Source organism: Clostridium sp. AF22-10, assembly GCF_003478725.1.
Taxonomy (GTDB): Bacteria; Bacillota; Clostridia; order Lachnospirales; family Lachnospiraceae; genus Otoolea; species Otoolea fessa.
Genome location: NZ_QUFZ01000017.1, coordinates 1 through 57,671 on the forward strand (window position 1 = coordinate 1; position 57,671 = coordinate 57,671).

Annotated in this window: 46 protein-coding genes and 8 pseudogenes (2 of these 54 only partly in view); 49 read left to right on the forward strand and 5 right to left on the reverse strand. The window is 47.6% G+C overall.

The genetic code is table 11. The annotated features are described in order from the left end of the window. The first annotated feature begins 247 nt into the window (after positions 1–247). The 6 genes and pseudogenes from DWX91_RS11890 to DWX91_RS11915 all read left to right on the forward strand — a co-directional run bounded on the left by DWX91_RS11890 (position 248) and on the right by DWX91_RS11915 (position 2,983). Complete coding sequence (locus tag DWX91_RS11890) at positions 248–406, forward strand: transposon-encoded TnpW family protein (RefSeq protein ID WP_081731980.1); 159 nt, start codon at positions 248–250, stop codon at positions 404–406. 41 nt (positions 407–447) lie between these two features. After that, positions 448–1,272 (forward strand): annotated as a pseudogene (locus DWX91_RS11895) (TraG/TraD/VirD4 family protein); the annotation flags it as partial. A gap of 244 nt (positions 1,273–1,516) precedes the next feature. Continuing rightward, positions 1,517–1,675 (forward strand): Maff2 family mobile element protein, encoded by a 159-nt coding sequence (locus tag DWX91_RS11900; protein ID WP_118538971.1) that lies wholly within the window; start codon positions 1,517–1,519, stop codon positions 1,673–1,675. A gap of 155 nt (positions 1,676–1,830) precedes the next feature. Beyond that, positions 1,831–2,103, forward strand: a complete 273-nt coding sequence (locus DWX91_RS11905; protein ID WP_002584334.1) for a helix-turn-helix domain-containing protein — start codon at positions 1,831–1,833, stop codon at positions 2,101–2,103. Beyond that, the gene (locus DWX91_RS11910; protein ID WP_118538973.1) at positions 2,063–2,440 is read left to right on the forward strand and encodes a TnpV protein; all 378 of its coding nucleotides are present in this window, start codon (positions 2,063–2,065) and stop codon (positions 2,438–2,440) included. Before DWX91_RS11905 ends, DWX91_RS11910 begins: the two co-directional genes overlap by 41 nt. Before the next feature lie 51 nt (positions 2,441–2,491). Beyond that, complete coding sequence (locus DWX91_RS11915; protein WP_009266803.1) at positions 2,492–2,983, forward strand: nucleotidyltransferase domain-containing protein; 492 nt, start codon at positions 2,492–2,494, stop codon at positions 2,981–2,983. A gap of 118 nt (positions 2,984–3,101) precedes the next feature. On the opposite strand, the gene DWX91_RS11920 is transcribed toward DWX91_RS11915, so the two are convergent. Next, entirely contained in the window at positions 3,102–3,908 is an 807-nt protein-coding gene (locus tag DWX91_RS11920; RefSeq protein ID WP_002584331.1) for a helix-turn-helix domain-containing protein, read from the reverse strand. A 483-nt stretch (positions 3,909–4,391) separates the two neighbouring features. Between DWX91_RS11920 and DWX91_RS11930 the strand changes: the two are divergent. The 18 genes and pseudogenes from DWX91_RS11930 to DWX91_RS12020 all read left to right on the forward strand — a co-directional run bounded on the left by DWX91_RS11930 (position 4,392) and on the right by DWX91_RS12020 (position 21,304). Continuing rightward, positions 4,392–4,579: pseudogene (locus tag DWX91_RS11930) on the forward strand (hypothetical protein). Then, entirely contained in the window at positions 4,576–4,917 is a 342-nt protein-coding gene (locus DWX91_RS11935; RefSeq protein ID WP_118538975.1) for a DeoR family transcriptional regulator, read from the forward strand. Before DWX91_RS11930 ends, DWX91_RS11935 begins: the two are co-directional and overlap by 4 nt. After that, entirely contained in the window at positions 4,910–5,206 is a 297-nt protein-coding gene (locus DWX91_RS11940) for a DUF3847 domain-containing protein (RefSeq protein WP_118538977.1), read from the forward strand. Before DWX91_RS11935 ends, DWX91_RS11940 begins: the two co-directional genes overlap by 8 nt. Before the next feature lie 525 nt (positions 5,207–5,731). Beyond that, on the forward strand, positions 5,732–6,070 hold the full coding sequence (locus DWX91_RS11945) for a helix-turn-helix domain-containing protein (protein WP_003509323.1): 339 nt from the start codon (positions 5,732–5,734) through the stop codon (positions 6,068–6,070). A 186-nt stretch (positions 6,071–6,256) separates the two neighbouring features. After that, entirely contained in the window at positions 6,257–7,831 is a 1,575-nt protein-coding gene (gene mobQ, locus DWX91_RS11950; protein ID WP_008394607.1) for a MobQ family relaxase, read from the forward strand. A gap of 66 nt (positions 7,832–7,897) precedes the next feature. Beyond that, the gene (locus tag DWX91_RS11955; protein WP_025544160.1) at positions 7,898–8,542 is read left to right on the forward strand and encodes a CHC2 zinc finger domain-containing protein; all 645 of its coding nucleotides are present in this window, start codon (positions 7,898–7,900) and stop codon (positions 8,540–8,542) included. Continuing rightward, positions 8,511–9,847: pseudogene (locus DWX91_RS11960) on the forward strand (virulence-associated E family protein). The gene DWX91_RS11955 and the pseudogene DWX91_RS11960 overlap by 32 nt, the downstream one beginning before the upstream one ends. Positions 9,848–10,089: 242 nt before the next feature. Continuing rightward, entirely contained in the window at positions 10,090–10,287 is a 198-nt protein-coding gene (locus tag DWX91_RS11970) for a hypothetical protein (protein WP_002595176.1), read from the forward strand. Further along, the gene (locus DWX91_RS11975) at positions 10,288–11,958 is read left to right on the forward strand and encodes a recombinase family protein (RefSeq protein ID WP_008394601.1); all 1,671 of its coding nucleotides are present in this window, start codon (positions 10,288–10,290) and stop codon (positions 11,956–11,958) included. A 90-nt stretch (positions 11,959–12,048) separates the two neighbouring features. Further along, positions 12,049–12,132: pseudogene (locus DWX91_RS11980) on the forward strand (Maff2 family protein); the annotation flags it as partial. 64 nt (positions 12,133–12,196) lie between these two features. Continuing rightward, positions 12,197–13,033 carry a VirB6/TrbL-like conjugal transfer protein, CD1112 family gene (locus DWX91_RS11985; RefSeq protein WP_336308449.1) on the forward strand — a complete coding sequence of 279 codons (837 nt, stop codon included), beginning with the start codon at positions 12,197–12,199 and terminating at the stop codon, positions 13,031–13,033. A gap of 79 nt (positions 13,034–13,112) precedes the next feature. Continuing rightward, positions 13,113–13,490 carry a PrgI family protein gene (locus tag DWX91_RS11990; protein WP_097776609.1) on the forward strand — a complete coding sequence of 126 codons (378 nt, stop codon included), beginning with the start codon at positions 13,113–13,115 and terminating at the stop codon, positions 13,488–13,490. Between the two features lie 30 nt (positions 13,491–13,520). After that, the gene (locus DWX91_RS11995; protein WP_118538979.1) at positions 13,521–15,884 is read left to right on the forward strand and encodes a VirB4-like conjugal transfer ATPase, CD1110 family; all 2,364 of its coding nucleotides are present in this window, start codon (positions 13,521–13,523) and stop codon (positions 15,882–15,884) included. Continuing rightward, the gene (locus DWX91_RS12000) at positions 15,881–16,201 is read left to right on the forward strand and encodes a hypothetical protein (RefSeq protein WP_118538981.1); all 321 of its coding nucleotides are present in this window, start codon (positions 15,881–15,883) and stop codon (positions 16,199–16,201) included. Before DWX91_RS11995 ends, DWX91_RS12000 begins: the two co-directional genes overlap by 4 nt. 28 nt (positions 16,202–16,229) lie before the next feature. Continuing rightward, complete coding sequence (locus DWX91_RS12005) at positions 16,230–18,251, forward strand: C40 family peptidase (protein WP_118538983.1); 2,022 nt, start codon at positions 16,230–16,232, stop codon at positions 18,249–18,251. Between the two features lie 19 nt (positions 18,252–18,270). Next, complete coding sequence (locus DWX91_RS12010) at positions 18,271–18,552, forward strand: DUF4315 family protein (protein WP_118538985.1); 282 nt, start codon at positions 18,271–18,273, stop codon at positions 18,550–18,552. Next, positions 18,545–19,180, forward strand: coding sequence for a CD1107 family mobile element protein (locus DWX91_RS12015; protein ID WP_118538987.1), 636 nt, complete (start codon positions 18,545–18,547; stop codon positions 19,178–19,180). Before DWX91_RS12010 ends, DWX91_RS12015 begins: the two co-directional genes overlap by 8 nt. Positions 19,181–19,261: 81 nt before the next feature. Continuing rightward, positions 19,262–21,304: a type IA DNA topoisomerase gene (locus DWX91_RS12020; protein WP_118538989.1), complete on the forward strand. Its 2,043-nt coding sequence runs from the start codon at positions 19,262–19,264 to the stop codon at positions 21,302–21,304. A gap of 335 nt (positions 21,305–21,639) precedes the next feature. Here the strand turns inward: DWX91_RS12020 and DWX91_RS17520 are convergent, their stop codons facing one another. Continuing rightward, positions 21,640–22,080 carry a hypothetical protein gene (locus tag DWX91_RS17520; RefSeq protein ID WP_243099042.1) on the reverse strand — a complete coding sequence of 147 codons (441 nt, stop codon included), beginning with the start codon at positions 22,078–22,080 and terminating at the stop codon, positions 21,640–21,642. 163 nt (positions 22,081–22,243) lie between these two features. Between DWX91_RS17520 and DWX91_RS17525 the strand changes: the two genes are divergently transcribed. From DWX91_RS17525 to DWX91_RS12050, 7 genes are all read left to right on the forward strand, one after another. Next, a complete protein-coding gene (locus DWX91_RS17525; RefSeq protein WP_243099044.1) occupies positions 22,244–22,519 on the forward strand; it encodes a TnpV protein in 276 nt (91 codons plus the stop codon). 1,814 nt (positions 22,520–24,333) lie between these two features. Next, entirely contained in the window at positions 24,334–30,393 is a 6,060-nt protein-coding gene (locus DWX91_RS17530; protein WP_412693902.1) for a DEAD/DEAH box helicase family protein, read from the forward strand. Positions 30,394–30,459: 66 nt separating this feature from the next. After that, positions 30,460–30,927 (forward strand): XF1762 family protein, encoded by a 468-nt coding sequence (locus DWX91_RS12030; RefSeq protein ID WP_118538991.1) that lies wholly within the window; start codon positions 30,460–30,462, stop codon positions 30,925–30,927. Then, positions 30,917–34,531 carry a DUF3849 domain-containing protein gene (locus tag DWX91_RS12035; RefSeq protein WP_118538993.1) on the forward strand — a complete coding sequence of 1,205 codons (3,615 nt, stop codon included), beginning with the start codon at positions 30,917–30,919 and terminating at the stop codon, positions 34,529–34,531. Before DWX91_RS12030 ends, DWX91_RS12035 begins: the two co-directional genes overlap by 11 nt. Continuing rightward, the gene (locus tag DWX91_RS12040) at positions 34,474–35,178 is read left to right on the forward strand and encodes an LPD16 domain-containing protein (RefSeq protein WP_243099046.1); all 705 of its coding nucleotides are present in this window, start codon (positions 34,474–34,476) and stop codon (positions 35,176–35,178) included. Before DWX91_RS12035 ends, DWX91_RS12040 begins: the two co-directional genes overlap by 58 nt. A gap of 5 nt (positions 35,179–35,183) precedes the next feature. Beyond that, entirely contained in the window at positions 35,184–35,405 is a 222-nt protein-coding gene (locus DWX91_RS12045; RefSeq protein ID WP_243099047.1) for a transposon-transfer assisting family protein, read from the forward strand. Then, the gene (locus DWX91_RS12050; protein WP_118538999.1) at positions 35,402–36,244 is read left to right on the forward strand and encodes a DUF4316 domain-containing protein; all 843 of its coding nucleotides are present in this window, start codon (positions 35,402–35,404) and stop codon (positions 36,242–36,244) included. The genes DWX91_RS12045 and DWX91_RS12050 overlap by 4 nt, the downstream gene beginning before the upstream one ends. Before the next feature lie 183 nt (positions 36,245–36,427). Here the strand turns inward: DWX91_RS12050 and DWX91_RS12055 are convergent, their stop codons facing one another. Continuing rightward, the gene (locus DWX91_RS12055) at positions 36,428–38,035 is read right to left on the reverse strand and encodes a relaxase/mobilization nuclease domain-containing protein (protein ID WP_118539001.1); all 1,608 of its coding nucleotides are present in this window, start codon (positions 38,033–38,035) and stop codon (positions 36,428–36,430) included. Continuing rightward, on the reverse strand, positions 37,998–38,399 hold the full coding sequence (mobC, locus tag DWX91_RS12060; protein ID WP_118539003.1) for a plasmid mobilization protein: 402 nt from the start codon (positions 38,397–38,399) through the stop codon (positions 37,998–38,000). The genes DWX91_RS12055 and mobC overlap by 38 nt, the downstream gene beginning before the upstream one ends. A gap of 400 nt (positions 38,400–38,799) precedes the next feature. Between mobC and DWX91_RS12065 the strand changes: the two genes are divergently transcribed. From DWX91_RS12065 to DWX91_RS12085, 5 genes are all read left to right on the forward strand, one after another. After that, on the forward strand, positions 38,800–39,078 hold the full coding sequence (locus DWX91_RS12065; protein ID WP_242699444.1) for a DUF6870 family protein: 279 nt from the start codon (positions 38,800–38,802) through the stop codon (positions 39,076–39,078). A gap of 168 nt (positions 39,079–39,246) precedes the next feature. Next, positions 39,247–40,896, forward strand: a complete 1,650-nt coding sequence (locus tag DWX91_RS12070) for a recombinase family protein (RefSeq protein WP_118539005.1) — start codon at positions 39,247–39,249, stop codon at positions 40,894–40,896. Further along, entirely contained in the window at positions 40,893–42,422 is a 1,530-nt protein-coding gene (locus tag DWX91_RS12075; protein WP_118539007.1) for a recombinase family protein, read from the forward strand. The genes DWX91_RS12070 and DWX91_RS12075 overlap by 4 nt, the downstream gene beginning before the upstream one ends. Beyond that, positions 42,406–44,097 carry a recombinase family protein gene (locus DWX91_RS12080; RefSeq protein WP_118539009.1) on the forward strand — a complete coding sequence of 564 codons (1,692 nt, stop codon included), beginning with the start codon at positions 42,406–42,408 and terminating at the stop codon, positions 44,095–44,097. Before DWX91_RS12075 ends, DWX91_RS12080 begins: the two co-directional genes overlap by 17 nt. Next, positions 44,090–45,685 carry a recombinase family protein gene (locus DWX91_RS12085; protein ID WP_118539011.1) on the forward strand — a complete coding sequence of 532 codons (1,596 nt, stop codon included), beginning with the start codon at positions 44,090–44,092 and terminating at the stop codon, positions 45,683–45,685. The genes DWX91_RS12080 and DWX91_RS12085 overlap by 8 nt, the downstream gene beginning before the upstream one ends. Before the next feature lie 197 nt (positions 45,686–45,882). Here DWX91_RS12085 and DWX91_RS12090 read toward each other — a convergent pair whose 3' ends face one another. Then, the gene (locus tag DWX91_RS12090) at positions 45,883–46,224 is read right to left on the reverse strand and encodes a helix-turn-helix domain-containing protein (protein WP_113998562.1); all 342 of its coding nucleotides are present in this window, start codon (positions 46,222–46,224) and stop codon (positions 45,883–45,885) included. 250 nt (positions 46,225–46,474) lie between these two features. On the opposite strand from DWX91_RS12090, the gene DWX91_RS12095 reads away from it, so the two are divergent. Continuing rightward, on the forward strand, positions 46,475–47,452 hold the full coding sequence (locus DWX91_RS12095) for an AAA family ATPase (protein WP_118539013.1): 978 nt from the start codon (positions 46,475–46,477) through the stop codon (positions 47,450–47,452). Positions 47,453–47,462: 10 nt separating this feature from the next. Continuing rightward, positions 47,463–49,301, forward strand: coding sequence for a recombinase family protein (locus DWX91_RS12100; protein WP_182435079.1), 1,839 nt, complete (start codon positions 47,463–47,465; stop codon positions 49,299–49,301). Beyond that, positions 49,298–49,999 (forward strand): hypothetical protein, encoded by a 702-nt coding sequence (locus DWX91_RS12105; RefSeq protein WP_113998565.1) that lies wholly within the window; start codon positions 49,298–49,300, stop codon positions 49,997–49,999. The genes DWX91_RS12100 and DWX91_RS12105 overlap by 4 nt, the downstream gene beginning before the upstream one ends. A gap of 51 nt (positions 50,000–50,050) precedes the next feature. Next, positions 50,051–50,446, forward strand: a complete 396-nt coding sequence (locus DWX91_RS12110; RefSeq protein WP_118539017.1) for a hypothetical protein — start codon at positions 50,051–50,053, stop codon at positions 50,444–50,446. A gap of 195 nt (positions 50,447–50,641) precedes the next feature. Further along, positions 50,642–51,673 (forward strand): hypothetical protein, encoded by a 1,032-nt coding sequence (locus DWX91_RS12115; protein WP_113998567.1) that lies wholly within the window; start codon positions 50,642–50,644, stop codon positions 51,671–51,673. 116 nt (positions 51,674–51,789) lie between these two features. Continuing rightward, positions 51,790–52,047, forward strand: a pseudogene (locus DWX91_RS12120) (UDP-glucose 6-dehydrogenase); the annotation flags it as partial. 601 nt (positions 52,048–52,648) lie between these two features. Next, positions 52,649–53,697 (forward strand): annotated as a pseudogene (locus DWX91_RS12125) (NAD-dependent epimerase/dehydratase family protein). A 20-nt stretch (positions 53,698–53,717) separates the two neighbouring features. Beyond that, the gene (locus DWX91_RS12130) at positions 53,718–54,968 is read left to right on the forward strand and encodes a nucleotide sugar dehydrogenase (protein WP_270497555.1); all 1,251 of its coding nucleotides are present in this window, start codon (positions 53,718–53,720) and stop codon (positions 54,966–54,968) included. 19 nt (positions 54,969–54,987) lie between these two features. Next, positions 54,988–55,359, forward strand: a pseudogene (locus tag DWX91_RS12135) (sugar phosphate nucleotidyltransferase); the annotation flags it as partial. Then, positions 55,341–55,574, forward strand: a pseudogene (locus DWX91_RS12140) (sugar nucleotide-binding protein); the annotation flags it as partial. The pseudogenes DWX91_RS12135 and DWX91_RS12140, both read left to right, overlap by 19 nt. A gap of 33 nt (positions 55,575–55,607) precedes the next feature. Continuing rightward, the gene (locus DWX91_RS12145; protein ID WP_243099043.1) at positions 55,608–56,495 is read left to right on the forward strand and encodes a WecB/TagA/CpsF family glycosyltransferase; all 888 of its coding nucleotides are present in this window, start codon (positions 55,608–55,610) and stop codon (positions 56,493–56,495) included. A gap of 4 nt (positions 56,496–56,499) precedes the next feature. Continuing rightward, positions 56,500–57,671 carry the 5' portion of a glycosyltransferase gene (locus DWX91_RS12150; RefSeq protein ID WP_118472788.1) on the forward strand. Its footprint extends 22 nt past the window's final position, so 1,172 of the gene's 1,194 nt are visible here — the first part of the coding sequence; it begins with the start codon at positions 56,500–56,502; its stop codon lies beyond the right edge, outside the window. Further along, positions 57,656–57,671, forward strand: the start of a protein-coding gene (locus DWX91_RS12155) for an acyltransferase (RefSeq protein WP_270497559.1). It continues 536 nt past the right edge of the window; the window shows 16 of its 552 coding nt (coding positions 1–16); it begins with the start codon at positions 57,656–57,658; its stop codon lies beyond the right edge, outside the window. Before DWX91_RS12150 ends, DWX91_RS12155 begins: the two co-directional genes overlap by 38 nt.

Sequence of the window (57,671 nt, forward strand, 5' to 3'; positions counted from 1 at the left end):
CGTGGGATTTCCTCACGCACCATGAGAACGGCAAAGAGCCGTATCGGGGACAGACTTGTGACCGAGAAAGACGGCACAGCATGGGTCTGCTATCTCCGAGACTGACAACAGGAACACGGCAAGCATGGCAAAGACGGCAAGGTTTTTATAGATACCTTAATGTTGCCACCTTGCCTTGTTCCCTCATACCGACACCGCCCGATGATGAACAGTCACCGGGCATTTTTTATTTACAGGAGGATTTTGAATGAACAATACCGCAACCAACAGTACCCCTTGCCCGACTGTCAGAAAGCAGATCGGCAAGACCACCTATATCGTCCGTGTGCATTTCAGCCAGACCGCAAAAGAAACGATGGAGGACAAAATCAAGCGTCTGCTCCGTGAGGAAGTCCGCAAAATGTGACTTCTTTTTGAATTTGATGAAAAAGTCCTTGACTTTTCGTCTCTGGTAAAACGGCAAAATCTATTCTTATTTCCTGTGGTGCCAGGTTAGCCCCATTTGACATTGCGGAGCTGCGTGACCTGATGGCCTACGATGAAATGGAACTGGATTTGCTGGGGGACCGCCGCACAGCCTTGTTCGTTATCATTTCCGATACGGACGATACGTTCAATTTCGTGGTGTCCATTATGTACACCCAGCTTTTCAATCTGCTTTGTGACCGTGCAGACGATCAATGCGGAGGTCAGCTAAAGTATCATGTGCGGCTGCTGCTCGATGAGTTTGCGAACATCGGTCTGATCCCAAAGTTTGATAAGCTGATCGCCACCATCCGCAGCCGCGAGATTTCGGCATCCATTATCCTGCAGTCGCAGAGCCAGTTGAAAACCATCTACAAGGATGCCGCAGAAACCATCATCGGCAACTGCGATACCATGCTGTTCCTCGGCGGCAAGGAAAGTTCGACGCTCAAAGAAATTTCCGAAACGCTGGGAAAAGAAACAATCGACCTATATAACACATCCGACACACGCGGTCAAAGCCCATCCTTTGGTACAACCTACCAAAAGACCGGAAAGGAGCTTATGAGCCGGGATGAGCTTGCAGTCATGGACGGCAGCAAGTGCATCCTGCAACTGCGAGGTGTCAGACCATTCCTGAGCGATAAGTTTGATATTACCAAACATAAGCGGTACAAGGAACTTTCGGATTTCGATAAGAAAAACGAGTTTGACGTAGAACGCTATCTGAAACACGAACTGCGACTGCTCACCACGGAAGAATTTGACCTTTATGAAGTGGATGTGACCGAACAGGCACAAGGATAAGGAGGTACATATCAGTAGCAAGAGATACACCCGGCCACCCGTTCGGGCAGACCCCGGACAGATGATCCGTATGACCGACACGAAATAACCACCATCTATCGTGTGATTCCAAAAGGCTGACTTTATTGAAAATGAAAGGAGAAGCCAGAATCGCAGGAAGCGGGCAGCACCGAAGATGTGCCAGCCCGCTTTCCTTTTGGAATCGCAAACATTCATCAAATCTGCGGTCTGGCGAAAATAACATATGGAATTCTTTAATCAGTCTATTACCGTTCTGCAGACTCTCGTTGTGGCTATTGGCGCAGGTCTTGGCGTTTGGGGCGTTGTCAATCTGATGGAAGGATATGGCAATGACAATCCGGGCGCAAAGTCCCAGGGCATGAAGCAGTTCATGGCTAATTAAAGGGAACAAAAAGAAAGGAAAAGCACAATCCAGACGGTATCAGCGGCAGGCTACAAGAATAAATTGTGATTTCACAAGATTGGTGCTATAATAAGAGAAAAGTTCCTGCCGGGGCAGCCGCTCCGGTGGTATGGATAGAAAGGCAGGAAAACAATATGCACATCAGCTATAAACCACTCTGGCACACACTGTTAGAGCGTGATATGAGAAAAGAGGATTTAAGGCTTGCTGCTGGTATGACAACAAATATGATTGCCAACATGAGCAAAGAGGGAAAGCACATCAGCATGGATACATTAGCCCGTATCTGCGAAACGCTGAATTGTGAGATTACCGATGTGATTGAGTTAGTACCAGACGAGCCTGCTTCCACAGGAGGTAAGGAACATGAGCGAATTGAAACCAAGAATAAAAGAAAACGGAATTGATTATATCCTTGTTGGAGATTACTACATCCCGGACTTGAAGTTGCCGGAGAAACACCGCCCCATCGGAAAGTACGGACGGATGCACCGGGAATATTTAAGGGAAGTCTGCCCAGCCAGATTACACACATTGACCCTGACCGGGGAATTGTGGACATATCTTGCAGACCTGAACGAACAGGCACAGAAACGGTTAGACACCATCATGGAGCAGATGAAAGCTGCCGAGGGCGTGACCGAGGAATTGAAGCGTACCCGTCAAATGGAATGGGTGCAGCGTTGCAATAACATTCACAACCGGGCAGAAGAAATTGTTTTACATGAGATGATTTATTCATAACGGTATGGTAGAATGATTATTACAAATTAGAAGTTGTAAAGGAGACTTTGTATGGGTAGAAAAGAAATAACAACAAAAGAAGATTTAATGAAAGTAATAGAATTATTCGAAAATACTGGAATTACATACTGGTTGGATGGCGGATGGGGTGTAGATATTTTAGCTGGTAAACAAACAAGAATTCATAGAGATATAGATATAAATTTTGATGCTCAACATACGGAAAAATTGTTAAATGTGCTTTTGAATCTGGGCTATAAAATTGATACAGACTGGAAACCGGTTAGAATAGAGTTATATAGTGATGAACTTGGTTACTTAGACATTCACCCGTTCGTTTTAAATGAGGACGGAACTTCAAAACAAGCTGATTTAGAGGGTGGCTGGTATGAGTTTGAAAAAGATTACTTTGGTAGTGCTTTTTTTGAAGGAAAAACAATTCCTTGTATATCCTTAAAAGGCCAAAGAGTTTTCCACTCAGGTTATGAATTAAGAGATAAAGATAAGCATGATATTTCAATTCTTGAAAGTTTATCAAAATAACATTGCTGTAATTTCTAAGATAAATTCCACTTTATCGCTTTGAAATTTTAACTGAATAAGTATAGCACCAACCGCTGCTACATGGAAGCAAACACAACCATGCAACAGCGGTTTTTCTTTACCGTTTTTTCCTTTGACTGATAGGAGTTCCTGTTTTCTTTGATTTTTGTAGAATCCGAATGAGCCAGCGAAATTCTTCGTCTGACAGATTTTTATAGTTGATGCCGAGCTGCTTGCAGTAAAGGACAACCAGCTTTTCATCCCGACTGCCCTTGAAATTTTCAACCGCTTCCAAATTTTCTTTCAATTCATCGGCAACGGTGGTCTGGGGCGCACTCTCGCTGTCCTTTTTGTGGGCTTCCCGAATATCCCGGATAATGAGATTGAGGTCATCAAGAACCATGTGGCTGAAATATTCATCATCGCTGATATGGGCGGCTTGCAGCACTTTCAAATGCGGGTCGTCTTCGCCGGGGCGATACCGTTCAATGATTTCATGCCGGACAGTATCGACAAGGGCGTTGAGGTTTTGAATCTGCATGGTGGCAATCCCATCTACATAAATCTCAATGTCCGCAAGAAACTTGATAAAGTCCTTATGAGTGGCAAGCTCACAGAGCAGACGGTTGTTAATCCGACCGCCTTTCAGAAGTGCCACCATCTCATCATTCAAATGCAGCTCTGTTAGTGGCGTGTTGATCTGCTCCCGGTTCTCTGTCCGGCACAGCAGATAATCAACGGAAACCCCATAGAAGTCTGCCAGCGTGATAAGGTTGCCATGATTGATTTCCTTATAATCCTCTTTTTCATAACTGCCAAGAGCTGATTTGGAAATGCCCGTCAGCTCTGATAATTCTTCCAGATTTAAGCCTTTGTCCTTGCGGAGTTCCCAAAGGCGTTCCTGTATGCTTGTCGCTCCTTTCATGGGCGCACGCTCCTTTCCGGCGGTTTCATTACTGCCGCTTAACTGGATTATATCATACTTTCCGCAATCGTGGAAATTTCTGATTTTTACCCTTAATTCCTACTTTGTGGACATACGGCACAGGGCACAAAAATGTTCTATGATACAGGTAGTTCATCGATGGATTATTCCAATCGAATGACCAGCCTGTGTGGGATATGCTTCCCCGGCGATGTAGCGCCATGACTTTTGGCAGGGATATGGAGGAACCCTGACCGAAACGAGCGTACCAAAGGGAGCGATACGCCGCTGTGAGATTCAGGGGAGGAACGACACCGGGGAGAACTGGCGAACTGATACCGAAATGATACCGAAACACGACAATCTGATAGGGGGATAGTCTACCCTATCGCTGATACTTCGGAAGATTTTAGGCGGCTCTATGGCTGTAATTTTGCCGAAAATCGCCCCGAAACCATACACGAAAACGGGAGGAAGCGCAATATGCCGAGAATGAGCAAAAAGAGGAAGCATGAGCTTTCCTTTTACCTTAATGACCGGGGGCGTGTCACTTACAACGAATTATGCCGGAAATGCCAGCATGGGTGCAAGCAGAGCTTCCGGGCGGTTGTGATTGACTGCCCCGTTATTTATCCAAACGAGCAAAGAAAAAGGAGGGACACACCGAATGAATTTTGAATTTATGACGATAGACACACCATTGCCGCCCTGTATGCCCTTTCCCAGAGCGTTGACAGGATTTCCAGTCAGCAGCACCGCAAAGGTCATGTACTGCCGGATGCTGGACGCTATGCTGTCCAAAGGGCAGGAGGACGAAAATGGAATCCTGTTTGTCTGCTTCCCTGTCACAGCCATTGCTACAGTCCTGTCCCGCAGTCCCATGACGGTCAAGCGTTCTTTGAATGAACTGGAAATCGCCGGACTTATCATGCGGGTGCGTCAGGGCGTGGGAGAACCAAACAGGATTTATGTGCTGATACCGGGAAAGGAGGACGCTGCCCTTGCCTGATACCTCAAAGCTGGAAAAACTCAACCGGGAGTTGGAGAAAAGCGAAAAGAAAATGCGGAAAGCCATCAATGATGAAAAGGCATTGCAGTACCAGCTAAAGCAGCTTACCCGGAAGGAGCGGACGCACCGGCTCTGTACCCGTGGCGGTATGCTGGAAAGTTTTCTGCAAGAGCCGGAACGCCTGACAGATGATGATGTCATGCTGTTGTTGAAACTCATTTTTCACAGACAGGACACGCAGGAACTATTGAAAAAACTGCTGGAACGGAAGAAGCCGGAAACCCCTTAGTTTACTAAGGGCGCAATTATACACCACCCAAAGGTTGGTGCATTGCGTTCTCCGAAGGCTCCTCGCCGGAGGGCTGTGATTTTCCGCAGTCATGGTCTGCTCCAAATCATACAGGGGACGCTACGCTTCCCCTGCGCTGGCTGTCGCCAGCTACCCTTTTGTGGACTTGCCGCCCGGAAACACCTTGCGCTGCAAGCTGTTCCCGTCCAGCAAGTTTTATCAGTCGAGCTATCCTTATCTACGGTAATTTAGTATAATAAGGTCAAAAAACAGAACGCTATCATTGTGCAACCGATATGCAACTGATAATTGCTTGATAGTTGGTGGTAGCAACACGGTAATTCAGATAGAATAAAGCCAACAAAGAAAGGAGGTCATCCAAATGTTAGTAAACATCATTATGATTGTAGTCGGAATAGTTTTCTCATGTATCTTTGTCGGCTTGCTTATCCTTGTTATTCGTGCATTGCTTAAATATATCCGTACAGAGAAATGAAGCCAACAGCAACATTAGGAGGTGGTCAAATGAAAGTAACCGTATTTATGATAATCGTTGGAATAATTTTCTTATGTATCTTTGTTGGTTTGCTTACCCTTATTGTTCGTGCATTACTCAAATATATCCATTCAAAAGATGTACGGCAGGAAAAATCCGTAGTGAGGAAATCGTTGGGTGAAGCACTCAAAGTACACAGAACACAGTGCAAAATGACGCAGGAATTTGTTGCTGAAACGATTGGTGTTAGCAGGCAGGCTGTTTCAAAATGGGAAAATGGAACATCCGACCCTTCCACATCAAATCTTTTTGCACTTGCAAAACTTTACGGTATTTCTGTTGAAGAATTACTAAAAGAAGTTGAATAATCTTCATGCAGATATTTTATTTCATCATCGGGCCACCCTGACCCGAACTTTCAAAACTGAATACCAGCCGCCCACCGGCGGCACCACCGAGCAGGAAATCTGAAAAGGTCTCCTGCTTTTTTTCTGCCCAAAATGAGGTGGTAAAACGCCACCCCATCCACCAATTACCGAAAGGAGGGACACGAAATGCCCTGTCCACACAACGAAATCTCGATTGTGCAGCGAAGCCAACAGCAGTCTGCGGTTGCCGCCGCTGCCTACCAGAGCGGCGAAAAGCTGTTCTGTGGATACGATCAGGAAGTGAAGCACTACCCGGAAAAGCGTGGTATCGTCCACAATGAAATCTTGCTTCCGGCAAATGCCCCACGGTCGTATGCAGACCGCAATACTTTATGGAACGCCGCCGAAGCGGTGGAGAAGCAATGGAATTCCCAGCTTGCAAGGCGGTGGGTGCTTACCATCCCCAGAGAGATACCGCCCGACCAGTACGCCGCCCTTGTCCGGGATTTCTGCAATCAGCAGTTTGTTTCCAAAGGAATGTGCGTGGATTTTGCCATCCATGACAAAGGGGACGGAAACCCTCACGCTCATGTCATGCTGACTATGCGGGCAATGGATGAACATGGGAAATGGCTTCCCAAGAGCCGCAAGGTTTATGACCTTGACGAGAACGGGGAACGGATAAAACTTCCGTCCGGCAGATGGAAAAGTCACAAGGAAGATACGGTTGACTGGAACGACCGCAAGTATTGTGAAATCTGGCGGCATGAATGGGAGATCATCCAGAACCGCTATCTGGAAGCCAACAACCGCCCGGAGCGGGTGGATCTCCGTTCTTATGAAAGACAGGGGCTTGATATTATCCCTACCGTCCATGAGGGTGCTGCTGTCCGGCAGATGGAAAAGCGAGGGATTCAGACCAACATCGGAAATCTGAACCGGGAAATCAAAGCCGCCAACAGCCTGATGAAGTCTATCCGGCAGCTTATTAAAAATCTCAAAGGCTGGATTATCGAGCTTAGTGAAAAACGAAAAGAACTGCTTGCGGAAAAAGCTGCGGAGGAAGCGGTATTTCTTCCCAATCTGTTGATGAAGTACATGGAGGTACGAAAGGCAGAACGGAGCGACTGGACACGGGCGGGACAAAACCGTGGAACTTCCAAAGACTTAAAGGCAGTCAGCGAAGCCCTGTCCTATCTTCAGAGAAAGGGACTTTCCACCGTGGAGGATTTGGAAAACTTTATAGAAACGTCCGGGAAATCTGCCGCCGACTACCGAAAGCAGATGAAGCCAAAGGAAACCCGCAGCAACGTGATTGACGCTATCCTTGCCGCCCGGACGGACTGTAAGGAATGTAAGCCCGTTTATGAGAAATACCAGAAGATATTTTTCAAGAAAACTAAGGAAAAATTCAAGCTGGAACACCCGGAGGTTGCCCGGTTTGAGAAAGCCAGTGCCTACCTTGCCAAGCACCCGGATGATAAGGACAGCACGAAAAAGGAGCTTTTGCAGGAACAGGCGAAGCTTGTGGGCGAAATCGCAGACTTGAAAGTACCGTTGACCGAGGTGCAGGAAGATTTGAAGAAGCTGCGGGACATCCGCTACTGGGTACGGAAAGCCACACCCGGCACAGAGGAAAGCAAAGAGCCGCCCAAGAAGCAGCCCCTCAAAGAAGTCTTGCAGGATAAGGCTGACGAGAAGAAAGCACAGAAAAACGCCCCGGCGCAGACGAAACACAAACAACAGGATATGGAACTTTAACAGGCACTTGCCATTTTCAGATTGAGAATGATAAGTGCCTTTTCTTTTTTACAAGGAGGAATTGATTTGAATGTATTTGAAGCTGTGAAGCAGTCCGTTACGACAAGACAGGCTGCGGAGCATTACGGAATCCGGGTAAACAGAAACGGGATGGCTTGCTGCCCGTTCCACAACGATAAGACCCCCAGCATGAAGCTGGACAAGCGTTTCCACTGCTTCGGATGTGGTGCAGATGGGGATGTGATTGATTTTGTAGCTGCCCTGTACGGGCTGGGGAAAAAGGAAGCCGCCGCACAGTTGGCGAGTGACTTCGGGCTTGCCTATGAGGACTGGAAGCCACCGGGCAGGGCAAGGAAGCCCAAGCCCCGGCAGAAATCCCCGGAAGAACAGTTCCGGGAAGCAAAGGCACATTGCTTCCGTGTCCTTGCCGATTATCTACACCTCTTACGGGTATGGAAAACCGACTATGCCCCGCACTCCCCGGAGGAAGCGTTTCATCCCCGGTTCGTGGAAGCCTTGCAGAAGCAAGCCCATGTGGAATATCTGCTGGATGTGCTGCTGTTCGGGGAGACAGAGGAAAAAGCGGTTTTGATTATGGACTACGGAAAGGATGTGATACAGCTTGAACAGCGAATGGCAGAGCTTGCAGCCGCAGACGCAGCAAGAACTAAAAAACACCATGAACGCCATGCAGCCGCCCCAGAGCGTTGAGGAAGTAAAGGCAACTCTGGAAACCACCGAGAAAGGCGGCGTCCGCCAGAGCATACGGAACTGCCTGACCGTATTCCAGCGTGACCCTGTGCTTGCCGGGGCAATCGCCTACAACATCCTGACCGACCGCAAGGACATCATAAAGCCCATCGGTTTTCACAGAGAAAGCACAGCCCTGACCGATACGGACATGAAGTATCTGCTTCTCTATCTGGAGGAAACCTACGGGCTTACCAGTGAGAAAAAGATTGAAACCGCCATCGGGATTGTGGCGAATGAGAATAAGTACCACCCCATCCGGGATTTTCTGAACAGCCTTGCATGGGACGGGACTGAGCGCATCCGCTTCTGTCTGCGGCACTTTCTGGGAGCTGATGTGGACGATTACACCTATGAACCTTGAAGCTGTTCATGCTGGGGGCGATTACAAGGGCATTTAAGCCCGGAAGCAAGTTTGAAATCATGCTGTGTCTGGTAGGCGGTCAGGGGGCTGGCAAATCCACCTTCTTCCGGCTGCTGGCAGTCCGGGACGAGTGGTTTTCCGATGATTTGCGGAAGCTGGACGATGATAACGTGTACCGCAAGCTGCAAGGTCACTGGATAATTGAAATGTCGGAAATGATGGCAACCGCCAATGCCAAGAGCATTGAGGAAATCAAGTCCTTTCTAAGCCGCCAGAAAGAGGTTTACAAAATTCCCTATGAAACTCACCCGGCAGACCGCCCCCGTCAATGCGTGTTCGGCGGCACTTCCAACGCCCTTGACTTTCTCCCCCTTGACCGTTCCGGCAACCGCCGATTTATCCCGGTCATGGTGTACCCGGAGCAAGCCGAGGTTCACATTTTGGAGGACGAAGCCGCTTCCAGAGCCTATATCAGCCAGATGTGGGCGGAAGCAATGGAGATTTACCGAAGCGGCATGTTCAAGCTGTCATTCAGCCCAGCCATGCAGCGGTATCTCAAAGAACACCAGCGGGATTTTATGCCGGAGGACACCAAAGCCGGGATGATACAGGCTTACCTTGATAAGTACACCGGGGAAACGGTCTGCTCCAAGCAGCTCTACAAGGAAGCCTTAAACCACACCTTTGATGAGCCGAAGCAATGGGAAATCCGGGAAATCAACGAGATAATGAACCAGTGCATTACCGGGTGGAACTACTTTTCCAATCCGAGGATGTTTGCGGAATACGGCAGACAAAAGGGCTGGGAGCGTGAAATCCCGGCAACGGACACCGACAACCCGCCCGAAAAATCTATGGACGGTTTTGTGGAGGTCACAGAGCAGATGGAGCTTCCATTCTGAAAATGACAGCCCGTTGCCGACTTCGTTGCTATCCCGTTGCCGAGCCGGTTGCCGGGGAAAATCCCTTATTTCCGGGCTTTTTCCCTCTCTGACAACCAAAACAACAGAAAAATAAAAGAAAAGTATAAATAGTAATCAACGCCAGATTGAGATTGTTTGCAAGGTCTTTTGAAGCCCGTTGCCGGACTTCGTTGCCGACCGTTCTCTGTCTGGCTATTTTCATGTATGGAGGATAACTGCCTATGGCGAAAAATAAGACCAAGATTGAAGTGACAACCGTATTTGACGGGGAACTGGACGCCACCGATGTGTTCGTCAGCCTGATTTCCCAGAAATACGGCAAAACAAATACAAAAGAATATCTTGCTAAAAAGAAAGATTTGAAGTATAATGAAGATGAGGTTCAACAGAGCCAGATACCGTCTGGATTGTGTGGGTAAATGGCTATGATGAACGAAATGGAATACAGAACAATCGGTTCAGCACTTGCCGGGGGCTATCGTGCGGCGGTCTATTGCAGGCTGTCAAAGGACGATGACCTGCAAGGCGAAAGTGCCAGTATCGCAAACCAGCGTGATATGCTGGAAAAATACTGCGAAAAGCAGGGATGGGAGGTTGTGGCAGTCTATCAGGACGATGGCTTCACAGGTCTTAATATGGAGCGTCCTGATTTACAGAGAATGTTGAGAGCCATTGAGCGCAGGCAAATCAACCTTGTCATCACGAAAGACCTCAGCCGACTGGGGCGTAACTATTTGCAAACAGGGCATTTGATTGAGGACTTTTTCCCAAGAAACGGTGTCCGCTATATCGCCATGAATGACGGTATCGACACCCTGCGGGATAACAACGACATCGCCCCGTTCAAGAATATCCTGAACGAGATGTACAGCAAGGATATTTCCAAGAAAGTCCATTCCTCTTATCTTCTGAAAGCGCAGAAAGGACAGTTTACCGGGTGTCTTGCCCCGTTTGGGTATCGGAAAGACCCGGAGGACAAAAACCATCTGCTCATTGACGAGGAAACCGCCCCGATTGTGCGGCTGATTTTCGGATATGCCCTAAACGGTCATGGTCCGAACTATATCCGCAGACGGCTGGAGGAAGAAAAAATCCCCTGCCCCACATGGTGGAACCGGGAACGGGGGCTTCGCAATACCCGCACCAAATGGGAAAAGAAAGACCCGGAAAACGGGCGGTATATGTGGGACTTTTCCGTTATCAAAGACCTTTTGATGAATCCCGTTTACACTGGGGCGATTGCTTCCCAGAAAAAGGACTACCGTTTCAAAATCGGCACGATTGGGGAAAAGAAGCCGGAGGACTGGATTGTGGTGGAGGGGCAGCATGAACCGCTGATTGACCGCATGAGCTTTGACATTGTGCAGAACAAGCTGAAATCCCGCCAGCGTCCGGGGCAGACCAATGAAATCAGCCTGTTTGCCGGACTGATAAAATGCGGCGAGTGTGGGAAGTCTCTGACGGTACGCTACACAAACGCAAAACATCCCCAGCAGATTTACTCCTGCAAGACCTACAATGCCTTTGGAAAGAACCACTGCACCCAGCACCGGATTGATTATGACACCCTTTACAGTCATGTGCTGCGGAAAATCCGGGAATGTGCCAGAGCTGCCCTGATGGACGGGAAAGCGGTTGCTGACCGCCTGACCAATACCTGTGAAGCCGAGCAGCGGGAACAGCGGGAAGCAATGGAACGCTCCCTTACAAGGGACGAGGAACGGATTGAGGTTCTGGACAAAATGGTAATGCGGCTTTATGAAGATATGATTGCAGGGCGTATCAGTGAGCAGAACTTCAACACCATGCTGGAAAAGACACAGACCGAGCAGACGGAACTTAAAACAAAAGTGTCCGAGGGCAGAAAGCGGCTGTCCGATGAAGTCCAGCTTGCCAATGACGCAAAACAATGGGTGGAAGCCATTCAGGAATATGCCAACATCACAGAGTTGGACGCAGCCACCCTCAACCGCTTAATCAAAGAAATCGTCGTGCATGAGCGCATTGACGAAGATAAAACAAGACACATTTCTATCGAAATTCATTTTAATCTCAAACCCATCCCGGAGGTGGAACAGGTCACTGCCTGACCTGTCCCGCCGGGACGGTTCTCTTAAAAACACCATATAGATTTTTTGTACGCCGCCGCCCGCCATCGAGCAGAGTTTTACACCTAATTGGGGATAAAACAGCTCATGAGCGGTGGCGGCGTCATTCTCATCGGTACGCAGCTGATCCCTCTGCTCTCTGGTCTGTTTGGCTAAGCACCCGCGATAGGAGGTACTCCCGCCATTGTTCGATAATATCTTTGCAGCCATCGAAAAATGGATGCGGGAACTTCTGACAGGAATGGTGGAGTCCAACATGAGTACGATGTTCACGGATGTCAATGAAAAGACAAGTGAGATCGCGGCTCAGGTTGGACGCACTCCACAAAACTGGAACAGCAGCGTTTTCAGTATGATTCAGAACTTATCAGAGTCGGTGGTGGTTCCGATTGCCGGAATCATCATCACTCTGGTACTCTGCTATGAGCTGATCTCGATGCTGACCGAGCGAAACAACCTGCATGATGTAGATACATGGATGTTCTTCAAGTATTTTGTCAAGGCATGGGTCGCAATCTATCTGGTCAGCAATACGTTCACAATTACAATGGCAGTCTTTGACGTTGGACAATCGGTAGTCAATTCGGCTTCCGGTATCATCAACGGCGAGACTGCCATTGATGTTAGTTCGCTGTCCATGCAGATGCAGGCGGCGATGGCAACCATGGAGATCGGTGAACTGGTGGTGCTGGCTCTTGAAACCTTCCTTGTCAGCTTCTGCATGAAAATTATGTCGGTGGTGATAACTGTCATTGTTTATGGGCGTATGATAGAGATTTATCTCTATACATCGCTTGCCCCGATCCCGTTCGCAACGATGAGCAACCGCGAATGGGGTCATGTAGGAACCAATTATTTCAGAGGACTGTTCGCCCTTGCATTTCAGGCATTCCTGATGATGGTCTGTGTGGCGATTTACGCAGCACTGATTTCTTCGGTGCGGATTTCCAGTAATATGCACTCCGCGTTGATCGGCGTTGCAGCGTATACCGTGATTCTGTGCTTCAGCCTGATGAAAACGGGAAGTCTATCCAAACAGATCTTCGGCAGTCACTAAAACCGGGAAAATCCGAGGAAAGGAAAGACAGCAGACAAAAGCCGTATCCCGGCGGCGTGTCTGGCTGTCATGGTGAAGAATGGCTTATGTAACGATCCCGAAAGACCTGTCCAAAGTCAAAAACAAGGTCTTTCTCAACCTGACAAAGCGGCAGCTCATCTGTATGGGCTTTGCGGCATCCATCGGTGTTCCGTTCTACTTTCTCACACGGGGAACACTTGGCACAAGCAACGCGGCGGCGGGCATGGTGCTGCTGATGCTGCCGGAGTTTTTCTTTGCACTGTTCGAGAAAAACGGGATGCACCTTGAAACCATCCTGACGAACTTCATCAACGTCCGATTCAAGCGTCCGGCAGTTCGCCGCTACGAGATCGAAAACCTGTACGAATATGAGCCGGAGAAACCTGTAACACCAAAAGTGAAGAAGGGAGGCATTATTGGGAAAAGAAAAGGATAAGAAGCCGCTGTTCGGCGGCATCTTCCAGAAATTCTTCAAGCCGTCTGCAAAGGCAGAAGCGAAAAAGAAGAAAGAGCATCACCTGACGGTGCAGCGGTCGATTCCGTATCTGGAAATGGGGCGGGACGCATCTGCCGGGTGGAGGAACATCTGTATTCCAAAACCGTCCGCTTCTATGACATCAATTATCAGCTCGCACAAAACGAAGATAAGAACACCATTTTTGAAAGCTGGTGTGATTTCCTCAACTACTTCGATTCCAGCATCCGTTTTCAGCTTTCGTTCATCAACCACAAAAGCGATATGAGCGAATACAACAAGGTCATTCAGATCGAGCCACAGCATGACCAGTTCGATGATGTGCGCATGGAATATGCGCAGATGCTGAAACAACAGCTTGCCAAAGGCAACAACGGTCTGGTTCGGACAAAGTACATCACGTTCAGCATTGAAGCCAAAAGCGTGAAAGAAGCAAAGCCCCGGCTGGAACGCATCGAAACCGATATTCTCAACAATTTCAAGGTGCTGGGAGTGAAAGCATATCCGCTGAATGGTGTGGAACGCTTACAGATCATGTATGAGATGTTCCATCAGGAGGAAGAACGGAAGTTTGAGTTCAGCTATGACCGCATCCTGCAAAGCGGCATGACCACAAAGGATTTCATTGCTCCGACCAGTTTCCTGTTCAAGAGCGGCAAGGACTTCCAGATGGGAGATACCATTGGCGCAGTATCCTATCTGAACATCCTTGCCCCGGAACTGACGGATAAGGTGCTGGCAGAGTTTCTGGACATGGACAAGAATCTGGTAGTCAGCATCCATGTGCAGTCGGTAGACCAGCTCAAGGCAATCAAACTCATCAAGGGCAAGATCACTGACCTCGACCGCATGAAGATCGAGGAACAGAAAAAGGCGGTGCGTTCTGGTTATGATATGGAAATTATTCCGAGTGACCTTGCAACTTATGGCGGCGAAGCCAAGAAGATTCTGGATGATCTGCAGAGCCGCAATGAGCGTATGTTCCTTATTACGGTGTTGTTCCTCAATGCTGCGAAAACCAAACAGGATTTGGACAGTGCGGTATTTCAGACGGCTGGTATCGCTCAGAAGTTCAACTGTACCCTGAATCGACTGGACTATATGCAGGAGCAGGGACTTATGAGCAGCCTGCCGCTGGCCAATAACCTTGTCCCCATCAAGCGGGCATTGACTACAACTTCCACCGCCATTTTTGTGCCGTTCACCACACAGGAACTTTTCATGGAGGGCGATTCCCTCTACTACGGTCTGAATGCAGTGTCCAACAACATGATTATGGCAGACCGCAAACAGCTCAAAAATCCGAACGGGCTGATTCTGGGTACTCCCGGTTCTGGTAAATCGTTCAGTGCAAAGCGTGAAATGACGAACGTGTTCTTCACAACAACAGACGATATTATCATCGCAGACCCGGAAGGCGAGTATTATCCGCTGGTCGAAGCACTGGGCGGGCAGGTCATTCATATCTCATCCACCAGCCGGGATTACATCAATCCGATGGACATTAACCTGAACTATGCGGACGATGATAACCCGCTAGGTATGAAATCGGATTTCATCCTTTCCCTGTGCGAACTTATCATGGGCGCACGGGATGGCATGGAGCCGGAAGAAAAATCCGTCATTGACCGATGCCTGCCGCTGGTCTATCAGAAATATCTGAATGACCCGAAGCCGGAGAATATGCCGATTCTCGGTGATCTGTATGACTGCCTGCGGGAGCAGAAAGAACGGCAGGCACAGCGCATTGCCACGGCACTGGAAATCTACGTCAATGGTTCGCTGCGGGTGTTCAACCACCAGACGAATGTGGAACTGGATAACCGCCTTATCTGCTTTGACATTAAAGAGTTGGGCAAGCAGCTCAAAAAGCTGGGTATGCTCATCGTGCAGGATCAGGTGTGGAATCGTGTTACCATCAACCGCAATGCAAAGAAAAATACACGATACTACATTGATGAGTTCCACTTGCTCCTAAAGGAAGAGCAGACTGCCGCATACAGTGTTGAAATCTGGAAGCGTTTCCGAAAATGGGGCGGCATCCCCACGGGTATTACGCAGAACATTAAAGACCTGCTGGCAAGCCGGGAGATCGAGAACATCTTTGAAAATAGCGATTTCATCTATATGCTGAATCAGGCATCCGGCGATAGGCAGATTCTTGCAAAGCAGCTCAACATTTCGCCGTTCCAGCTTTCCTATGTGACGAACAGCAACGAGGGCGAGGGACTGCTGTTCTACGGCAACACCATTATCCCGTTCAAGGACAAGTTTGATACTTCGTTGAAACTCTATGGTCTTATGACCACGAAACCGAATGAAATTGCAAAATACAGGGAGAAGAAAGACGCATGATGAAAGAGAAAAAACTGAGCCAGATGATCCTGAAGCTGCATGACCGTGCTGAGGCGGCAAAATACGATGGCGATTCCAGCCCGCCTTATCAGGAAGTGAAAATGCTGAACTTCCACGATGAGGAATCGGTGGTGCATACAGTGCTGGAGGACTTTTACGCAGTCGGCGCACTGGCAGATGAACTGACCCACGGATTCCACATGGAAGAGCGGGGCTACATCGACCGCACGGAGGTCAATTCCCGGCTGATCGCTTTTGCCAGGGAGTTGGAGCGGATTCTCGATAAATGGGAGACTCATGCAGTCCTGATTGCATGAGTTTCCTGCCGGACGGGAGGTGAATCCGATGGCAGACAAGCGATTCCGGGGCAGAGATAAAATCGTCCAGAAAATGACCAAAGACGGTCTGGTGGAAGAGAATCTCCGCACCGGGGAAACCAAGTCCGCAGTTGAAGAAGAACCACCGAAGCAGGAAGATTCGGAAAAAGACGCTGCGGAAAGTGCAGAAGAAACCCCTGTTGTGGAAGAAGATGTGTGCATGGATGCCGAGGATGGAGAGGAGGAAAAGCCCCGGCGCAGCACCGCCAAGCAGAGTACAGAATATTATAAAGCCCATCAGGAGGATGGCAAAGCGAAAGAAAAAGATGCTTCGCCAGTGGACGAAGATGCAGAGCCTGCGCCGAAGAAAAAGGGCCGCTTATCGTTTGATGATGAGCAGCAGGGCGGCATCGTCCGGGGCGCAGGGCTGGGCATTAAGAAGGTGGCGAAGAAAGGAGTGGATACCGCCACTGGTTTTGCCCATAACAAGGTGCATCAGGTCGAAAAAGAAAACTCCGGCGTGGAGTCGGCGCACAAGAGCGAAGAAACGTTGGAGGGGCTGTACCGATTCTTCAAAGGCAGGAAAAAGACCAGAGAGAAATCCGCAAGAGCTGAGAAAAAGGTCACTGCGGAAAAGAAATCCAGCCGTCTGAAATTTTCGGAGAGTGAGGGCGGCATGGCCGAAGAAGTGGCAGAAACGTCACTGAAAAAGAAACCGCACCTGCCACCACCGACTGCCGCAGGAGATGAAGCAACAAAGACAGTCGGTTCAAAATTCTATCAGAAAAAGCAGTATAAGGATGCCTATGCAGCAGCCAAGCGAGGTCGGAAAGCTGGAAACGCTGCCAGCAAGCAGGCGGCAACGGCGGCGAACACGCTTGCCGAAAAAGCAAAAGCGGCGGTGCAGGAAATCGTTGTGCAGAACAAGACCCTGTGGGCGGGACTTGGCATTGCAGCACTGATGCTCATGCTGATTATGGGCGCATTCTCAAGCTGTTCAGCAGCGATTCAGGGAACGGGCAGCACCTTTATCGGAACGACGTATCCCAGTAAGGACGCCGACATGAAAGGTGCAGAAGAAGATTATCTGGAACTGGAAAAGAAGCTGGATGAGCAGATACGGCAGATGGAGTCCACACATCCCGGCTATGACGAATACCGTTACCAGTTGGATGAAATTGGGCATGACCCCTATCAGCTGATCTCTCATCTGACTGCCGTATATGAGCAGTTCACCAGAGGACAGGTGAAAAACGTCATCAAGTCGCTGTTTGAGCAGCAGTATCTCCTGAAAGTCTGGGAAACGATAGAGATTCGCACACGCATGGAAACCAGAGTAGGGATTCGGCCAACGATTGACGCTTTTGGAAACGTCAGCATGGAAACCTATACCTATCAGGAAGAAGTGGAGTATGAGTACAAAATCCTCAACGTCCTGCTGAAGAACAAGGGCTTTGACACCATTGCCAGAAAGAACATGGATCGGAAGCAGACTGGGCGGTATGATGCCTACAATCTGACCTATGGCAATCGCCCGGAACTGTTTGGCGCAGGCTCACCTACATACAGCGGCGGCAAAACAGGAAGCATTGGCTCTGGCGGTTCGGGTGGAACAGGCGGCAGTTCCGGCGGTGGTTTCCGATATGATATTCCAGAAGAAGCCCTGTCGGATGAAAAGTTTGCAAGGGTGATTGCAGAAGCCGAAAAGTATCTGGGTATGCCGTATGTGTGGGGCGGCAGTTCTCCAAGCACCAGTTTTGACTGCTCCGGCTTTGTCTGCTGGGTCATCAATAACTGTGGCAATGGCTGGAATGTCGGACGCACGACGGCAAACGGACTGCGTGGCAAGTGCAGCTACGTTTCTCCTGCAAATGCACAGCCGGGTGATTTGATCTTCTTTGAAAAAACCTATAATACTGTCGGCGCGTCGCACGTTGGCATCTATGTCGGCAACGGAATGATGATCCACTGCGGTGATCCGATTTCTTATACCAGCATCAATTCGACCTACTGGCAGAACCACTTCCTTGGTTTTGGCAGAATCAAGTAAAGGAAAGGAGAGAAGCTAGATGAGCAAAAAGCTGAAGAAGTTTTTGAATGATGCAGAGAAAACCGAAAGCAAGATCGCGGAACTGGAAGAGTATCTGAGAAATGTCCGGGCGGCACAGAAAAAAGAAGAGGACAATGAGATCGTTCGGGCTATCCGCAGCACAAAGCTGGGTGGGCGTGACCTGCTGGCACTGCTGGAAAATATCCAGGCGGGGAATGTGACGTTCCAGACAACCGTAAACCACGAGAACAAGACTTCGGAAGAAGCAGAAATGGAGGATGTGATTGCGAAAGATGCTTAAAAAGCTGGGTGTTGTGATTCCCAGTGTAGTGCTGACCCTGCTGATGGCAGTCGGCTTTTCCACTCCGGCATTTGCCTATGTGGAGCCGGAAGTCAAGGAAGAGCCTGTGCAGGTCATTGAGGAAGAGGAACCCACCGAGGAAGAGAAGATTCCGTTCACCATTGCGGGCAACGGCGAGGTGGAAGATAACATCACGGACGATTCCAGTAAAGAGTTCTTCACGGTCAAGACCAAGGGCGGCAACACCTTTTTTCTGGTGATCGACCGGGCAAGGAACAGCGAGAATGTGTATATGCTCTCCATGATCGACGAGTACGATTTGCAGGAGTTTCTGACCGATGAGGAACGCAACGGCAAGGAAGAAGAGGAGCCGGCAGTCGTGTTGCCGGAAACCAAACCTGAGCCGGAACCGGATGTCGAGATCGAAGAACCGGAACAGGACGATGGAAAGCTGACCAAGATTCTGGCAATCGTATTTGTTCTGGGTGTGGGCGGTGCAGGCGCATTCTTCTATTTCTACATCTATAAGCCGAAGCAGAGTGAGCCGGAAGTATCGAAAGAAAATCTGGAATATGAAGCTCTGCCGACAAAGAACGAGGATGAGCAGGACGCAGAAACCGAAGAATAATAGAAAACCCGTATAATCTAGTGGTGCAGGGATGGTCTGATTCGGACTGTCCCTGCTTTTTTCAAACAAGCAGGAGGATACATGAAATATCTTGTGATAGCAGAAAAGCCGAGTGTAGCACGTTCCATCTCGAAAGTGATCGGTGCATACAAACATGAGGACGGGTATCTGGAGGGTGGGGATTGTGTGGTGAGCTGGTGTCTGGGGCATCTGGCAGAGTATGCAGCCCCGGAGTATTATGATGAACGCTATAAAAGCTGGCGGTTCGATGATCTTCCGATTCTCCCGGAAGAATGGAAGCTGCTGGTTTCGGAAGATAAGAAAGCACATTTCAATATTCTGCGGAAGCTCCTCCGAATCAAAGATTTCGATTATGTGGTAAATGCCTGCGACGCGGGACGCGAGGGAGAAGCAATCTTTCGCCGTGTGTACGGTCTGGCGGGCAGTAAACTCCCGGTCAAACGGCTGTGGATCAGCAGCATGGAAGATGCCGCTATCCAGCAAGGCTTTGATTCCTTAAAGGATGGCGCAGAGTACGACAACCTGTTTGCCGCTTCGGAGTGCAGGGCAAAGGCGGACTGGCTGATTGGCATGAATGGCACACGGGCATTCACAAAGAAATACGGCAGACGGCAGACCATTGGACGGGTTCAGACTCCGACACTGGCAATGCTGACCGAACGGCAAAGCAAAATCCAGAACTTTGTAAAAGAGCCGTACTACAAGGTGGAAATCACGGGAAATGGCATCGTGGCAGAATCGGAACGGATGGCACAGGAGCAGGATGCGGATACCATGCAGGCAGCTTGTGATGGACAATGTGCCGTGGTCGGCAGCATTGAGCACAAGCGGAAAGAGCAGTCCGCCCCGAAGCTGTACGACTTAACGACCTTGCAGCGAGAAGCCAACCGCTATTATGGCTTTACCGCCAGCCAGACTTTGAAGATCGTACAGGAGTTGTATGAAGAAAAGCTGGTGACATACCCGCGAACGGACAGCCAGTACATCACGGAAGATATGCAGCAGACTATGACAGCTTTGCTCAAACATTACAGCGGCGAGGTTGGCAAGGTGGAACAGGTAGTCAATAACAAGAAAGTCACTGACCACCATGCGATTCTGCCGACACTGGAAAGCTGCAAGCGAGAGTCAAACAGCCTGTCCGGGGATAAAGAAAAGGTCTTTGCTCTTATCGTCTGGAAGATGCAGCAGGCAGTGCAGCCACCGTATATCTATGAAGATGTTCTGGTGACAGTTTGCTGTCAGGATAAGAAATTCACTGCAAAATACAAAAATGTTTTGCAGGCAGGGCATACCGCAATGCCTGTTCCGCTTGCAGAACAGGAAAAAAGCAAGGATGTGGCATTCCCTAAGAAACTGGAACAGGGCGCGGTGATTCCTGTAGTGAGTGCGGAGAAAAAGCAGGGCTTTACCTCCCCGCCGAAAGCATTTACTGAAGATACCCTGCTTTCTGCAATGGAAACCGCAGGCAACAAAGAATTTGAAAAGGACACAGAAAAGAAAGGACTGGGAACGCCTGCGACCCGTGCAGCGATTCTTGAAAAGCTGGTATCTTTCGGCTATGTGGAACGCAAAGGAAAGCAGATTCTTCCCAGTGCAGAGGGGGTTACGGCAATCGCAAATATCCCGGATTACCTGAAATCGGCAAGCATGACCGCCGAGTGGGAAAATGAACTGCTGCGGATGGAACGGGGCGAAACAAAGCCCGCTGACTTCATGCAGGGCATCGGTGGATTGCTAGAACGGATGCTGGCAGACCTCCGGCAGATTCCTACGGTGCAAGAATCGACTACTTATAATAAGGTATCTATCGGGAACTGCCCGGTATGCGGCAAACCCGTCTGCGAGGGCGGGCAGAACTTTTACTGCTCTGACCGGGAGTGCAAATTCGCCCTCTGGAAAGAAAGTAAATACCTTTCCAGCATGAAAAAGACGCTCACGAAGAAGATGGCAACTGACCTTTTGAAGAAAGGACGCACCCATGTAAAAGACTTCTACTCTGCCAAAAAGAACAAGACCTTTGACGCAGACCTTGTGATGCGGGTAGAAAATGGCAGGGCGCAGTACAGTCTTGAATTTCCGAAAACACCAGCTAAGAAGTAAGGAGGGAACGGTTGGCAAAATTTAATGATATTCGGGAACTTGCCCAGCAGAATGCACGGTGGGTAAGCAATTCTCCGAAAGACTGGATGAACTATCTGGATGTGGCGGCACGGCTGTACCGCTATTCGTTCAAAGACACTCTGCTGATTCATGCCCAGCGTCCTGATGCGACTGCCTGTGCAGAGCTGGAAGTCTGGAACAAGAAAATGAACCGCTGGGTAAACCGTGGCGCAAAGGGCATTGCACTTCTGGACGATGCCAGCCCACGGGCAAAGCTGCGTTATGTGTTCGACATTGCGGACACGCATCTGGTGCAGGGCGGCAAAACGCCGATCCTATGGCGCATTGATTATTCGGAACACCAGCAGATGATCCTCGACCATCTGGCAGATACCTATGCACTGACGCAGACGGACAGCATGAATGCTGCGCTGATGGAACTGGCACAGCAGTTGACCGCTGAGAATCTGGAAGAAGCGATGGATGGTTTGGAATATGAGGTGGCAGACACATTTCTGGAGGGACTGGACGAAGATAACCTTCGTGTCCGTTTCCGGGAGTTGATGACCAACAGTATTTTCTACACCCTTTCCCGACGCTGCGGACAGGAACCGCTGGAAGTTCTGGACGATGAGGATTTTATCCGTATCGTGGATTTCAACCAGCTTCCGGTCTTGACCTTCCTGGGCAATGCTGTTTCGGAACAGTGTGAAGCGGTTCTCCGTGACATTGGACGGGAAATGCAGAAAATTTACCGAAAAGAAGTTACAGAACATCTTGCAAAAACTGCCGACAGCTTGTATAATACCAGTACGGACTTTAGCACATTAAAGCACGAAACCAAAACAAACATCACCGAAGGAGGAAAACCGTATGGAACTGACTTATCACCGCAAGGGGGACTACCTGTTTCCGAACCTGACCGTACAGGACAAGCCGATGAGCATTGGGAAGTACGGGATGCTGCGCAGGACTTATCTGAAGGAGAACAAGAAGAACTGGTATCAGAGTATGCTGATGAGCGGCAGGCTGAATCAGCATCTGGCGCAGATCGACGAGCAGGCGGAGAACCGGATGGAAGAACTGATCGAGAGCCTGAACGAGAAGTATCCGGCTCCGAACAAGGAAACCGAACAGATGGCATGGGTGGCACACCAGAACAATCTGACCGCGATGGCGGAAGAGATCGTGCTGAAGGAATTGGTGTACAACTAACCGCTGACACAACCGAACAGGATTTGAGCGAAGCAGAGGAAGAAATTGCCTCTGCTTTTTCTCTGCCCAGTCTGCCGACCGTGGAACAGCAGATTCGGGCAATCGAAGCCCCGATGCAGGCCCAGTATGCCGATGAGATCACGATTCCGGCAGAAGTTGTGGATGAAATCCTGCGGACGGGAAGCAATCGAAGCAAAAGCCAGCTCCGCCTTATCTATAACTTTATGACCGAACAGACCCCGGAAGAGTATACCGCTTTCGTCAAAAAAGAGTATGGCGAGGGCGGCAAGGGCTTTGAGATCGGTGGCACAAAATATGCGGTCTGGTTCGATGAGTTGGGTATGCAGATTGCCGTTGGCGATACGGTTCGGAACGGCCCCAAAAACAAAGCATTTCTGTCCTGGGAAGATGTCAGCGGCAGAATCCATCAGCTTCTGCAGCAGGGAGAGTACGCACCAAAGTCTGTCCTGGATGCAGCCCGTGGCAATGCTCTGCATGAACACGCAGAAGCCCTGAGCTATATGGAACGCGATATGGCAGAGGGTGTGGCAGAGATGGTCTTTGCCGATACGTCCATCTTCTCCGGCGGATACCCGGAACTTACAGAACGACTTGCAAAGTTGATTGACCAGCCGGAATTTCTGGCTGACCTGAACGAACGTCTTTTGGGACTGGCAGAAGCCTACGCCGAAGATAAAAGCGTGATGCGGATGCAGTTCTACCGCCCGGACAAAGTATCTGAACAGTTTCAGAAGTTTGCCCTTCCGTATCAGTCCTATCAGGCACGAGAGGGATTCCAGTGGAACGAACAGAAAATCTTTATTACCGAGGATGAAATCGACGCTTATCTGGCAGGCGGCGGGCCGTATTCGGATGGCAGACTGGCAACATACAGTTTCTTTCTCAACCATGAAGAAAAAGCAGAGCGGACGGCGTTTCTGAAAGACCGATACGGCGTTGGCGGCAGCAGTCATGCACTTTCCCGTGCAGATAATTCCCATGCCAACTATGACGGCAGAGGTCTGGAACTGGCGCGGGGCAGCTATGGAAAGCCGGATGCACTGGTGAAGCTGAACTGGAATCAGGCGGCAGAACGAGTTGCAAAGCTCATTGACCAGAGTTTGTATCTGAAGCCTGCGGATTACAGCCGGATGCCGAGTTACGAGCGTGAGCAGATGGCAAATCGGGTGATTGGTTTCTACCATCGTCTGCCCGATGAAGTAGAGCGTCCATTTAAGCGGGAATTGCTGAATGAGGATGCCAGAAAGAAACTGCCCACCATGCTGGCTGACCCGGAACAGGCGGTAGAGCTTCTGGAAAAGATGGATGCAGCACTTCTTTCCGTGCCGCTGGATTCCCCGGAATATGCGGAAAAATCAAAGACGCTTGCTGAACTGCACCAGTATGTTGAGGGAACGTACACGATCTTCCCGGAAAAGAAAAAGGCTGTTGAGATTTCTGTTTCTGAGGCAGGACAAATATCGCTTTTCGATATTTGGGCGCAGGAACAGGAATCGAAAGAGCATTCAACCACCGCAGTGGTTGAAGAACCCCAGAGGCAGGCGGCAAAGTACAGCAGAAATGTCGGGGATTATCTCTATCTGGAAGATGACCGCCTTTATAAAATCGAACGTGTTACGGATTCTCTGATCTATCTGAAAGATATGGAGCGTCCTGCATGGGCGGCGCGGGTGCTTCGACCGAACCAGTATGATGCAGAACTGGCAAAGAATCCGCTGAATGATTATCTTCTGGCAGGGCAGAAATCTGCATTGAAAGATAGTCGCTGTGTTTACAAAGAATGTCTGTACTCCATGCTGGATGCGGTGCAGCAGAGTGAAATCTATCCGTATCTCCGCGACCGCGATGTGGATGCAGACGAAGCGGAAAAGGAACTTCGGAACAAGATTGACGAGCTGTTAGAGCAGAATGCGAAAACTGCTCCGCTGTATCTGGAAGCAAGCCAAAGCTGGGAAAACTTCAAAGACTGGTTGGTAGAAGATATTTTCCAGCGCACCTATCAGGACGTTATTACGGACAGACGGGATGCCGTTGCACTGTATCAGGATAGCAAGGACGCACCGCAGTGGGTGCGCGGCATTATGGTTTTGTATGCAGCGGAAGAAAAGGCCGTTGAGCCGACCTTGCAGCCCCTGCCGCTGGATGCCGTAAACGAATATAACGCGCTGAAAGAGCGTTACCCGGATGCTCTGGTCGGCTATGAGCAGTACGGCAACTTTGAGTTCTACGGCGAGGATGCAAAGCGCGTTTCAGAACTTCTTGGCAGCAAGCTGTTGGAAAAGGAAACCGCACTCGGCAAGGTTGAGGTGTCTGGTTTTCCACGTGAACAGTGGGCTTCTCAGGCAATGAAGCTCTGGAAGCAGGGGGAGAGCGTCTATCTGTCCGGCCAGCAGGAAGATGGAACCCATGCGCAGACAAAGTATTTCCGCAGAGAGGAATATCTGCCAGTCAATACCATCATTGAACTGGACGATAGAGAGTTCCGTGTGGATTCGGTCAACTTTGAGCAGGGGACGGTCAGCTTGCAGGACATGACCCTTGCGAAAGAAGCCCGGTATCCGATCTTCCGAACGGAACCGCTGGAGTACATTCGGCATCTGTACGAACAGGCCGACGTGCCGATGAAAGAAGCGATAGAAACCACAGTCTTTACTGCTCTACACAATGCTGGTGTGGCTTACGAGGATTTTTCCCCGGAGCAGATGGATGTGATCTATTCGGTGGCAGAATCGGGCGGCGAGTTAGAAGAACTGCTGAATCCCGACTTCTCGCCGGAACAGATGCAGCTGATCGCGGATGTGCAGACCCGGACAGATGCCATCCATCGTTCGGCAGTGGACGATGTTTTGAATCCTCTTACCAGTAAGTCTATGACCCCGGAAGAGGTCAACCATGCACGGCGGCAGCACAACCTTCCGCTGGACAGTGGAGCCGAAACGGAACAGCCTGTACAGCCCAAACAGGAGCCTATGAACTTCCGTATTACGGACGATGATCTTGGCACAGGAGGAGCCAAGACAAAATTCAAAGCAAACATCGAAGCCATCCGGCTGCTGCAAACGCTGGATGCAGAACAGCGGCAGGCAACCGCAGAAGAACAGGAAGTTCTTTCCCGGTATGTCGGCTGGGGTGGCATTCCGCAGGCATTTGATGAGAAGAATGCAGACTGGTCGAAAGAGTATGCGGAACTGAAATCTCTGCTCCCGGCAGATGAGTACAGCGAAGCGAGGGCATCTACGCTGAATGCTTTCTACACTTCTCCCACGGTAATCAAGGCAATGTATGAAGCCCTTTCCAATATGGGACTGAGCAAAGGTAATGTGCTGGAACCGTCCTGTGGTGTCGGCAATTTCATGGGTCTTGTGCCTGAAAACATGGAAAACATCAAGATGTATGGTGTAGAGCTGGACAGCGTATCAGGGCGCATTGCACAGCAGCTTTATCAGAAAAACAAGATTGCCGTGCAGGGCTTTGAAACGATGCAGTTCCCGGACAGCTTCTTTGACTGTGTGGTAGGCAACGTGCCGTTCGGCAATTACAAAGTGCCGGATAAGCGGTATGACCGCCACAACTTCCTCATCCACGATTACTTTATTGCAAAGAGTCTTGACCTTGTTCGTCCGGGCGGTGTGGTGGCGGTAGTCACTTCCAGCGGCACGATGGACAAAAAGGATTCCTCTGTCCGAGAGTATCTTGCCAACCGTGCTGATCTGGTCGGTGCAATTCGCCTGCCGAACAATGCGTTCCAGCGCAATGCGAATACAAGCGTAGTAGCGGACATCCTGTTTTTGCAAAAGCGTGACCGGGCGGCAGTGGAGCGGGCAGAGTGGGTAGACCTTGGCACAACGCCGGAGGGATACCCCATCAACCAGTATTTTGCGCAGCATCCTGAAATGGTGCTGGGCGAGATCACGACTGAAAGTACACAGTACGGTAAGCAGGAAACTACGGTCAAACCCATCGAGGGCGCAGACCTTGTCCAGCAGTTGAAAGCAGCAGTTGAGAACATCCATGCGGAAATCACAGAGCCAGAAATCACGGACGATGAACTTGACCAGAACACAGAACCGCTCCCGGCAGACCCGAACGTGAAGAATTTCGGTTACACCAACGTGGATGGACAGGTTTATTACCGTGAAAACTCCTACATGAACAAGGTTGACCTGCCTGCGGTCACAGCGGAGCGTGTGCTGGGAATGATCGCTCTGCGGGAAACCACACAGAAATTGCTGGACTGCCAGTTGTACGATGGTACAGATGCCGAAGTGGAACTGCTGCAGGGAAAGCTGAAAGACCAGTATAAGCGGTTCACAGCGCAGTATGGTCTGATCAACAGCACCGCAAACAAACGGGCATTCCGGCAGGACAGCAGCTATTGTCTGCTGGCATCTCTTGAGATTCTGGATGAGGATAAAAACCTCAAGCGGCTGGCAGATATTTTTACCAAGCGCACCATTCGCAAGCCGGAACCTGTGACCTCTGTGGATACGCCGAGTGAAGCCCTGGCACTCTCCATCGGAGAAAAAGCAAAGGTCGATGTACCGTTTATGGCTGAACTTTGCGGAAAGGCAGAGCAGGAAGTGACCGAAGAACTGGCGGGCGTTATCTTCCGCAATCCTGTCACACAGGCGTGGGTGACGGCAGACGAATATCTGTCCGGTAATGTCCGGGAAAAGCTGGAAACGGCAGAAACCTTTGCTGCAAACCACCCGGAGTATCAGGTCAATGTCGAGTATCTCAAGCGGGTACAGCCGAAAGATTTGAATGCTTCGGAGATTGAAGTGCGGCTTGGTGCAAACTGGATCAAGGCAGAGTACATTACGGACTTCATGGAGCGGGTGTTCAAAACGCCGAGTTACTATATCGGAAGTTCCATCAAGGCAACCTATTCGGAAATCAGCGGTGCATGGAATATCAGCGGCAAGTCGCTTGACCGGAGTAATCCCCGTGTGACGAACACCTATGGCACAATGCGGGTCAACGGCTATCGACTGCTGGAAGATGCACTGAATCTCCGGGATACCAAAATTTACGATACCATCTATGAGGATGGAAGAGAAAGGAGAGTGCTGAACAAAAAAGAAACCATGCTGGCGCAGCAGGCACAGGAAGCGATTCGGGATGCGTTCAAGCAGTGGATTTTCAAGGATTTAGACCGCAGAGAGGAACTTTGCAAGGTCTACAATGAGCGGTTCAATGCGATTCGTCCCCGTGAATACGATGGCAGTCATATCAAGTTTGTGGGCATGACCCCGGAGATCAGCCTGATGCCGCATCAGAAAAATGCAGTGGCGCATATCCTGTATGGCAATAATACGCTGTTGGCGCATTGTGTTGGTGCGGGCAAGACCTTTCAGATGATTGCTGCCGGCATGGAAAGCCGCCGTCTGGGTCTGGCACAGAAGAATCTCTACGTTGTGCCGAACCATCTGACGGAGCAGTGGGGCGCGGATTTCCTGCGGCTGTATCCGAATGCCAATGTGCTGGTGGCAACGAAAAAGGATTTCGAGCCATCCAACCGAAAGAAGTTCTGTTCCCGGATTGCTACGGGCGATTATGATGCCATCATTATCGGACATTCGCAGTTTGAACGGATTCCGCTTTCTCCGGAACAGCAGAAATCCATGATTGAGCGGCAGATTCAGGACATTACCTTTGCGATTGCAGAAGCAAAGGCAGAGGACGATGGCAAGAGTTTCACGGTCAAGCAGATGGAGAAAACAAAGAAAACCTTGCAGGCAAAACTTCAGAAGCTGAACGACCAGAGCCGCAAGGATGATGTAGTTACATTTGAGCAGCTTGGTGTTGACCGCCTGTTTGTGGACGAGAGCCATTTTTATAAAAATATGTTCCTCTACACAAAAATGCGGAACATCGCTGGTATTGCTCAGACCGATGCACAGAAGTCCTCGGATATGTTTGCAAAATGTCAGTATCTCGATGAAATCACTGGCGGCAAGGGTGTGACCTTTGCAACAGGTACGCCTGTATCGAACAGCATGGTAGAGCTGTATACCATTATGCGCTACTTGCAGTATGACACCTTGCAGAAACTTCATCTCGGACATTTCGATAGCTGGGCGGCTTCGTTTGGCGAAACCGTAACGGCAATCGAATTGTCCCCAGAGGGAACGGGCTACCGTGCAAAGACGCGGTTCGCCCGGTTTTTCAATCTCCCTGAATTGATTTCACTGTTCAAGGAGTCCGCAGACGTACAGACGGCAGATATGCTGAATCTGCCTGTGCCAGAAGCAGAGTACATCAATGAGGTGCTGAAACCCAGTGAAACGCAGCAGGAAATGGTGAGCAGCTTTGCCGACCGTGCAGAGCGTGTGCGGAACGGAAATGTCGATCCGAGAACCGATAATATGCTCAAAATCACGAACGACGGCAGAAAACTGGCCTTGGATCAGCGGCTTATCAATGACCTGCTGCCGGATGAGCCGGAAAGTAAGGTCAACCTCTGCGTGGAGAATGCCTATCAGGTATGGGAAGAATCCACGCCCGACAAATCCACCCAGTTGATTTTCTGCGACTTATCGACCCCGAAAGCAGACGGAACATTCAATGTGTACGATGATGTCCGGGAAAAACTGGTGGCAAAGGGAATCCCCCGTGAGGAGATTGCTTTTATCCATGAGGCAAATACCGAAACCAAAAAGGCAGAACTGTTTGCAAAGGTGCGCTCCGGTCAGGTGCGTATCCTGCTTGGTTCGACCCCGAAACTTGGTGCTGGTACAAACATTCAGGACAGACTGATCGCCCTGCATCATCTGGACTGCCCGTGGAAGCCCTCTGATCTGGAACAGCAGGAAGGACGCATTCTTCGTCAGGGAAACCGCAACCAGAAAGTGAAGATTTTCCGTTACGTCACAGAGAATACGTTCGATTCGTATATGTGGCAAATTCTGGAAAATAAACAGAAGTTCATCTCGCAGATCATGACCTCGAAATCTCCTGTTCGTGCCTGCGATGATGTGGACGATACCGCGCTGACCTATGCAGAAATCAAAGCATTGGCAACGGGAAATCCCTACATCAAGGAAAAGATGGATTTGGATATTCAGGTCAGCAAGCTGAAGCTGATGCGGGCCAACCACACCAGCCAGATTTACAGCCTGGAATCGGATATTGCACGGCGGTATCCGGCAGAAATCACGGCAGCGAAAGAGCGCATAGCAGGTCTGAAAGCTGACCTTGCAGTGGCAAAGCCGTTGCTGGAACAGGACAAGGAGAAGTTCTCCATCACGGTGGAGGACAGGGTTTATACCGACCGCAAGGAAGCAGGCTCGGCAATTCTTGCAGCCTGTGCCGCAATGAAGATCGCTAAGACAGAGGGGCAAATCGCAGATTTGGGAGGGTTTGCAATCAGTTCCCGGTTTGATGCGTTCGCCCAGACATTCAAGCTGACCATCAAGCGGCAGAGCAGTTATACGATTGAACTTGGCAGTGATCCGGCTGGCAATATCCAGCGTATTCTCAATGCGCTGGCATCTATCGAAAAGACACTGCCGCAGGTGGAGCGCAGATTGGAAACCTTACAGCAGCAGTTGGCAGAAGCAAAGGAAGAAGTGCAGCGTCCGTTCCCGCAGGAGACGGAATTAAACGAAAAATCTGCACGGCTTGCAGAATTGAATGCCCTGCTGGATATGGACGAAAAGGGGGATGATGCGGCTCTTGGCATGGATGAGGAAGTAACGGATAGCGAACTTCCTGCGCCGAAACGTGAGATTGAGCGGAGTGCAGACAGCGTAAAACGTCCGTCGATTCTTGCACAGCTTCACGAAAAGCAGGCAGAACGCATGGCAGAGCCGAAACCGCAGAAAAAGAAAAGTCACGATATGGAACTATAACTGAGAATGCCCCCGTCAGATCTCCGAAAGGGAATCTGATGGGGCAGATTTTGTAAAGGAGGGCATTTGCTGACATTAACACCGATCAATCTGAAAACGGCAAACGCGTTTGTGCAGCAGTATCACCGCCACCATAAACCGACGCGAGGACATAAGTTCTCCATTGGCGTATCGGAAAATGGTGCGCTGGTGGGCGTTGCTATCTGCGGCAGACCTGTGGCGCGGTGGTTGGATGATGGCTATACGCTGGAAGTCAATCGCCTGTGTACGGATGAAACTCCAAACGCCTGCAGCATCCTGTATGCGGCGGCGTACCGTGCAGCACGGGCAATGGGCTATACAAAGGTTGTCACTTATATTCTGGACACCGAAAGCGGCGTATCGCTCAAAGCTGCCGGATATGTTTGTGAGGGCCGTGCTGGAGGATTGGAATGGAATGGCGAGAGAAAGCCGAAGATGGCGAACCAGTATCCGTATCAGATGAAAACTAGATGGGTCAAGAAAATCGAAAAGGAGGGCATGAATGGCAGATAAGCGGGCAGACCAGCTCAAAGAAATCACGGAACGGTTGGAGCAGGGCGTAAAGGACATTTTTACTTCGGAAATGTATACGAAGTACCTGCTTACAATGTCGAAATTCCACAATTACAGCTTCAATAATACGCTGCTGATCGCAATGCAGCGTCCAGATGCTACGTTGGTGGCTGGGTACAATGCCTGGAAAAATAAGTTTAACCGCTATGTGAAAAAGGGTGAAAAGGGCATCCAGATCATCGCGCCTGTCCCGGTAAAGGAACGGGAAGAGAGGGAGAAAATCGACAAGGACACCGGGCTTACGGTGCTGAATGAGAGCGGGGAGCCGGAAATCGAAGTGGTGGAGAGGGTGATTCCCCGGTTCCGGGTAACAACGGTTTTCGATTATGCCCAGACAGACGGAGAACCGCTGCCTACGCTGGAAGTGAATGAACTGACTGCCCGTGTCAAGGATTATACCCTGCTGAAAGAGGCAATCGAACAGGTATCTCCTGTGCCAATTCGTTTTGGAGAGATCGAGGGCAACGCAAAAGGTTATTACAGCCACATGGACAAAGAAATCTGTGTTCGTGCCGATATGGGTGAGAGCCAGACCATCAAGACGATGATCCATGAGGTTGCTCATGCCATGCTGCATGACAGCGACCAGATGAAACAGCGCGGCGAGGAAAAAGACCAGCTTACCAAAGAAACGGAAGCGGAAAGCATTGCATTTACGGTTTGCTCGGCACTTGGCATTGATACTTCGGACTACTCGTTCCCGTATGTAGCAAGCTGGGCAAGCGGCAAGGAACTGAAAGAATTGAAAGATTCGATGGATACGATTCGATTGACCGCTGCTGATTTTCTTGAAAAACTGGAAACGGCGGTGACAGAAAGGAGTGTGGAGCGCATGACGGCGATGGAATATGCTGAAAAGCTGATTGCGGACAAGGAACGGGACAAAACCGTTTTTGACAACAGCCAGCGAAATCTCATTGTAAACTTTGCTTACAAGCTGGATGACCGGGCGGCAACGGAAGAACTTGCCAACAATCTGGCGGCTGCGGTTGCGGCTGAAAACACGGAAGAAATCAATCGCCTGATGTGGGAAGCAGAGGAGAAGATCGAAAGTCTGCCGGATGGCATGATCGGTCTTTCGGAAATGCACGAATATGGGTATCTGAAAGATGATGTTCTGCCGCTGACAAAGGAAGGCGCACGGGAGTGGCATCGGCTGGGCGAACGGATTTACCCGCTGTTTCAGGATGGCACGGCAGGAGATTTCGCCAGTCAGGAAGAGATCGAACAGCATGATGGCATTTTCGGAATCAAGGCTGACGCATGGAGTGCAATTTTGCTGGAAAAGAACGAAGAGTATCTGGAAGATGAGTATTCCCGCCCGGATGCCGCACTGACGGTGATAAGTCGGGAGCAGGCTCTGCGGCTGTTTGATGAGGGCAAGCAGATTTATCTTATCCGTATCAGCCCGTGGCCAGTTCTTGTCACAGGGCGTGAAGAAATCGAACGTGGAAGTGACTATTTCCAGATCGCTATGGAAGATTTGGAAAAGGACAAGCAGAAAACAATGGAAAACGGCGAGAAAGCAACCGTTGAAAAGCTGGCAGTAGACCTTGACGATTTTGCCTTTGACTTCGATTTCTACCACTATAAGGACAGCGTAGAGGATCGGGAGCAGGCAGTTGAAGCACTGAAAGAACAGATTCAGGCTGGGGATGTTCAGCCGATCAGGGAATGGCTGCAAGCCGCAGTGGAGGAATCAGAGGGAGAGTCCGCAGAAAAGGCGGCAGAACTGATAACTCGTATGGATGCAGTAGTTAAGGAGCAGAAGCTGCTTTCCGGCAGCGAAAAGCAGTTTGGCATCTACCAGATCACTGTCCGTGACCCGGAACACGACTACCGCTTTATGAATCTGGATTTTGTAAAGCGGCACGGGATGGAAGTAAACTGTGCAGACTATGAACTGGTCTATACCGCACCACTTACGGAAAATGATACGCTGGAAGCTATTTACGAACGCTTCAATATCCAGCGTCCAGCGGATTTTACCGGGCATTCGCTTTCCGTCAGTGATGTTGTGGTGCTGAACGATGGCAAGTCGATCAAAGCCTGCTATGTGGACAGCATCGGCTTTGCAGAGCTGCCGGATTTTTTCAAGGAAAGGAAGATGGATTTGAAGAAAGAAACGATTCTGGATGAACAGTTGCAGGAAATTGAAATCTTTGATAAGCCCGGTCTTTTCAGCAACAGCAGACTGCGGGATGAGGATGTGCCGGAGGGGTTGTACCGCTATGACCTGCGTGGGTCGGACTATGATCCGGGACAGCCGATTCTGGTGGAGAAAACGGTGATCGTAAACCATGCGGCATCTGTTCTGATGGCAGAAGAACTTGACCTTGGCGCAGACGGTCGGCTGGAACTGGGCGCGGAAGGTCTGAACTTCACGGGTGGATTGCTGACTGTGCGTGAGTTTATGGAAGAACAAGAGCATAAAAAGGATGGCTTAATACACGGTGACTCCGACCAGATTGCAGTCGAGGGTCATATTGGCACATGGTATGCGATTGATGAAACGGAGGTCGGTGGCGAGAAGTTCTTCCTGCTGGAGCATGAGGAATACGGGGATGAAGCTGCCTGCGTTGCGGTCAATGAGCAGGGAAAACTGGTGGCAGAAAATTTGTGGAACGGCTTTGATGAGGACTTTCAGGATGCCATAAAGGAGTATTTTGCAGAAAAGAATCCGACTTCACAAAAAGAAGAACAGGCTGTGCCTGTGGCAGAGGAAAGCCGCACGGATAATTTGGATGTTCCGGTTTATTACGAATCTTTTGCCTATGCAGCAGAGAATGGCGAGGTGGATTTGTACCGCATTTCCAGACAGCTCAATGAAGAGTGCAGAAACGCCATTGAAGAAGCGATTGCAGACAATTTCGACGGAATGAACCTTGCAGATGATGCTACGAAGTCCGTCGTTGAACAGTTTGGCATGGAGCGCATGGGCTATATTCTGGCGTACACGCTGAATTATAACAACCATGACGGACGCTATTCACACAGTAATAAGGAATGGGCAGACACCACCTGCAAGGGAGAACGGGGCAGCAATATCCGCACCGACTGGATCGTGCGCAGTCACCCGACTGTGCTGAACGGGTTTGTGGATATGTACCGTAAAGAACTTGCGGCTGAACAGCAGCGGGAGCCAGAAAAACCGTTTGTCCAGCAGTTCTATGTTGTGACAGATTTGCAGACCAATCCGATGAAAATTGAGAAGTTCGGGAATCTCGATGATGCAATGTCCTGCTATCAGCAGGTTCCGAATTTTCATCTGAAAGCCCTTGGCGTAGAGAAAACGCCTGACCCACTTCCGGGCAGTCTGGACATTGTGCAGTGTAAGAACGGTATTGACACGATCGTAGAGGACTACAAGAAAGTTCCGGGCTGGGATAATCCATACATCCAGAACCATGTGGTCGCACTGGTGGCAGAAGCGTTGAAAGTGCAGGATGTGGCGGTAGCTATGAAATCAACGATGGCTATTTTAACATCCAGACCAGCGAGGATGGCTACGACTATACCTTATATGATAAGGACTTCACGGTAATGGACGGCGGTATCATCGAAGTGGATGGATATAGACCCGTGCAGGAAATGATGGAAGAAGTTCTGGCAGAACACGGACACAGCGTTTCTGAGTGTGGTGTGATTAGTACTGCGTATCTTCAGGAACAGTCATACCGCGCAGAAACACAGCGGGCAGAAGCAATGAAAGAAAAGCTGGCAGCAGAGAAGCCTGCGCCGGAAGCGAACATCAGCTTTTATGTGGCAGAGTGTGCAGAGTTTCCGGTGATGGGAGAGTTCCATGACAATCTGACATTGGAGCAGGCATTGGAAATCTACGATAAGATTCCGGCAGAGCGGATGAACGGAATCAAGAGCATTGGCTTTTCTCTTGAAGATGGAAGCATCTATTCGGGAATGTTTGACCTGATGGTAGGCGGAGAAGTGCAGGCAGAGGTTGTCAACCATATCCAGCATTACCGGGAAAGCCCGCTGGTGCAGAAAGCAATTTCGGATATGAAAACGCTTTTGGAAAAGCGGCAGGCAAGCAAGGAGTTGGAAGAACGCCCCAACACCCGGCAGTCTGTTCGTGAAGCGTTGAAGAATCGCAAAAAGGCGCAGGAGCAGCAGCCTCATCAGGAACAGGCAAAACCGAAGAAGGCAAAGAAGAAAGGAGAAATAGAACTGTGAGCAAGATGAAGTTTAATGCAGATGAGATGATGGTTATGGCAATGTTTGAGCAGCCGACACGGACGGAAACCATGAGATATATCGAGGAAGTTGTTCCGTTTGTGGAGGATGATGCCGAAGTCTTTCCTTTGGTAGCATCTACCATGAAAAAGATGCGCTCTATTTCAGACATGGAGTTTTCAGAGCTTGACCTTAAACCGTATCTTCAGGATGTGGTGGCAAAATGAATATCAATCAGTATGCGGTCTATCAGCTGAAAGATAGTGCAGAACTTGCTGCGTATCGGTCACGTTCATATCAGTATTTGACGGAACATCATTTTCAGGTGATCGTACAAAATTATCAGCAGGCGTATTTTACAAAGTTGTTTACATCGGACACACCAGAGATGATTCGGAAACGGTTGGAAGAGCATCGACCGAAGAATTTCCGTGGCCGTCCATTTGGTGTCGGTGATGTGATTGTCATAAACCAACAGGGAGAAATCACGGCGTATTTTGTGGATAAGGACTCCCTTGTTGTGGTTGCTGGCTTTATCCGCAATAGTAGTTCTGGCATTCTGGTTACACTTGACACGAAAAATCTTTTTATAGATGGATGTGCTGGAACGTGGATGGCAACCGAAGAATGCGTGGTAGAAAGCCAGCACTTTTTTCTGATGCAGCATGAAGTCTATAAGGAAAAAGCACCGAACGTGATTGTAGATGCTTCTGGCAAACTGGTTTCCACTGAAATCCGAAAAGGGTTGGATGAGGATGCCAGAAAAAAGATTCTGGATTATCTGCATCCACCGCTGATGGAAAAGCCGATGAACCAGAAGCCGTCACTACACCAGATGGAACATTATCAGAAGTTCTATGAGAACGGGGAATATGTTCGGGCCGTAGAATCAACTACGGAACAGAACTACAATATGATTGATGGCTGTGCCAACAATCTCCCTAAGCCCCGCATAATCAACGGACGGGAATCCGTTCTTGATAAATTGCGAATCCGGCAGATGGCACGGGAAAAGCAAAAGAGTAGCCAAGAGAAGTCGGCTGATATGGAACGGAACAGGAAGTGATCTGTTGTTGCCCGGATGCAGAGGGTTCCCTGCAAACAGGCGTTGGAAGAAATATTTCAGGATCGCTTTGTGGAATTACAAAATGGTTTCTTGAAATACAGGGACGCTTAAAGACTGAAAATAGTGCAAGAGCCACCATAGGCTTACCCAACAAAAGGGTAGCGTATGGTGGCTCTTTTTTGCTTAAAGGGTCTGTTCTGTTCGCTGAGTGTGATCTCGAATGTGGTGCTGCCCCAAGATGTTGTCAACATTGGCGCAGGCTGTTCGTAATTCTTTCTGATAATCTTTATAATAGGTATAGGTGTCGTACTGAGCCGCTTTCAAGGCAAGCAACCGTTCTTTTTCAAGCTTCAAATCTTTCATCTTCGGAAGTGAGTCGTCTGGATTTTGTGCTTTCAGAATCTGGACGGCTTTTTCGTGCTTCTCAATTTCATCAGCGTGATCCTTGCGAAATTTTCCTTTGAAGCGAGCTTTCAAAAATTCATTGTAGGTGGATTTTGTGGAAAGATACTGACCCAGATAGTGGATTTGCTCATTCACAGATTTGATTTGTGTTTCGGTGTCCTTTGTCTTTTGCCGTGCATCGTGCATCTGTAATGTGATGCTATCGTAGGTTGTCTGTAAATTTTCTCTGGTATCGAATCCGTTTTCCTGAATGTAAGCTACAGTCTTTGCCATCTGTTGAAGATTGGAAATTTTGACTTTTTGAGCATAAGCTCTGCTCTGTTGAGCCTTAATACAGTTCTGCAAGTCCACAACAAGACGCAGATCAGAGCGAATGAAGAGAATGGCAATCGGGTCTGCATGGTAATCGGGCATGGTCTGTCGTTGCTTTTCTTCTTGCTCAGCAGCAAGTGCATTGGCTTCAAAAAGATTGAGCAAATAATCTTTATCAAAATTTGTGCCTAAAGAGCGACCAGAAATGTACTTCTCTCGCTCTGGATGCAGATAGCTATATCTTCCCCGATTTTCTTTCACATGAATCTTATACTTTTCAAATAACTGGCTTTGAAAATCTTCAAACGAAATTGCGGAGGAAGAAATCTCTGAAACGGCATTCCGAACAAACTGCTTACGAGTCTGAAATGTTGTTTCCATTGGATTCATGCCATCAGCAATGATCTGTTCGTTTATATCTTCCAGCTCTTTCTGCCCTCGCTTTTGCAACCAGTATTCAGCTTCAGTGATTTTACGTTGAGCCGGAGAGAGAAGATCGACCTGATACAGATTTTCACGCTGGCATAGATTCATAAGTTCTTGCTGTAAGTATTTTAGATAATCTTTTGTCAGGTGATGTTTGTATCCTGCTTTGCAGTCAATGCTGCGTGTGGTGTATGACTGTGGCTCTATGTCCAGTTTCCGTAAACTGTTGATTATGATATGAACATGGATGTTGCCACTGCCATTATGTCCATCCGTGTGAGTACAGACCAATGCTTGATGGCCGGGAAGATGATTCTTCACAAATTCAAGTCCCAGGATTTGTGCTTTCTCGCCAGTAAGATGGTGTTCGTCTTTATCGCGCGGATCAAAACTGATGATATAGTGATGGGACTTGACTTCATCGTATCGGTAGTTTTTTCGATACTGGTCATTGAGCATTTCGCACTCAAGATCAAAGGTGTCGGGATTGCAGTTTACTCCATTCATGTGAAATTCGCTGCGGAGCATCATGCTCCCGTTTTCATCAAGGAGCGGTTTTAAGTGTCGTTCATCATGCTGATATTTCAAATAGCAGACTGCCGCACTGTAATCAGCGTTTTTTATTGCGATGTGTTTTAACACGGCCATGATAGATTCCCCCTAATTTGATTGCTTCCTGCCGAAGCTGCCATAATGCAGTGAGATGGCGGTTGATCTCGTCCTGCATTGACTTGGAATAGAAACCGCCAGAGTGGAAGTATTGGGCAATCTGATTTAGGTTGTTGCCGATGGCAGAATACTCAGCAATCAGTTTTTGAAGTTCGGGAAGTTCTGCAGTGATGTTGTAGTGGACTTCGATGCGTTCGTCCAGCGCACTCTTCCTGACATAAACGGCAACCGGATAGCCTGCCTGTTCAGCAGAAATGGAAATAGAAGCGTACTCGGCATCCGTAAAACGTACCATTACGTTATTTGTTCTTTTTATCTGCTCGCACTTTTTTCTTCTGCCCATAGATAGAAACTCCCTTCAAATTTATTTGCGAAGCAAATCCCGACAAGCCGTAGGCGGTCGGCTGCGACCACTTTAGTGGAAGCCAAATAGCCAAAATCAGAGATTTTGTGCGTACCGAGGGAATGGGGAAGCGGAATCCCCATCAAGATTGCCGGTAACGAAAAATCACGAAAGTGAATTTTGAGTTACTCCAGGCGAATCTTGCCCTACTTACGGTGAAGCCGTTGCCTTACGCATTTTTCGGGTTCTTCTATCTTTAGAATCGGGCAGAGCGTGTTTCGCAAGGTGTTTTTGAAAAAAGACAAAAAATTTTTTGAAATACCTTGCGAAATGGCCTTTCTCCAATTCTATAAGTGAAAGAGGCTGACACACCACCCCAAAAACAGAAAGGAATGAGTGAATGACCGAAACAACTGCACGAACCTATCACACCATGGAAAGCCTGCGCCAGATGGCACAGACCGATCTTCGTAATGTGAACCGCAAGGAACTGGTAGACATCAACGAAGTGGAAATTAGAAAAGACTTGTCGCAGCGGGAGCGGATGGTCGATTTCATTTCGCAGATCAAGAACCCTTATTGCTATCTCGACAAGGGCATGGTAGTGAAGATCAGCTTTGCGGGAGAGAACCGATTAGAGGACACACTGAAAAAATGCGCACGGACACATCGGAGATAAAAAAGAAGAAAGCAGAAGAAAATTTGCACTTTAGCACATTAAAGCGTTGACATAAACCGTGAAATATGAGATAATGGCTTTGGGTCAAAACAGAATATGCTGATAAAGCCGATAATTTCTTGGTTTATTGTCTGAACGACAAATAGATTAGGAGGTTATCGGCTTTTTATGTTTTTTCAGGGAAATGAAAAATACAACTGCGCCACATATCTTCGTTTGTCGCGTTCGGATGGCGACCAGCAGGAGAGCAACAGCATAAAAAATCAGAGAGCGTTGCTGAACGATTACATGGGGAAGCACCCGGAATTGCACAAGTTCGATGAGTATGTAGACGATGGTTACAGCGGCACAAATTTTGAACGCCCGGATTTTAAGCGGATGATGCAGGACATTGAGAAAAGGAACGTCAACTGCATCATCGTCAAGGATTTATCTCGCTTCGGCAGAAACTACATTGAAACGGGCCGTTATCTGGAAAGAATCTTTCCGTTCATGGGTGTGCGCTTTATCGCCATCAACGATCATTATGACAGTGCAGAGGAAAACGATGATAAGGGTCGTATTCTGATTCCGTTCAACAATCTTATCAATGACACCTACTGCCGGGATATTTCACTGCGCGTTCGCAGTCACTTGGATGTGAAACGAAAAGAAGGTCAGTTCATTGGCAGTTTCGCAGGGTATGGGTATCGCAAAGACCCCAAAGACAAAAATCATCTGATTATAGATGAATACGCTGCGGGCATTGTGCAGGAAATATTCAAACAGAAATTGAACGGAATGAGTTCACAGCGCATTGCCAGTCACTTGAACGAACTGGGTGTCCTGCCGCCGAACGAGTATAAGAGAGCCAATGGATTCAACTATACCTGCGGTTTTCAGGCTGGGCTGAATCAGAAGTGGACAGTGGTTTCCGTCAATCGTATTTTGAAAAATGAATCCTATACGGGAACATTGATTCAGGGTAAACGCAGGAAAATCAATTACAAAGTAAAAAAGAGCCATGATGTTGGAAGTGAAAACTGGATTCGGGTGGAAGATGCGCATGATGCTATTATCAGCAAAGGCGAGTTCCAGCAAGTACAACAGTTGTTGGAACTGGACACTCGTACCGCACCATCGCAGACAACAGTTTATCCATTATCAGGTTTTCTGCGCTGTGCAGACTGCGGGCAGAATATGATTCGCCGCACGGTGACGAAAAACGGAAAGAAGTATCAATACTATCACTGCTCTACCTATAAGAATGGCGGCGGCTGCACACCGCACATGATAAACAGTGAGAAACTAACGGAAAGTGTTCTGGCTGCGATTCGGCATCAAGTGACACTTCTTGTAGAAGCGGAAAAGGTACTCTCCAATGCAGAGTTGGCAAGCGGCGAACAGATTGGCATAAAGATTCTGGACAGCCAGATCACTGCACTGGAAGCTGAATTAGAACGGTACAGTAATTTAAAAATCCGTCTGTATCAGGACTTATGCGATGATGTTGTCAGTCGGGAAGAGTACGGAGAAATGAATACTCGCTTTGCGCAGAAGATAAAAGAGGCACAGGATAAGATTCAGGAAATCCGCGAAAAGAAGCAGGAGGCATTAAAGCACGACACACTGCTTCCTACTTGGTTGGAAGAATTTAAGCAGTACGAACATATCAAAACGCTCGAACGCAGGGTCGTGGTGGAACTGATCGACCACATAGATGTTCATAGCAAAACAGAGATTGAAATTCATTTCTGCTTCGAGGATGAACTGCACAGTATCACAGAAAAATTTATGGAATATCAAGCACATCATGGAAATGAGGTGGCAGAGGAATGAAATGGGTCAGTTATACAAGGTCGATTTCCAGCAGGATCGGAGAAGAAAATCCATCCAATACGATTGCGGAACAGAATGAGCGCATTGCACGGTATCTAAAAAAGTGTGGGTGCAGCGTATCCGAAAAATACAGTGACCGCAGGAGAACAGCAGAAGCCACGGAGGGCTTTGACAAATTGGTACAGGATGGGATGGCTCGGAAATTTGATGCAGTTGTTGTGGATTCTATCTTCCGCTGTGGAAGAACCCTTCCGTTTGCCATTGAAGCACTGCAGAGGACGTTCTATCCGCTTGGTATCCAATTTGCAGTTGTGGAAGATGACTTTTGCAGCATAGACAAAACTGCCGAAGAAGTTGCAGAGTATTTCAATGGAAAGACCATTGATAAGATTCGTTCGGAATTTATTACCAATCGCCAGAATCACTTTGAAGAAGGTACATTGACCCATCGACAGGCTAAATATGGTTATGCGCTGTCGGAAGATCGCAGAAGCCTTGTTCTTAATCCTGAAAGCGCACAGGTTGTAAAGCTGATTTTTCAGATGTATCTGGAAGATATAAAAATCCCGGAAATCGCAAGAGCATTGGATGTACAGGGCGTTCAAACACCGCAAGTCCAGATGGCAAAGAAAAAAAGATCAAGAACAAAAAATAAGTGGCAGGATTCAACAATTCGCTCGATTTTGAAAAATCCACTCTATATCGGAAAGTGTACGCTGACACTGGCAAAGGCAAAGCGAGAATTGGAGGTTCCGGCGATTGTTTCAAAGACGGAATTTCAGAAAGCTCAGAAAAAGTTGGAATCTACGAGGTTGCCTTCGAGAAAAAAGGCTCGAAAAAAACCAAATCTGCTCTTCAAAAAAATCTATGACAAGGAAAGTGGAAAAGGTCTGCTGTGCAGAACATCAGAAGATGAAAGCCAGCAAATCTATTCGTTTGACAAGGGGTATAGATGCTTCTCTGGAAAAGCCCCTTTCATCGAAAGCGAGAAAATCTTTCGAGAGATTCTTTCAGCTTTGGAAAAAGAAAAAATGCAAGCTGCGCATATTGATAGGGTGCTGGACTTGAATCCTGAGAAAGTCAAGCAGTGCATGGATGCTGGACTGTTGCAGTACAGAAAAAGAGCAAATGAGATCGTTGCTCGCTTGATGGCCAAGGACGATGAACGAACAGCGGTTTATCGGGAATACGAGCATGGATCAATTTCGCCAGAACAGGTAGATGAGTATGAACATCAGTATCAGGTAGCAGTCCAGAAGCAGGAAGCGGACTTTAAAAAAGTAATGCTGGCTGTTAATGATATAGAAAAAGCATTTAGCCATGGGAATCCCTGGTTGATGAAGTTCCGAGCGATTTCAATTCCTGAAAAATTGGAGCGCACACATCTTAAAGAATGGCTTGACCATGTATGGATCGTAGATTTTGAACAGGTAGACGTGATCCTACAAGAAAGTAAGTGGAAGGGATTCTTCCCGGAAGAATGGCTGAACAACGGAGAGGAAGATTGTAATGGCAAGAAAGAGTAGAAAGAATCTGATGCCGCAGGCCGCTGCGCAGGAGGCCGTACAGCAAAACGAAAAAGAACTTCTGCGCACGGCAGCGTATGCGCGGCTGTCGGTTGAGAACGGTGGGCATGAAACAGAAGATTCCCTGCACACACAGATTTTGCAAATTCATAATTATATCAGGGAGAACCCGGAACTGACGCTGACCGATACCTATGCAGACAACGGTTTTACGGGAACACGTTTTGACCGACCAGAATTTGAGCGTATGATGCAGGATATACGGACAGGCAAAATTCAGTGCATCGTAGTGAAGGACTTATCTCGATTTGGTCGTGACTATATCGAAACGGGAAGCTATCTGGAAACTATTTTCCCGATGCTCCATGTTCGCTTTATCGCCATCAACGATGATTTTGACAACATCCGGCAGTCGGATGTGGATAGTCTTGCGGTTCCCATCAAGAACATGGTAAACAGCTTGTATGCTAAGGACATTTCAAAGAAAATCAGCCTTAGTTACCAGATGCGCCGCGAGAAGGGAATCCCTACATCGTGGTGTACACCGTATGGCTATCAGTTGAACCAACAGGGAAATAAGTTTGAAGCGACTGAGGATGCGAAGTGGGTCAAACTGATCTATCAATGGTATCTTGCAGGAGTAAGCACAAACGAAATTGCCCGCAGGTTGGAGTTTTTAGAAGTAGCAAGGCCGAACGAACGGCTGAATCGCAAATTACATGAGGGAGATGACCCTACCTATAATAAATGGCACCCCAGTACGGTTCTTCGTATTTTAAACAGCAGTGCCTATATTGGAGAACTGGTATCGGGAAAAACGCAAACAGCATCATACAAAGGGATTGGCCTCCATCCTGTGGAAAAGAAGGAATGGCATATTGTTGAAAACGCTCATGAAGCAATCATTCTGAAATCGGATTTTGAAAAAGTGCAGGCACGGCGGGAGCAGAATAAGGAAAAACGGGAAAGGGCGATGGCTCGTTCCAAGGCAACCAGAGAAAAGTGTTATAACCATCTATCGGGAATGGTTTACTGTGGCTGCTGCAGGCGCAACATGACGTTTGAACGGCGTGTGCATGGTACGGTGAAAGAAACGCACTATGGAGTGTTCATTTGCAAAAGAAAGAAGAATACGACTCCCTGCGCCTATCATGCGGTGCCGGAGAAAATGCTGATGATGGTGGCGATGGATCAGATTCATCATCTGGTGTCTACCATGTGCGAAGAAGAAAAGCTGGTAAAAGACATGATGCGCGGTAGCAATCTGAATTCTGCCCGTTCCATCAAGATGAAAGAAAATTCAATCCTGTTTCGGATTCAGGAAGCCGAAGAACGGCGGTTGCGCTTATATGAGGACTATAAGGCTGAAATTCTGGACGAAGATGAATACAGTCAGCTAAAGGAACATTACATAGCAGAAAAGCAGCGGTTGGAACATGAACTGCAAAAGCAGCGTCAGCGCGCATTGGAACTGGAAAAGAGAATCAAAATCTGCGATGCTCAAATGGAACGGATGCGCGGGATTCTAAATCAAAATGAATTTGATGAAGAACTGGTGCATGAACTTATCAAGAGAATCTATGTAGGAATGGACAATTCTGTGGAGGTCGAATTTAAGTGTAGCGACCCCTATCAGGAAGTGCTTGCAATCATGTCGGAGGTTCAGAATGAATGATAAAATTGCAATCTATCTCCGCTTATCATTGGCAGACGGAGATTTGAAAAAGGGCAGCAAGGATGAAAGTAACAGCATTGAGAACCAACGGATGCTGCTCCACGATTACATTGGGAAGCAGGAAGATTTATTTGGCGAGATTGTAGAATATGTAGATGATGGCTATACTGGCACCAATTTTAATCGTCCAGCTTTTCAGAAAATGATTGTGGATTTGAAGCAGGGCAATATAAAAGTCATCATGGTAAAGGATTTATCCCGTCTTGGTCGTGACTATATCGGTGTTGGCGATTACATTGAGCAGATTTTTCCGTTGATGGGAGTTCGGTTTATTGCCGTGAATAATTCCTTTGACAGCATGAAACTGAACAACGGAACGCCGGGAATCGAAGTGGCGGTCAGCAATCTGGTGAATAATATGTATAGCCGGGATATTGCGAAAAAGATTCGGGCTGCTCTGGAAACGAACTGGAAGAACGGGAAAGCCACCTGCACGAATGTTCCTTTTGGATATGTGTGGAACAAGAAAGGTGGGCGGCGGTGGGAGATTGACCCGGAGGCTGCAGTCTGCGTGAAAAAAGTATTTGAATTGGCATTGTCCGGCTGCAATACAACGCAGATCGCCTACGGCATGAACGAATTAAATCTTCCTACGCCGGGATTGTATGCGAAACGAAAGAATCTGCTGATGGGCAGCAATCCTATTATTGCCCCGGACAGTGAAATGTTATGGAACGCAGCAATCGTATGGAGAATCCTTAGACGGTATGAATACACTGGTGCGCTGGTTATGGGGAGAAGAAAGAAAATTGACGTGAATACTACCTCTGTTCGGACGCTCCCGGAGGATAAGTGGATCATCGCAGAAAACGCTCATGCGGCCATCGTGACAAGAGATGAATACTATCAGGCACAGAAAGCGATCCGTAACGTAACTCCAATTCAATATAAGGTGGGCGATGATTTTGCGTTAAAAGGAAAAATCTGCTGCGGAAACTGTAATCGGCAGCTTCGCCACGAAAGGCAATATGGGGAAATGGTTTTCTATTGCGGCTATAAACGGTCAGCCGGAAAGTTCTCTAAATGCTACGGCGGCTATTACAGAGAATATTCGGTGAATGCAAAAGTGGCTCGTGCGATAAAAACAGTATTCTATGCGCTGGATGTGGTAAATCAGGGAATGCAGGAAAAGCAGTCTATCACGGTGCGCTGCATGGACATTGAGGACTTGGAAAAGCAAGCGGAAGCCATTCGGGTAGAGCAAATCAAACTATATGAATCGTATGCGGACGGTGTGCTGCTGCGAGATGCGTACATAGAAAAGAAAAAGGTCCTTTCGGAAAAACTGGCTGCATTGCAGGATAGCATACGGACAGAAAAGGAAGAACAGGAGTGTGCCGATGAATTGGATGAAGAAATCCGCGCTCTGACAAAGCAGGCCAGCGAGAAAACGTACATCGGCGGGCTGACAAAAGAATGTGTGGATGCTTTTGTGAGCATGGTTTATCTGTATGACGATCAAACGATGAAAATAGAGTTCAACTGTGAGGATGTGATTCGGAGAGCGTTGGAAAAGTATGGCACATAATTGGATGGAAGAAGTGGTATAAGAAAAAGAATACCCGTCTGGGTGAGAGGATTCAGAAAATCTTCTCGACCAGGCGGGTATTTCATTCCGCAGGAATGACTTTGACCGCATAAGCCACAGACAGCACCCCGGTGTAATCCGAAGTGCAGCTGTGTCTTATGCGGGCTTTTTTGTTATATGATCAGCGGGCTACAAAATCAGATTCCCAAACCGTACAGTATGGCTTTCATCTCTCTTACCATCCGAGTGAGAATTTCCTGTTCGATTTCATTGCAGTCCAAGAGAAGACGGTGAATTTCGGAATTTGAGGTTGAAGTCGAGTGCATCAAACTATCTACCAGCAAATCATCAGTCGATACGTCAAGAGCATTGGCAATATCAACCAGTGCATCAAGACTTGGGCGTTTGATAGCGGATTCGATTACGCTAATATGTTTTCGTGTCATGTTAAGCTGCTCTCCAAGGGCCTCTTGCGTGATACCAGCTTGTTTTCGGGCATTTGAAATGCGCTTGCCCAAAGCTTTATAATCAGTAGCCATGTGCTTTTCTCCTTATGATTCCCCGCATAAGGCAGTACAATTATCTCGCATGATGGTAGGCAGAGCAACTCTATATCAAAGGTTCTAAGACCGCAAAGGGACACACTGCTAGCTGCTCTGTGGTCTTAGGCTGTTTTGCTACCTACTGGGTAGCAAAAGGAAACTCATGCTACCTGATGGGTAGCAGTCAAAACGCAACGAATGCTTTATAATAGAGGTAGGAAAAGACTGCAAATAGGAAGGAAAGACGATGGCGGACAAGGTAGAAAAAAGAATTCTTACATTATATAGTGATGTGCAGGCAACTTCTGTTCACTGGTTGTGGTATCCATTCATTGCAGTGGGAAAGATAACATTGCTACAAGGCGATCCCGGCGATGGAAAGTCAACCATGATGATGAATCTGATTGCGGAACTTTCTAAGGGTGGGAAAACACCGGATGGAAAGCCTGTTGGGACGCCGCAGAGGGTTATCTACCAGTGTTCGGAAGATGGAGTATCAGATACCATTAAACCCAGACTGGAAAGATGTGGCGCAGATTGTAGAAAAGTGGCTTTTATCAATGAAGAAACATACAGTGGTCTAACACTGGATGATGAGCGTATCCGTCAGGCAATCATTGAATTTCGCCCACGGCTTGTAGTTATAGACCCGATTCAGGCGTATTTAGGAAGTGATTCTGACCTCCAGATTGCAGGGAGAGCCAGAAAACTGATGCAGCGTCTCGGAATGTGGGCTTCAGTATATGATTGTGCCATTGTGCTGATTGGTCATCTCAATAAGAAAGAGGGAACGAAAGGTTTGTACCGAAGCCTTGGCAGCATAGATGTGGTTGCTGCTGCGCGAAGTGTTTTGCAGGTGGAGCGTGACCAGAAAGATACAGATATTCGTATTGTTCGGCAGATAAAAAACAGTTTGGCTCCGTCTGATGGAGAAATTCGGTTTTCTATAACAGCGGAGATGGGTTTTCAATGGTTGGAGTGCAAGAGCACATTCGTTTCATCGGAACAACCGAAAGTGCCGGAATTTGAGTCAAAAACAGAAAAGGCAGCATATCTGATAAAAAAGTTGCTTTCTGATGGCGATATGAGAGCAAGAGAAATCTATATGCGGATGAAAGATGAAGGAATCAGCCGCAGAACCGCAGAAAATACGAAGAAAGAACTCGGTATCCGAAGTTATCGGAAGATGCGACAGTGGTATTGGAGCATCCATACGGGAGAATGAGGAAAAGCACATGATTACCGGTGAAGTAGAAGCAGTAGACCGTAAGCAAAAAATCAGAGACCGCTATAAGGGCGTAGATATATCGGAATTGGAAGTCATTCCCGCCAAAATCATAGAGGATTTGGAAACAAGTTCTGTGATTCGGCGTGTGGCAGCATATATCCGTGTTTCCACGGATAATGATGAACAGACTTCTTCGTATGAACTTCAGAAAAACTATTATACGGATTATATTCAGGCACAGCCGGGATGGGTATTTGTTGGAATCTATGCGGATGAGGGCATCAGCGGCACATCTCTGGAACACCGAAAAGGGATGCAGCAGTTGATTGAGGACTGCAAGGCAGGCAAGATTGACCTTGTTCTTACAAAATCCATTGCCCGTTTTGCTCGAAATATCGTTGACTGCCTTTCTGTGATTGAACTTCTGAAAAATCTGAATCCGCCTGTGGGTGTGAAATTTGAAGCAGATAATATCTATACGCTGGACAGCAATGGACGAATGATTCTGACGATTCTGGCATCTGTGGCAGAGGAAGAATCGCATTCCAAATCTATCATTATGAACTGGTCGATTGATCGGCGGTTCAGCCGTGGCCTGTTCCTGACCCCTGCATTGCTTGGATACGATAAAGACGAGGAAGGCAACCTTGTAATTAACCCGGAGGAAGCACAGACGGTAAAGGTGATTTACTACCTGTACCTGAATGGATATTCGCTTACGGAGATTGCAACTCTTTTGATGGAGTATAGCCGTAAGACGAAGTTGGGACGTGTGGAGTGGAATCCCGGTACACTTGCAGGTGTTCTGGCAAATGAGCGCCATTGTGGTGATGTACTGGCAAGAAAGACCTTTACACCGAACTTTTTGACGCATAAATCAAAGAAAAACAACAATGATCGGACACAGTACAGGCAGAAGAATCACCATGAAGCCATTGTTTCCAGAGAAGTTTTTAATGCAGCCAATCATCTGCGGGCATCCCGCAATTATTCAAAGAAAAACAGACCCTTGCCCGTGTTGAGCGTGGTTGAAGATGGGATTTTGCGAGGATATGTGCCTTTTGATAAGGATTGGACAGGTTTTTCGGCAGAAGAATACAGGGAAGCCTCTGAAAGCGTGATGAAAGAACCGGATGTCACTGTTACTGCGGATGTGAAAAAGCGTCTTGATCTGACGGGCTATGAAATAGTCAGGGTACAGTATTTTTCTACTATGCAGAATCCGGCTATGACGATTTCTAATGGACGATTGCGCTTTAACACCGCTTGCTTGAAAAAGTTTGAAAATGTTGAATATGTGGAGCTGCTGCTAAATTCTGTTGAACGCTGCATTGCCATTCGCCCCTGTGACAAGAATAATCCAAACGCGATCCGTTGGGGCAGACTGAAAGAGGGACGTTGGTGTGCAAGCACTTTGGGCTGTCGTGGACTTGCAAAGACTTTATTTGACATTATGGAATGGGATGAGGATTTGCGTTATCGGTTCCGTGGCCAGTTTTTGGAGCAGGGCGATAACAAAATGATGCTGTTCGCATTTGATGAGCCTGAAATGATTAAGGTGGAAGAAATCGTTCTGCCTCCAAAGGAAAACACCGAAGAAGATGAGGGCGAAACGGTCAAAAAGAAGATTTACATTTTTCCACCAGAGTGGGCTGGAACATTTGGACAGCCGATTACAAGTATAGCACAGGTGGGTATCTTACGGCAGGAGCATTATGCCGGAAACTGGGATGTATTTCGTCCTGCGACGGAGATAGAGGAAATGAACATATTTACGGCAGAAAATCTAAATGAGTTGCTCCGTGAAGCGGAGAAGATAATGGAAGGATGGACTGATTATAGATGAATGAAGAAAACACAACAATCATGCCGCCAGAGAAGCAGATTGTGCAGGATGATAGAGACGCACGGGCGGAAGAACTGGAAAGTGCCTTTTCGTATGATGGCTACCAGGTCGTGCGAAAGGAATTGTTTGCCCATCTGCGTGACCCGGCAATCGTGATTCGTAAAGATAGTATCACATTCAATACAGCCTGTATCACAGGGCTGGAGGATGTGGTCTATGTTCATGTCATGTTCAACAATGATTTGAAGCGTATCGTTGTTCGTGGGTGTGATGAAAATGACAAGGACGCTCTGCGTTGGTGCGTGGCAAAACCGGATAAGCGCAAAAGCCGGAAGATGTCCTGCAAGCCATTTGCGACTTTAGTTTATCAGAAAATGGGATGGGACAGCGAGTGCCGATATAAAATGCTGGGGTACAGGATTACCTTTGAGGGTGAAACTCTGTATGTTTTTGATCTGCTTGTGCCAGAAATTTTTCATGAAGGACAGAGAAAAAAGAACGCAGTCGATTCGCAGGATAATGCTGCGTCAACAAAACCTGTGAACAGCCGAAAGGGATTTTACCTGGATGATATTGTGGGAACTTTTGGTGTGCCTGTGGAAGAACACCGGAAAGAATCTGAAGTCAAGCAAATGGATGGGTATGTGTCAATGGGGATTCTGACAGGAAAGATTGCTCCTGAAGCTGGAAAGGACTAATTGACAGGTTGTACAAGGGGAGGGTCTGTCCATTTGTGGGAGGTGAGCAATATGCAAAAAACAGAACAGAAAACGGAGCAACAGGCAGGACTTGGCATGAGTTTCTGCGAGGAAGAGGGACGAATCACGGTCTTCAGAAAAACGCTGGAAGCGTTAGAATGGCCGTCACACTATCGGTTTCTGTATAATCGTAAAATGAAACAGATAGCTGTACAGGCGTGTGGAGCAGAAGAATCAGGAGCGCATCGTGTGGGAAAACCAGACGAATCTAATAGCGGCGAAATCAAGTGTATGGCATTGGTTCGCATGATTTACGGGGATTCTGGGTGGGACAAGAAAATGTCCTATCGGCTGATCGGAAGAGCTTTTCCACAGCAGCGACTTGTTTCGTTTAAGATAACGGATGCGATGCAGATAGAAAACGGGAGAGTACTGACTGAAATGTGAATCTCACATTAGTGGGTTCTGAAATAATTAGTTGCCTATGATATAACAGTGGCGAAGAATGCAATAATATGGACAACTCCGTGCAAGGAAAGTTTACAGTTGGTTGCTTGATATGGGCGGTGAATTATGGTAAGATGGAAGCACGATAGGAGAGTTTACGCTCTTGTTGAATCTACTGCGAGGAAGTGAATGCCGATGGAAAAACAAGGCACGGTGGAAAATCAGCTTGCCCACACGATAGATCAGACAGAGTATGATTCGAGGTATGACAGAACAGCGAAAAAGCTGTTGGCAAACAAACAGATTCTGGCACAGATCATGAAAGGCTGTGTGAATGAATACAGCGATTGCACCGTAGATGATATTGTTGAGAAATACATCGAGGGAACCCCGGAGGTTGGCTCTGTTGGTGTTCATGTCGATGATACGAACAGACCCAAAAAGTCAACAGATGTAATCAAGGGTAGTAACAACGAGGACTCTACGCTGACCGAGGGAACATTGTTCTACGATGTTCGCTTTGACGCAATTGCACCGAAATCTGCGGACAGTGCAGAACAGGAAGAAGTCATTCGTCTGATTATCAATGTGGAAGCACAGACAAAATTCAAGCCGGGATACCCATTGACGAAACGGGCAATCTATTATTGTAGCAGAATGATTTCTGCACAGCACGGTCCGATTTTTACAAAATCTGAATATGGGAAGATTCGTAAGGTCTACTCCATCTGGATTTGTACTCAGCCGTCAGATGGTTTTGAAAATACGCTTACCCGGTACTCCATCAAACCCGAACAGTTGATAGGAGAAGCGCAGGAAGAAACCGAAAACTACGATTTGATGAGTGTCGTAATGATTTGTTTAGGCAAGCCAGGGACGGAGAATCATAAGGGAATCCTGAAATTTATGGAAGTGCTGTTATCTTCCACAAGATCAGGTTCGGAGAAAAAGAAGATTCTGGAAGAAGAGTTTGGCGTTGCAATGAGCGAAGAACTGGAAAGAGAGGTGCTTGAAGTGTGCAATCTTAGTCAAGGCGTAAGAGCCGAAGGCCGTGAAGAAGGCCGTCAGGAAGGCAGAATCGAAGGCATCGGAATTGGCGAGATTCGGATGCTGGTTCAGCTTGTTCGAGAGGGTGATTTACCGCTGGAGCGTGCTGCGGCAAAAGCAAAGATGACAGTTGAGCAGTTTAAGGAAACAATGGAGAACACCCCCTTACAGGCAGTGTGAAAACAAAATAGCATAAGATAACGGATAGCCCTACAAGGCCCTGATGATTCAAAGAATTGTCAGAAAAGCCTTGTGGGGCTTATTTTTTTGCTTTTTTTGAGAATTTTTTTGTCCCTATCTTGACATCAGGGGGTTATGTTGGTTTGTCGATTGCGACATTACTTTCTCAGCATCATCATGTGACCGCTGTGGATATCATTCCGGAGAAGGTCGAGATGATCAACAACCGGAAGTCTCCGATTCAGGATGACTATATTGAAAAATATCTGGCAGAAAAGAATCTGGATCTGACTGCAACCCTCGATGCAAAGGCTGCATACTCGAATGCGGATTTTGTTGTAGTGGCTGCCCCGACCAATGTCTACTCAACAAAAGCAGTCGAGTTCTGATGGTCTATGGTGGAGTTGAATATACATACAAAAACACCTGATTTTGCATAAATATGCGCTGCATTTTACTCTGAAAATCATGTTTTGTGCAGTAGGACGTTAATACTGATAACTGCATTTATCTGCGTGGCGTTGAGCAACGGACGGAAATTACTAATATTCTGTCGTGTAGACATCATAAAAAATGAATAAATCATTGTGCAGGTTGCAATAAGAATGATAGATATATTTGTATGATTATTACAAAAAAGATGGAATGGGAAAATCTGGCAAAATAGAAGCAAAAAAACGGGTTTACTCAACAGATTAACACTTTGATGTAGAGGGCGGAGAGTGTGGCGTATGAATATGCGCCGGAGAAAAGTAGTGAAAGGTGCAACTGATTTTATTGAGTGAACCTGTCTGGATAATGATATGCAGGAAAATGGACGAAATACCGAGAAAAGATTTGATTGCTGCGGCAAAAGGGTACGACAGCATAAGAAAACACTTAGCCGTGTGAGCGGCAAGAGGAAAAAGGAAATACTATCTGTGAAGAGCAGATGTGTACATAGATTAGGAAATTAACCAAAACGGAGGAATACATATGAGCACAGTTACTTTAGATAATAAAACGATTTTAGTCACAGGTGCAGCCGGCTTCATAGGCTCTAACCTTGTGAAAAGAATCTATCAGGAGGCTCCTTCTGCAACGGTCATCGGCATTGATAACATGAATGCTTACTATGACGTTGCCCTGAAAGAGTTCCGTTTGAATGAGCTGGCCAAGTATCCCACATTCACTTTTGTAAAAGGCAACATCGCTGACAAGGCATTGATCACAGAGCTGTTCGAGAAATATAAGCCTGCTGTGGTCGTGAACCTTGCAGCACAGGCTGGTGTGCGTTACTCCATCACCAACCGGATGCCTATGTGGAATCCAACCTGGTCGGCTTTTTCAATATTCTGGAAGCCTGCCGTCATTGTGAGAGCTTGGAGCATCTGGTGTATGCTTCCTCTTCCAGTGTCTATGGTTCCAACAAGAAAGTTCCGTACAGCACGGATGACAAGGTAGATAACCCGGTTTCCCTGTATGCGGCAACCAAGAAATCCAATGAGCTGATGGCTCATGCTTATTCCAAGCTGTACAACATCCCGTCCACCGGTCTGCGGTTCTTTACGGTGTATGGTCCTGCTGGTCGCCCGGATATGGCTTACTTCGGCTTCACCAATAAGCTGGTGAAGGGCGAAACAATTAAGATCTTCAACTACGGCAACTGCAAACGCGACTTCACTTATGTGGACGATATTGTTGAGGGCGTTGTCCGCGTAATGAAGAAAGCTCCGGACAAGAAGAATGGTGAGGACGGCCTGCCGATTCCGCCGTATGCAGTTTACAACATCGGTAATCAGAATCCGGAAAATCTACTGGACTTCGTGCAGATTCTGAGCGAGGAACTGGTTCGTGCGAAAGTGTTGCCGGAGGATTATGACTTCGAGGCACACAAGGAGCTGGTTCCGATGCAGCCGGGCGATGTGCCTGTTACTTATGCAGATACGAGCGCTTTGGAGCGTGACTTCGGATACAAGCCGAGCACAAGTCTGCGGACCGGATTAAGAAATTTCGCTGAGTGGTACGCTGAGTTTTATAAATAAGAGATTAGAGGGATAAAGAAATGAGAGAGTTTAAGGATTTGAAGATTGCTGTGGCTGGTACTGGTTATGTGGGTCTTTCCATTGCTACGTTGTTATCTCAGCACCACAAGGTGACTGCAGTGGATATTATTCCTGATAAAGTGGAGATGATTAACAATAAGAAGTCTCAGATTCAGGACGAATACATTGAGAAATATCTGGCAGAAAAAGAGTTGGATTTGACTGCAACTCTGGATGCAAAAGAAGCATACTCCGATGCAGATTTCGTGGTCATTGCTGCACCTACAAATTACGATAGTAAGAAGAATTTCTTTGACACAAGCGCAGTCGAAGCGGTCATCAAACTGGTGATTGAGTATAACCCGGAAGCCATTATGGTTATCAAGAGTACCATCCCGGTTGGTTACACTGCATCGGTTCGTGAAAAGTTCCACTGCGATAATATCATCTTCAGCCCAGAGTTCCTGCGTGAATCTAAGGCTCTCTACGATAACCTGTATCCGAGCCGCATTATTGTCGGTACAGATGTGGATAATGCTCGTTTGGTGAAAGCGGCACACACTTTTGCAGAACTCCTGCAGGAAGGCGCAATTAAAGAGAACATTGACACTCTGTTTATGGGCTTTACCGAAGCAGAAGCTGTCAAACTTTTTGCGAATACTTATCTGGCTCTGCGTGTCAGCTACTTCAATGAACTGGATACTTATGCCGAGATGAAGGGATTGAATACCCAGCAAATCATTAACGGTGTTTGCCTTGATCCTCGTATTGGTACTCATTATAACAATCCGTCCTTTGGCTACGGCGGCTATTGCCTGCCGAAAGATACCAAGCAGTTGCTGGCAAACTACGCTGATGTGCCGGAGAACCTGATCGAAGCTATTGTTGAAAGTAACAGAACAAGAAAAGACTTTATCGCTGACCGTGTGTTGGAGATTGCTGGTGCGTATGAGGCAAATGATAGCTGGGATGAGAGCAAGGAGAAGGAAGTCGTTGTTGGTGTTTACCGCTTGACCATGAAGAGCAACAGCGACAACTTCCGCCAGAGCAGTATCCAAGGTGTCATGAAACGCATCAAGGCAAAGGGTGCAACGGTTATTATCTACGAGCCGACATTGAAAAATGGTGAGAAGTTCTTTGGTTCTGTTGTTGTGAATGATCTGGACGAGTTCAAGAAGCAGAGTCAGGCCATCATCGCAAACCGCTATGATAAGTGCCTGGATGATGTGAAAGAGAAAGTGTACACGAGAGATATTTTCCAGAGAGATTAAGAAAGACGAGGGATACAGAATGAAAGGCATTATTTTAGCGGGAGGATCAGGCACTCGTCTGTATCCGTTGACGAAAGTTACGAGCAAGCAGCTCTTACCTATTTTTGATAAACCGATGATTTACTATCCGATGTCCGTTCTGATGAACGCTGGCATCCGCGACATTTTGATTATTTCCACACCACAGGATACTCCTCGTTTCGAGAACTTGCTGGGTGATGGGCACCAGTTTGGTGTGAATTTGACCTATGCTGTTCAGCCTTCTCCGGATGGATTGGCACAGGCCTTTATCATTGGTGCTGATTTTATTGGCAATGATTCTGTGGCAATGGTTCTGGGCGACAACATCTTTGCGGGTCACGGATTAAAGAAACCAATGAGGGCGGCTATATCAGCTGGTATGATTTCACGAAAGAAATCTACCGTCAGGCTGGATATAAGACGGAAGTCCTGCCGGTGACCACGGCAGAGTACGGTCTGAGCAAGGCTGCTCGCCCGTTCAACAGCCGCTTAGATAAGAGCAAGCTGGTAGAAGCTGGATTTACTCCGCTTCCGACCTGGCAAGATGCGCTGAGCCGTTATCTGAAAGAAATCGAGCAGTTTTGATTTTATATAAAATGCGCAATAAGGAGAAAATAAATGATTATTACAAAAACACCGTTTCGTATGTCTTTCTTCGGTGGCGGAACAGATATGGAAAGTTTTTTCAAAGATAATGGTGGTGCGGTTTTGTCCACCACATTTGACAAATATTGTTATGTAAATGTGCGTCATCTGCCGCGTTTTTTTGACTACTCTACAGAATTGCTTAACACATACATAAACAATGTCACAATGTCGGAGACGGTAGAAGCCATTGAGCAGATGATTACTGCAGATAAAAAATCCTACATTGTGGCAATCAATGTGGATGTTGTTATGAAAATAGAAGATGATCCATACCTAAAGAAGGTCGTTGATAGAGCTGATATGGTGCTGGTAGACGGCAAGCCGTTGGTATGGATTTCTAAAATGCATGGCAAGCCGTTAAAAGCGAAAATTTCGGGGTCTGATTTGGTTCCACTGCTTTGTGAAGCTGCGGCTGAAAAAGGATATAAAATCTTTATTATTGGCGGAAAAGATGGCATTGCGGCACAGGCGAAAGAAAAATTAGAAAGCAAACATCCGAAGATTCAAATCGTCGGAACTTATGCGCCCCCATTTGGATTTGAAAAGGATGAGAAAGAGTTAAATCATATTAATCAAATGATTTCTGATGTGAAACCTGATTTGCTGATTGCGTGCTTTGGATGTCCTAAACAGGAAAAATGGATTTATGAGAATATCGGAAAGTATGATGCAAAAGTTTCAGTATGTGCAGGCGCAACGGTTGACTTCCTTGCTGGAAATGTGAAACGTGCACCACGCTGGATGAGTGAGCATGGTTTGGAGTGGTTTTATCGCTTCTTGCAAGAACCAAAACGGATGTTTAAGAGATACTTTATAAACGACATAAAGATTGTCAATTTGATAAGAAAATATAGGTAATGACATGGAAAATATATGTTTTGTTGTAAATAAATATCCAAATGAATTTGAACCATATATGCTTGTTTTTTTGCAGCAACTTGCTTGGGAATTTGCAGATATGGGGAAAAAGGTAACCGTGATATGTCCTTTGCCCGTAAATTTGAATAGGAAGTATTTGCAGATACCTTATCACACCAGAGAATATACAGAAAAGAAGAAATCTATTGATATATACTGGCCAAAAACAGCAGGGCTTGGTCAATCGCATTATGTTTTGGGAAGAAGCCCAGTTGGAATAACGACTTTTTTCTTAGAAAAAGCAGCGGAACGCGTAATTAGATCATTCACAGAAAAACCAGATGTTATATATGGACATTTCATGGCACCGTCCGGTATTGCTGTGGCAAGATTAAGTGATACGTTCAAAATTCCTGCTTTCTTTGCGTTAGGTGAGTCACATAATACAATAGAACAGTTTGGAGCAGAAAGGGCAAAGGAAGAACTAAAAGATATTGCAGGAGTTATAGCTGTTTCAACATATCTAAAAAGATGGATAGTTGATGCAGGTGTTCTTGAAGATGATAAAGTGGAAGTCTTTCCAAATGGAATTAATGGAGATAGGTTTAGAAAATATAATAAGACTTATGCACGCGATTACTTTGGATTACCAAAAAATGAAGTGCTAGTAGGATTTGTTGGTGCATTCAACGAGCGAAAAGGGATTCTGCGAGTGTGCGAAGCTATGAAAACGGTTAGAGGTGCAAGGTTAATATGTGCGGGGAAAGGTGAGCAGAGTCCCTATGGCGATAATTGTATTTTTGCAAAGTCTTTAAAGCCAGAAGAAATACCGCTGTTTAATAGTGCAGCAGACATTTTTGTGTTACCAACGTTGAATGAGGGATGTAGTAACGCAATCGTTGAAGCAATGGCTTGTGGATTACCGATAATATCATCAAATAGAGCATTTAATGATGATATTTTGGATGCGGAATGCTCTATTAGAGTAAATCCAGTTGATGTCGATGAAATTCATGAAGCAATTCAAAAACTTGTTTCAGACCCTATTAGTAGAGAAAAAATGTCAGAAGCCGCAATAAAAAAAGCAGAAAATTTGACATTGAGTGTGCGCGCTCAAAATATTCTGGCGTACATTGAAAATAGAATAGGAGTATGGGAAAGTGAAAATACGGATAG

What these genes read in the sequence shown, in the direction of transcription:
- DWX91_RS11890 (WP_081731980.1), top strand. Translation starts at nt 248, where the DNA reads ATGAACAATACCGCAACCAACAGTACCCCTTGCCCGACTGTCAGAAAG.
- DWX91_RS11900 (WP_118538971.1), top strand. Translation starts at nt 1,517, where the DNA reads ATGGAATTCTTTAATCAGTCTATTACCGTTCTGCAGACTCTCGTTGTG.
- DWX91_RS11905 (WP_002584334.1), top strand. Translation starts at nt 1,831, where the DNA reads ATGCACATCAGCTATAAACCACTCTGGCACACACTGTTAGAGCGTGAT.
- DWX91_RS11910 (WP_118538973.1), top strand. Translation starts at nt 2,063, where the DNA reads ATGAGCGAATTGAAACCAAGAATAAAAGAAAACGGAATTGATTATATC.
- DWX91_RS11915 (WP_009266803.1), top strand. Translation starts at nt 2,492, where the DNA reads ATGGGTAGAAAAGAAATAACAACAAAAGAAGATTTAATGAAAGTAATA.
- DWX91_RS11920 (WP_002584331.1), bottom strand. Translation starts at nt 3,908, where the DNA reads ATGAAAGGAGCGACAAGCATACAGGAACGCCTTTGGGAACTCCGCAAG.
- DWX91_RS11935 (WP_118538975.1), top strand. Translation starts at nt 4,576, where the DNA reads ATGAATTTTGAATTTATGACGATAGACACACCATTGCCGCCCTGTATG.
- DWX91_RS11945 (WP_003509323.1), top strand. Translation starts at nt 5,732, where the DNA reads ATGAAAGTAACCGTATTTATGATAATCGTTGGAATAATTTTCTTATGT.
- mobQ (WP_008394607.1), top strand. Translation starts at nt 6,257, where the DNA reads ATGCCCTGTCCACACAACGAAATCTCGATTGTGCAGCGAAGCCAACAG.
- DWX91_RS11970 (WP_002595176.1), top strand. Translation starts at nt 10,090, where the DNA reads ATGGCGAAAAATAAGACCAAGATTGAAGTGACAACCGTATTTGACGGG.
- DWX91_RS11975 (WP_008394601.1), top strand. Translation starts at nt 10,288, where the DNA reads ATGGCTATGATGAACGAAATGGAATACAGAACAATCGGTTCAGCACTT.
- DWX91_RS11985 (WP_336308449.1), top strand. Translation starts at nt 12,197, where the DNA reads ATGCGGGAACTTCTGACAGGAATGGTGGAGTCCAACATGAGTACGATG.
- DWX91_RS11990 (WP_097776609.1), top strand. Translation starts at nt 13,113, where the DNA reads ATGGCTTATGTAACGATCCCGAAAGACCTGTCCAAAGTCAAAAACAAG.
- DWX91_RS12000 (WP_118538981.1), top strand. Translation starts at nt 15,881, where the DNA reads ATGATGAAAGAGAAAAAACTGAGCCAGATGATCCTGAAGCTGCATGAC.
- DWX91_RS12005 (WP_118538983.1), top strand. Translation starts at nt 16,230, where the DNA reads ATGGCAGACAAGCGATTCCGGGGCAGAGATAAAATCGTCCAGAAAATG.
- DWX91_RS12010 (WP_118538985.1), top strand. Translation starts at nt 18,271, where the DNA reads ATGAGCAAAAAGCTGAAGAAGTTTTTGAATGATGCAGAGAAAACCGAA.
- DWX91_RS12015 (WP_118538987.1), top strand. Translation starts at nt 18,545, where the DNA reads ATGCTTAAAAAGCTGGGTGTTGTGATTCCCAGTGTAGTGCTGACCCTG.
- DWX91_RS12020 (WP_118538989.1), top strand. Translation starts at nt 19,262, where the DNA reads ATGAAATATCTTGTGATAGCAGAAAAGCCGAGTGTAGCACGTTCCATC.
- DWX91_RS17520 (WP_243099042.1), bottom strand. Translation starts at nt 22,080, where the DNA reads ATGTTCTGTAACTTCTTTTCGGTAAATTTTCTGCATTTCCCGTCCAAT.
- DWX91_RS17525 (WP_243099044.1), top strand. Translation starts at nt 22,244, where the DNA reads ATGAGCATTGGGAAGTACGGGATGCTGCGCAGGACTTATCTGAAGGAG.
- DWX91_RS17530 (WP_412693902.1), top strand. Translation starts at nt 24,334, where the DNA reads ATGCTGGATGCGGTGCAGCAGAGTGAAATCTATCCGTATCTCCGCGAC.
- DWX91_RS12035 (WP_118538993.1), top strand. Translation starts at nt 30,917, where the DNA reads ATGGCAGATAAGCGGGCAGACCAGCTCAAAGAAATCACGGAACGGTTG.
- DWX91_RS12045 (WP_243099047.1), top strand. Translation starts at nt 35,184, where the DNA reads ATGAAGTTTAATGCAGATGAGATGATGGTTATGGCAATGTTTGAGCAG.
- DWX91_RS12050 (WP_118538999.1), top strand. Translation starts at nt 35,402, where the DNA reads ATGAATATCAATCAGTATGCGGTCTATCAGCTGAAAGATAGTGCAGAA.
- DWX91_RS12055 (WP_118539001.1), bottom strand. Translation starts at nt 38,035, where the DNA reads ATGGCCGTGTTAAAACACATCGCAATAAAAAACGCTGATTACAGTGCG.
- mobC (WP_118539003.1), bottom strand. Translation starts at nt 38,399, where the DNA reads ATGGGCAGAAGAAAAAAGTGCGAGCAGATAAAAAGAACAAATAACGTA.
- DWX91_RS12065 (WP_242699444.1), top strand. Translation starts at nt 38,800, where the DNA reads ATGACCGAAACAACTGCACGAACCTATCACACCATGGAAAGCCTGCGC.
- DWX91_RS12070 (WP_118539005.1), top strand. Translation starts at nt 39,247, where the DNA reads ATGTTTTTTCAGGGAAATGAAAAATACAACTGCGCCACATATCTTCGT.
- DWX91_RS12075 (WP_118539007.1), top strand. Translation starts at nt 40,893, where the DNA reads ATGAAATGGGTCAGTTATACAAGGTCGATTTCCAGCAGGATCGGAGAA.
- DWX91_RS12080 (WP_118539009.1), top strand. Translation starts at nt 42,406, where the DNA reads ATGGCAAGAAAGAGTAGAAAGAATCTGATGCCGCAGGCCGCTGCGCAG.
- DWX91_RS12085 (WP_118539011.1), top strand. Translation starts at nt 44,090, where the DNA reads ATGAATGATAAAATTGCAATCTATCTCCGCTTATCATTGGCAGACGGA.
- DWX91_RS12090 (WP_113998562.1), bottom strand. Translation starts at nt 46,224, where the DNA reads ATGGCTACTGATTATAAAGCTTTGGGCAAGCGCATTTCAAATGCCCGA.
- DWX91_RS12095 (WP_118539013.1), top strand. Translation starts at nt 46,475, where the DNA reads ATGGCGGACAAGGTAGAAAAAAGAATTCTTACATTATATAGTGATGTG.
- DWX91_RS12100 (WP_182435079.1), top strand. Translation starts at nt 47,463, where the DNA reads ATGATTACCGGTGAAGTAGAAGCAGTAGACCGTAAGCAAAAAATCAGA.
- DWX91_RS12105 (WP_113998565.1), top strand. Translation starts at nt 49,298, where the DNA reads ATGAATGAAGAAAACACAACAATCATGCCGCCAGAGAAGCAGATTGTG.
- DWX91_RS12110 (WP_118539017.1), top strand. Translation starts at nt 50,051, where the DNA reads ATGCAAAAAACAGAACAGAAAACGGAGCAACAGGCAGGACTTGGCATG.
- DWX91_RS12115 (WP_113998567.1), top strand. Translation starts at nt 50,642, where the DNA reads ATGGAAAAACAAGGCACGGTGGAAAATCAGCTTGCCCACACGATAGAT.
- DWX91_RS12130 (WP_270497555.1), top strand. Translation starts at nt 53,718, where the DNA reads ATGAGAGAGTTTAAGGATTTGAAGATTGCTGTGGCTGGTACTGGTTAT.
- DWX91_RS12145 (WP_243099043.1), top strand. Translation starts at nt 55,608, where the DNA reads ATGATTATTACAAAAACACCGTTTCGTATGTCTTTCTTCGGTGGCGGA.